Source organism: Micromonospora sp. NPDC051141, assembly GCF_044455765.1.
Classification (GTDB): domain Bacteria; phylum Actinomycetota; class Actinomycetes; order Mycobacteriales; family Micromonosporaceae; genus Micromonospora.
In genome coordinates this window covers 1-53,403 of the sequence record NZ_JBITFD010000025.1, presented here as the reverse complement: position 1 = coordinate 53,403, position 53,403 = coordinate 1, and the positions used below count along the sequence as shown (strand labels likewise).

The window sequence follows — 53,403 nt, the reverse complement described above, 5'->3', positions numbered from 1 at the left end:
GGCGACCGCGACGCCATCTACACCCGGCCGCAGCACCCCTACACCCGGGCGCTGCTGTCGGCCATCCCGGACGTCACCACCCTCGGCCCCGCCGGGCGCATCCGCCTCACCGGCGACGTCCCCACCCCCCTCAACCCACCATCGGGCTGCCGCTTCCGCACCCGCTGCTGGAAAGCCACCGACCGCTGCGCCACCGACACACCCGCACTGACCACCCGCGACGGCGGCACCCAACTCACCGCCTGCCACTACCCGGAGGCGGGTCCGGTGGCGGTCGGCGTCGCCGGCGCCGCAGACGCGCAGGAGGTGACGGAATGAGTCTGTCCCCGGTCGAGGGCGTGGCCCTCGCCGAGATCGAGACGTCCGCCGACGGCGGTGAGCGGCGGGACGAGGAGTTCGTCGGCCGCTCGCCGGGCCAGCTCGCCCTGGCGCGGCTGCGCCGCGACCGCACCGCCCTGGTCAGCGGCGGACTGCTCGTTTTCTTCGTGCTTGTCGCGCTGGCCGTGCCGCTGATCGAGGCGCTGTACGGGGTGGGGCCGAAGGAGCAGTTCCAGAGCCGCCTCGACGGCTACGGCATGCCGCTGGGCTATGCCGGCGGCGTCACCGGTGAGCACTGGTTCGGGCTGGAGCCCGGTCTCGGTCGCGACATCTTCATCCGGATGGTGCACGGACTGCGCACGTCGCTGTTCATCGCGTTCGCCGCGGCCGTGCTGACCGCCGCGATCGGCGTGACCCTGGGCACCCTGGCCGGCTACCTGGGCGGCTGGCTCGACTCGGTGATCAACTGGATCACCGACCTGACGCTGGCCATGCCGTTTTTGATCATCGCGCTGGCGCTGATGCCGACCGTGGCGTTGCGCTTCTACGGCCAGCGGGAGGCCGTGCCGGCGTACTTCCAGATCGGGGTGCTCATCGCGATCTTCGCGCTGTTCGGCTGGACCAGCACGGCCCGGCTGGTCCGGGGCCAGATCATCGCGCTGCGCGAGCGGGAGTTCGTGGAGGCGGCGCGCGCCAGCGGCGCCGGGCTGGGGCACATGCTGTTCCGCCAGTTGCTGCCGAACGTCTGGGCGCCGATCCTGGTCGCCTTCTCGCTGGCGGTCCCGCAGTACATCACCAGCGAGGCGGCGCTGTCGTTCATCGGCGTCGGGCTGACGGACGAGACGCCGAGCTTCGGGCGGATGATCTACCGCAGCCTCGACTACCTCCAGACCGACCCGGCGTACGTCTTCTTCCCCGGCATCACGATCTTCGCGCTCGTGTTCGCCTTCAACCTCTTCGGCGACGCGCTGCGTGACGCGCTCGACCCGAAGTCGTCCCGGTAGGAGGCCGGCCCATGACGCGTTTCCTCATCCGCCGGCTGCTGTCCGCCGCGCTCACGCTCTTCGCGGTCAGCGTGCTCAGCTTCCTGATGTTCTTCGCCCTGCCGCGTGACCCGGTGACCGGCATGTGCCCGAAGAACTGCAACCCCGAGCGGCTGGAGCGGGTCCGCCAGGAGTTGGGCCTGCGCGACCCGCTGATCAGCCAGTACGCCGGTTACATGAAGGGCATCGTCACCGGGCGGGACCTGGGCAGCGCCCAGGGCGGCCGGTGCGACGCGCCCTGTCTCGGCTGGTCGTACGTCTCCAACGAGGCGGTCTCGGACACCATCGCCCGGGTGCTGCCGGTGACGCTGAGCATCGTCATCCCGGCGGCGGTCCTGTGGCTGCTGCTCGGCGTCGGCCTGGGCATGGTCTCGGCGCTGCGCCGGGGAAGCTGGCTGGACCGGGCGGCGATCGGCTTCTCGCTGACCGGCGCCTCGTTGCAGCTCTACTTCGTCGGCGCGGTGCTGCTCATCGTGTTCGTCTACAACCTGCGGCTGCTGCCGGTGCCGAGCTACACCTCGCTGTTCGACGATCCGCTCAGGTGGAGCAGTGGCCTGGTGCTGGCCTGGTTGGCGCTGGCCTTCCTCTTCTCCGCCATCTACGCCCGGCTGTCCCGGGCACAGATGCTGGAGACGTTGTCCGAGGACTTCGTCCGCACGGCGCGGGCCAAGGGCCTGGCCAAACGGACCGTGTACGGGCGGCACGCGCTCCGCGCCGCGATCACGCCGGTGGTGACCATCGCCGGCCTGGACGTGGGCGGGGCGCTGGGCGGCACCGTGATCACCGAGACGACGTTCGGGCTCAACGGGATGGGCCGGACGGCGGTGGACGCGGTCCGCGCCGGTGACCTGCCGACCATCATGGCGACCGTGCTGATCGCGGCGGTCTTCGTGGTGCTGGCCAACGTGGTGGTGGACCTGCTCTACGCGGTGATCGATCCCCGGGTGCGGCTGGGCTGAGCCTCCGGGTCGAGCCTCCGGGCCGACGAAATTTATCGAGAACTGTTACACAACTCGTAGTTTTTTTTCTTTACGATCCTCGGGACGTCGGGCGATGCGCCAGGCGTACGGGTGGAGGAGGTAGGAGATGCGACCACGTGCAGCGGCCGCCGTCGGCGGTGCCATCGCACTGGTGGTGGGGCTGGGTGCCTGCTCGGAGAACACGGGCGAAGGCACCAAGGTGGACGGCAACCGGCAGCAGACCGGCGTCATCGCGACCGACCCGAAGGACTCCCAGGGGCCCGCGGCGGAGGTGGAGGGCGCGGCCAAGGGTGGCACGTTCACCATCATCCGGGAGACCCCCATCTCCCACCTGGACCCGCAGCGGACGTACTCGTTCGCCGGCCTGATGACCAACCCGCTCTTCGCGCGCTACCTGACCACCTGGAAGGACGACGGCAAGGGCGGCCTGGTGCTGGTCGGCGACCTGGCCGAGACCCCGGGCAAGAACGTCAACAACGACTGCAAGGTCTGGGAATTCACCATCAAGGACGGGGTGAAGTTCGAGGACGGCAGCCCGATCACCGCCAAGGAGATCGCGTACGGCATCGCCCGGTCCTTCGACCCGGACCTCACCGGCGGCCCGACCTACCTCCAGGAGTGGCTGGCCGACACCCCGCAGTTCGACACCAAGTGGGACTTCAAGAAGAACAAGACGTCGCTGCCGCCGGGCCTGACCACGCCGGACGACAAGACGCTGCGCTTCGAGTTCGCCAAGCCCCGCTGCGACCTGCCGTTCGCGGTCTCGCTGCCGACCACCGCGCCGCTCAAGCCGGAGCAGGACACCGGCGTCAACCTGGACCAGAAGCCGTTCTCGTCCGGCCCCTACAAGATCGCCAAGAACCAGGTGGGTGTCCAGCTCACGCTGGACCGCAACCCGAACTGGGACGCGAAGACCGACCCGGTCCGCCACCAGTACCCGGACCAGTTCGTGTGGACCTTCGGCCCGACCGCGGACGCCGCGAACAACCGGGTGATCGCCGACAACGGCGCCGACCAGAGCGCGTTGGCCTTCAACACCGTGCCGTCCTCGCTGGTCGCGAAGGTGGCCGGTGACCCGGCGCTGAAGACCCGGACGCTGCTGTCCCCGACGCCGAGCGCCAACCAGCTCGTTATCAACACGCAGCGGGTCAAGGACCTGAAGATCCGCCAGGCGCTCAACTACGCGATCGACCGGGAGGGCCTGGTCAAGGCGCTCGGCGGCCAGACCGTCGCCCAGCCGATCACCACGCTGATGCCGCCGTCGACCATCGGCTACAAGGCGTACGACGCCTACCCGGCGGGCGCCAACGGCAACCTGGAGAAGGCGAAGGAGCTGCTGGGCGGCCAGACGCCCGAGCTGGTCCTCGGCGTCGCGGACAACACCAACGAGCAGGTGCAGGCGGTCCAGCTCAAGGGCAACCTGGAGCGCGCCGGCTTCAAGATCACCGTGCGGAACATCCCGGACGACTCGAAGCTGGACGAGGTCAAGAAGAAGAACAATCCCTGGGACCTCTACATCGGCAACTGGGCCGCGGACTGGCCCAGCGGCGCGTCGATCCTGCCGGTGCTCTACGACGGCCGCACCATCAAGGCCGAGGGGAACAGCAACTCGTCGTACTTCAACGACGACGCGATCAACGCCGAGATGGACCGGATCCTGGCCCTGCCCCCGACCGAGCAGGGCCCGGAGTGGGGCAAGCTCGACGAGCGGATCATGAAGGAGTTCGCGCCGGTGGTGCCGCTCTACGTCGACGTGGCGTACAACGTGCACGGCTCGAAGGCCGGCGGCGTCTTCATCTCCTCCGTCTTCGGCTACCCGAGCTTCGTCAACGCGTACGTCAAGCAGTAGCCCGCCGACCCTGGGACAAGAAGGGGCCCCCTCTCCACACGTGAGTGTGAGAGGGGGCCTTTTCCACCTGAGGCGTCAACCGGGGGCCCCTCCTCACACCAGGTAGCGGCGGAGGAAGTCCAGCTCCAGGCGGAGCAGGCGCTCGGAGACGCCGTCCGCCGCCAGGTGACTCGCGCCGGTCAGCGGCAGCACCGCGTGCGGGCGGCCGGTGGCCAGCAGCGCGGCGGAGAGCCGCAGCGTGTGCGCGGCCAGCACGTTGTCGTCGACCAGGCCGTGCACCAGCAGCATGGGCCGGGCGTCGGCCGGGGCGCCGAGCGGCTCGGCGGCCAGCTCCACGAGCGAGTGGTGCGCGTAGACGTCCATGCCGTCCTCCGGCATGCCCAGGTAGCGCTCGCTGTACGCGGTGTCGTACAGCGCCCAGTCGGTGACCGGCGCGCCCACGATCGCGCACTTGAACAGCTCCGGGTGGCGCAGCACCGCCAGGCCGGCGAGCCAGCCGCCGAACGACCAGCCCCGTACCGCCACCCGGTCCAAATCCAGGTCGGGGTGTTTACCGGCGAGCGCGGTCAGCGCGTCCACCTGGTCGGTCAGGATCACGTCCGCCACCCGGCGGTGGATCGCCTTCTCGAACGACGGCGCGATGCCGGGCGTGCCCCGGTTGTCCACCGTCACCACCGCGAAGCCCTGCTCGGCCCACCACTGCCGCTCCAGCCAGGCGCCGCGCGCCGCGACCACCTCCTGGTGGCCCGGCCCGCCGTAGACGTCCACCAGCACCGGCAGCCGGGTGCCCTTGACGTGCTCGGCCGGGTAGAGCACCGCGCTGGGCAGCCGCCGGTCGGTCACCCGCACCAGCGTCGGACGCGGCGCGTACGAGCAGGTGGCGGCCAGTGAGCGCAGCTCACCCACCTCGCGGTCGCCGTGCCACACCCGCCAGCGGACCCCGGCGTACTCCAGCGAGGCGGTCCCCACCGCCAGCGTGGCCCCGCCGATGGCGGCGGTGTGCCAACCCGGGTCGCTGCCCATCCGGCGGGCGTCCATCCCGCCGCCGATGGTGGTCCGCACCCGGTAGAGGTGCCGTTGGCTCGGTTCGCCCTCACTCGCCTCGACCAGCAGGTCGGCCGCGGTGTCGGGGCCGGCCGGCAGCCGCCCGACCACCCGCCGCACGTACAGCGAGGGCGGGGTCAGCAGCGTGCCGTCGGCGAACAGGCAGCGGGCGTCGTACCCGTCGTGGGCCAGCTCGCCGCCGACCAGCACCCGCCCGTCGGGCAGGTGCGCCGGGGTGCCCGGGACCGGTTCCACCCAGCGCGGGTCGGCCAGCTCGGCGTGCACCTGCGTCTCCCCGGTGCGCGGGTCCACCGCGAGCACCAGCCCGTGCTGCTGGGAGCGGCGCAGCACCGTGATCAGCGGCCCGCCGTCCGCCCACTCCACCGCGCTCAGGTAGGGGTAGGTCTCCCGGTCCCAGTGCACGTCGACCCAGCCGCCGTCGAGGTCGAGCAGGTGCAGGCTGACCTCCGCGTTCGGGCCACCCGCCACCGGGTACGCCAGCGACGTCGGCGGGGTCGCCGGGTCGGCCGGGTCGTGCAGGTACCACCGGGGCAGGCGGGACTCGTCGACCCGGGCGGCCAGCACCGCGCGTCCGTCCGGGGCCCACCAGTAGCCCCGGTACCGGTGGAACTCCTCGGCCGCGATGTGCTCGGCCAGCCCCCAGGTCACGCCGCTGTCCTCGCCGGCGAGCAGGTTGTCAGTGCCGTCCGGCTCGACCACCCGGAGCTGCCCCCGGCGGACGCCTTCGGCGGCGTCGGTGACGTAGGCCAGCCGCTCGCCGGTCGGGTCCGGACGCGGATCGATCACCGGCCCGACGGTGGCCACCTCGACCACGTCGCCGTGCCGCAGGTCGGCCCGGAACAGTCGCCCGGCCAGCGCGAACGCGGCCACCCGGCCGGTCGCGTCCAGCGCGTACCCGCCGATGCCGCCGGCGCTGAGCCGCATCCGCTCGCGCAGCGCCCGCTCGCCGGGGGCCGGTCGGGCCGGCTCCGCGTCCGTGCCGAGCAGCACCGCCGGGTCGGCGACCAGGCGTTCCTCGCCGGTGTCGACGTCGAGCAGCCAGAGCGCGTCGGCCGGGTCCTCCGGGCCCGCGGAACGCAGGAAGAGCACCCGGGAGCCGTCACCGGCCACGGTCACGGCGCGCGGCGCCCCCAGGCTGAACCGACGGGTACGGGCGGCCAGCTCGGGAAAGTCCACGCCTGCAGATCGTAGGCGGGCACCGGGCATGATGTGGCCGACCTGGGCGGACGCATGACCGTCGGACGGGCAGGACCGCCGGTTAGAGTGACGGGCGTGACGACGCTGCCCGACCGACGCCTGCTGCTGGTCCACGCGCATCCCGACGACGAGTCGATCGGCACCGGCGCGACGATGGCGCACTACGCCGCCGCCGGCGCCCACGTCACGCTGGTGACCTGCACGCTCGGTGAGGAGGGCGAGATCCACGTGCCGGCGCTGGCCGGGCTCGCCGCGGCCGAGGCCGACCAGCTCGGCGGCTACCGCATCGGCGAGCTGACCGCGGCCTGTGCCGCGCTCGGCGTCACCGACCACCGGTTCCTCGGCGGCGCGGGTCGCTACCGCGACTCCGGGATGATGGGGATGCCCACCAACGAGCACCCACGGGCGTTCTGGGGGGCCGACCTGGACGCCGCCGCCGGGCACCTGCTGGAGGTGATCCGCGAGGTCCGCCCCCAGGTCGTGGTCACGTACGACCCGAACGGCTTCTACGGCCATCCCGACCACATCCAGGCGCACCGGGTGACGATGCGGGCGGTGGAGCTGGCGGCGGCCGAGGGGACCGCCCCGGCGAAGGTCTACTGGACGGCCATGCCGCGCAGCGTGCTCGACGCCGGCCTGGAGACGTTCACCGAGTCGTCGGACAATCCCTTCGCCGGCATCTCCAGCGCCGACGAGCTGCCGTTCGGCACGCCGGACGCGCAGATCGCCGCGCGGGTGGACGCCACCGAGCAGCACCCCGCCAAGGAGGCGGCGATGCGCGCCCACGCCACGCAGATCCCGGCCGACTCCTGGCTCTACGCGATCGCCGGCAACTTCGGCGCCGAGTTCATGGGGGTGGAGTACTTCACGCTCGCGGTCGGCGAGAAGGGGCCCGGCGGCGGCCGGTACGGCTGGGAGGACGACCTCTTCGCCGGGCTGGCGCTGGACGGGTCGGACCGCGCCCCGGTCGCGGCCGGTCTCCGGTGACGTCGTCCGCCGCGCCCGTGTCGGTCCTTCCGGAGCAGCAGCCGCCCGCACCGCCCAGCGCGGTGGAGCGGGCGCTGGACCGCGCGCTGCGGGTGGCCGGCGGCGTGGTGTCGGTCTGGGCCGGCGCGCTGTTCGCGCTGCTCGATCTGATCTTCGCCACCTGGGCCTGGGCGGCGGTGCAGGGCCGGTCCGGGGGTACGCAGGCGCTCGTCGGCATCGGCCTGGCGGTCGCCGGGATCGCCGCGGTGGCGGCGTCGACGGTGCTGCTGGGCTGGTTCGCGCACCTGTCGACGGGCAGCCGGTGGGGGGTGGCGCTGGCCGCGTTGCCGTGGTTCCTGGTGATCGTCGTGGGCGGGTTCCGGACCACCGAGGGCGATCTGGCGCTCGCCGGCGACAACGTGCTCGGCCTGGCGTTGATCGTCTCCGGTGCGGTCACCTTCGCGGTGCTCGGCTTCCGGCACGTGGTGACGCCGCCGCCGGTGGACCGCTGAGGTGCTGACGCCGCACAGCCGGCGGTGGTAGACATTCCTGCCAGAGGCTCGCCGCCGGGGCGGGCGGTACGTGCGGGAGGCGTGCGATGGGTCAGCGGTGGCGTGCGATCGGGGTGCTGACGGCCGCGTTGTTCGCGGTCAACGTGGTGGCCCGGCTGGTCATCAAGTTCGCCTTCCCGGACGACGACACCGCCGCCAGCCGGGTCTCGCTGGTGATGTTCCTGGCGATCGGTCTCATCCTGGCCGGCGTGTCGTTCCGTTGGGGCGCCGGCCGGCCGGTCGGGCATTGGGCCGGTGACCTGGCCGTCGCGGTGGTGGCGGCGCTGGCGCTGACCGTCTTCGTCGGCCCGCTGCTGGTCGGGGAGAACCCGTTCGGCGGGGGCGCCGGCCTGTTCTTCGCCCAGATCTGGCTCTACCTCGCGGCCACCGCGGCCGGGGTGCTGGTCGGCTACCTGACGCTCACCGCGCTGGGCCGTGACTTCCGCTCCCGCCAGCTCAAGCGGTACGCCGAGTTGAAGGCGTCCCGGCCCCGCCGGATCGTCCGCCGCTGACGTCAGGGCGCCACCCGGGTCAGGTAGGTGTGGTGGGTGGTGAAGCCGAGCCGGTGGTAGAGCGCCACCGCGCCGACGTTGCGCTGCTCGACCTGAAGGAACGCCCGGGTGGCCCCCTCGGCCGTGGCCCAGCCGGCCAGGGCGCGGACGACCGCGGCGGCGTACCCGCGCCGGCGGGCCTCCGGCAGCACTTCGAGCAGGCTCACGCCGAGCCACCGCCCCCCGCCGGTGACGGTGCCGCGCCCCACCGCGAGCAGTCGGCCGTCCACCCGTAGCTCGGCGAAGCGGATCCGGTCCACGGCGGTGAGCACGTGCCGCGCGGCCTCCGGGAGCCCGCCCTTGCGGTCGGCGGCGATCGCCAGCCAGTCGTCGGTGGGCGCGCCGGCCAGCGCCACCGGCGGCAGGTCGGCGACGGCCAGCGCCACCGGCGGCGGTGGGCGGCGGGGCGGTCAGGGTGGTGAGCGGCACGGTCTGCACCAGCACCGGCGGGCGGGACGTCCAGCCGCGTGCGTCGAGTTCCGCGCCGACCGGGGCGGCCAGCGGCAGCGGCGTGTTCACCAGGGCCGGCTGGCCGAGGTCGGCGTACCAGCGCTGCACCGCGTCCAGGGCCGCCGGCAGCGGCCGGTCGGGGTCGCCGATCGGGAGCGCGCTGTTCGCCCGGCCGGTCCAACCGGCCGCGGAACGCAGCCGCCAGTCGCCGAGCCGGCCGCGAACCGGGGCCGGCCACGCCTCATCGCTTGCGCTTTCCAGGTCGACCACGGCGACGGCGGTCGGCCGGCGAGCCGGTGGCACCCGCTTCGCCCGGTGCACCTCACCGACCGGCACGCGGAGCGGGCCACCGGCTGTGACCAGCGTAATGTGCGTCTCGCTCAGCTCGACCAGCTCGCCGAGCGCGTCGGAGAACAGCGGCCGGCCCTCCCGGATCCCCACGATCCGGCGGACTACGATCCGGTGTCCCACATCCTGCTGTCGGAGCACGATCGACCTCCTCCCCGGCGAGATACTAGGCTCTTACCGTTGCGGATGATCGCGACGAGTCTTGCGGAGGAGAAGACCGGTGACCTACATCATCGCCGAGCCGTGCGTGGATGTGCTCGACAAGGCATGCATCGAGGAGTGCCCGGTCGACTGCATCTACGAGGGCAACCGGATGCTCTACATCCACCCCGACGAGTGCGTCGACTGTGGGGCCTGCGAGCCGGTCTGCCCGGTGGAAGCGATCTTCTACGAGGACGACGTGCCGGAGCAGTGGAAGGACTACACCGGCGCGAACTACGAGTTCTTCGAGGACCTGGGCTCGCCCGGGGGCGCCTCCAAGATCGGCAAGGTGGAGAAGGACGCCACCTTCGTCGCCGCGCAGCCGCCGCGCGGCGAGGACCACTGAGCCGGTCCGCGCCGGTTTCGGCACGGCTGCCCGAGTTCACCTGGGACACGCTGGACGCCGCGGCCACCACGGCCGCGGCGCACCCGGACGGTCTCATCAACCTCTCCATGGGTACGCCTGTCGACCCGGTGCCACCGCTGATCCGGCAGGCGCTGGCCGACGCGTCGGACGCGCCCGGCTACCCGCTGACCGCGGGCACGCCCGCCCTGCGGGACGCGATCGCGGCCTGGGTGGCCCGGGCCTGCGGCGCGGGCGTCGACGGTTTGGGTGTGCTGCCGACCATCGGCTCCAAGGAGCTGGTGGCCTGGCTGCCGACGCTGCTCGGGCTCGGCCCCGGTGACGTGGTCGTGGTGCCGACCGTCGCGTACCCGACGTACGAGGACGGGGCCCGGCTGGCGGGCGCCACGACGGTGCGCAGCGATTCGTTGACCGCGCTCGGCCCGGACCCCCGGGTCCGCCTGGTCTGGGTGAACTCGCCGGGCAACCCGACCGGGCGGGTGCTGCCCGCCGCCCACCTGCGCAAGGTGGTCGAGTGGGCCCGGGAACGCGGCGCGGTGGTCGCCAGCGACGAGTGCTACCTGCCGCTGGGCTGGGACGCCGAGCCCGTCTCGGTGCTGTCCCCGCAGGTGTGCGGCGGGGACTACGCGGGCGTGCTGGCGGTGCACTCGCTCTCCAAGCGCTCCAACCTGGCCGGCTACCGGGCCGGGTTCGTGGCCGGTGACCCGGCGCTGGTGGCCGAGCTGCTCAAGGTGCGGAAGCACGCCGGAATGATCGTGCCGGCACCGGTGCAGGCCGCGATGGTGGCCGCGCTCGGCGACCAGGCGCACGCCGACGCCCAGCGGGAGCGCTACCGGCTGCGGCGGGAGAAGCTGCGGGCCGCGTTCACCGGCGCCGGCTTCACGGTCGAGCACTCCGAGGCCGGGCTCTACCTCTGGCTGACCCGCGACGAGGACTGCTGGGACACGGTCGACTGGTTGGCCCGGCGGGGCATCCTGGTGGCCGCCGGCGTCTTCTACGGCCCGGCCGGCGCCCGACACGTCCGGGTGGCCCTGACCGAGTCCGACGCACACGTCGACGCGGTAACCGCCCGCTTGGAAGGCGGGGCCCCCGCTTAACGCTTCCGGTAGAGGCGGGGCCCCCACCCAACGTTTCCGTCAGGCGAGGGCCCCGCTTGACACCGTGCGCCCCGCCGGCGTGCCTGGCGATATCCTCGGCGGGACTTCCCGCGGGGCCACCCGGGCTCCGCCGACGACGCGGACCCGAGGTGCACCGATGGTGGGCGAGGCGGGCGGGCTGGCACGCGCGGCGGTGGTCGGCACCGGGCTGATCGGCGGCTCGATCCTGCTCCGGCTCCGCGACACCGGGCTCGCCGTCGCCGGCTGGGATCCGGATCCGGCCGTCCGGGGGCAGCTACGCGAGCGGGGCGTCGCGGTCGCCGGGACCGTCGAGGAGGCGGTGGCCGGCCGGGACGTGGTGTTCGTCTGCGGCCCGCTGCCCACGCTGCCCACCACGCTGGCCCGGGTGGCCGCCGCCACCGACGACCGGTGCGTGCTCACGGACGTGGGCAGCGTCAAGGCGGAGGTGGCCACCGCCGCGACCGCGCAGGGGCTCGGGCACCGCTTCGTGCCGGGTCACCCGATGGCCGGCGCGGACCGGGCCGGGCTCGGCGCGGCCGGCCCGGAACTGCTCGACGGCGCGGCCTGGGTGCTCTGCCCGGGGCCCACCGGGCTGACCGCGTTCCGGCGGCTGGCCGCGCTGCTCGTCGACGTCTTCCACGCCCGGGTGGTGCCGATGTCCGCGCCGGAGCACGACGCCGCCGCCGCGCTCGCGTCCCACGTGCCGCACGTGCTCGCCGGCGCGCTGGCCGGCACGGTGCAACGCTCGGCGCTGCGGGACGCGGTGCTGGCGCTGGCCGCCGGCAGCTTCTCCGACGGCACCCGGGTCGCCGGGGGGCCGCCCGAGCGGACCGCGAACATGCTGCTCGGCAACCGGGACCGGGTGCTCGCCGAGCTGACCGGCGTCGGTGACTTCCTGACCGAGCTGACCGCCGCGTTGCGGGCCGGGGACGCCGAGGCGCTGGCCGGCCGGCTGGCCGAGGGGCGGGCGGCGCGCGCCGCGCTGCGCGGCCGGGAGTTCGGCACGCACCGCCGGGAGTTCCCGGCCGCCGCGGACCACGCCGGCGAGCTGGCCTACCTGCGGGAGCTGGGCGCGGCGGGCGGTCACCTGACCGGGTGCCGGGTGACGGACGGCGCGGTCGGGTACACCGCGCACCTGCCGGCCACCCCGCCGTTAGGCTGAGCGGCATGGCGGACGCACCGGTCGTGGCGGTACGCGGCGAGGCGTACCGGGAGGTCGCTCCCGAGCTGGCCCGGTTCACGGTGACCGCGGCGGTGCGGGACCGCGATCGGGAGGCCACGCTGACCCGGCTGGCCGAGCGGGCCGCCGCGGTGCGGGCGCTGCTCGACGCCGCCGGGCCGACGGTCACGCGGCGGGAGACCGGTCAGGTCAACGTCTGGCCGGTGACCAGGCGCTCGGGCGACCGGGTGGTGGCCTACCAGGGCAGCGTGAGCACCACGGTCACCGTCACCGACTTCAGCGCGCTCGGCGAGCTGATGCTCCGCCTGGCCGACCACGAGCAGGTCGAGGTGGCCGGTCCGGTGTGGTCGCTGCGGCCGGACAGCCCGGCGTACCGGGAGGTGCGGCACGCCGCGATCGCGGACGCGCTGGCCCGGGCCCGGGAGTACGCGGAGGCCCTCGGCGCCCGGGTCACCGCGCTGCGGGAGCTGGCCGACACCGGCCTGACCGCGGCCCCGCCGATGCTGGCCAAGGCGGCGTACGCCCGGTCCGGCGAGTCCGTGCCGGAGCTGGAGCTGGATCCCGCGCCGCAGCCGGTGCACGCGGCGGTCGAGGCACGGTTCACCATCAGCGACCCGGTGCTCGGCTGATGCCGACGGCCCAGGTGTTGCCACTGGCCGAGCTGGTCGCCCGGGCGCGGACGCTCGCCGGGGACGGCCCGCGACAACTGCTCGGTATCGCCGGTGCGCCCGGCGTGGGCAAGTCCACGCTGGCGGAGCGGATCGTCGCCGAGGTGGGCCCGACCGCCCGGCTGGTGCCGATGGACGGCTTCCACCTGGCCGGGTCGGCGTTGCAGCGGCTGGGCCGGGCGGCACGCAAGGGCGCGCCGGACACGTTCGACGTCAACGGCTTCGTCGCCACGCTGCGCCGGTTGCGGCGGCTGGAGCCGACCTCGGTGTGGGCGCCGGAGTTCCGCCGCGACCTGGAGGAACCGGTCGCCGGGGCGATCGAGGTGCCGCCCGAGGTGCGGCTGGTGGTCACCGAGGGCAACTACCTACTGCTGCGGGACGACCCGTGGGAGGAGGTGCGCTCGCTGCTGCACCAGGCCTGGTTCCTCGACCTGGACGCCGAGCTGCGGCTGCGCCGCCTCACCGCCCGGCACCAGGCGTACGGGAAGTCCGCGGAACAGGCCCGTGCCTGGGCGCTCGGCAGCGACGAGGAGAACGCCCGGCTGGTCGCCGGCACGGCCGGGCACGCCGACCTGGTGGTCCGGCTGGCCGAACCGCCGCCGGCGTGACGCCGGTCGAGTGACGACGGCGGACCGTGCTGTCAGCCGACGCCGGGCCGGGGTGACGGCACGCTCCGGCGCAGCAGGCGGGCCACCACGGCTCGTTCGCGGGTGAACTCGACCGCCTCCGGGTACCCGCTGTGGCTGCGGATCGGCGGGTCGGCCACCTCGCCGCCGGTCGGGTGCAGCGCCTCCGGGTCGGCCACCGCCACGTCCCGCTGCCCGGCGCTGACCTGCCAGCCGAGCGGGTCGGTGTCCCGCCAGAAGTTCGTCCAGGCGACGTGGCCGCCGGGCCAGGTGACCGCCCGGGCCAGCGTGCGCAGCCGCTCCGGCCCGAAGTAGGACGGGAAGACCCGGCCGTAGAGCCGGGTGAGCTGGCAGCCGTAGGAGAAGAACCAGGTCCGCCGCCGCCACCGGCGGGGCAGGTGCAGCAGCACCGCGGCGCAGATGACGGTGCCCTGGCTGTGCCCGGAGAGGATCACGCCGTCCATCCGGTCCGGGTGGTGGGGCGGCAGCGCCAACAGCCCGGCGACCCGGGTCTGGAGTTCCGGTACGGCGCGTTCGGCGTAGCTGGGCGGGGCGAGCGGGTGTGCGGCCCGCGGCCAGAACGTGCACACGTCCCAGACCACGCCGACCGAGCGGCGGACCGAGTCGGTGCGGTAGACCATCAGCCCGAGCGCGCTCGTCACCACCGGCAGCCAGCCGAGCACCGCGTCGCCGAGTTCGGCGGCCCAGTGGATCGCGGTCTGCCACCCGGCCGGGGAGAGCGGGCTGGGCCGGTGACCGGAGAGCGCGGCGGCGCAGCACAGGATGATCAGGAGCGCGGCGCCGGCCGCGAACCAGCCGATCAGTCGAACCGCGTGCTCGCCCACCAGGCGGTGCAGCGCCCGGTAGGTGCTGACGTCGCGGCAGCGGCGCAGGTCGTGCGCGGAGAGGCCGTCGGCGGAGGTCAGTCGCGCGTACTCGGCGCGGCGCAGCCGGTGCAGCAGGTACGCGGCGCGGACCAGCAGCCCGAGCAGGATGAGCAGCCCGATGACGCAGGCCAGCCCGGCCCAGAAGACGGCGAGCGGCGGCACCACGCGCCCGGGGCCGGCGGGGTCGACCGGACCGTCGAGCCGCTCACTGACCCAGTAGAGCAACCCGGCGTAGTACGCGACCGCCATCATCCAGCCGAACCCGGCGATGACCGCCGGCGCGCACCCGTGCCAGGCGAGCCCGGTGTACGCGCCGAGCGGCTGGGTCGGCACGGCGGGCCGCAGGCGCGGCATGAGCAGCCCGGCGATGGCCAGCGCGATGGCCGGGCCGACGAGCATCCAGGTGTGCAGCCCGGCCGGCGCGGCCGGCAGACCGGGCAGTCCGCGTTCGACCCAGACCAAGCCGAGCGGCAGCAGCACGGCGGCGGCGCCCGGCCCGGCCAGGGCCCGCCGCCCGGAGCGGTTCGCCGCGCCGATGGCGACCAGCAGCAGCACCTGGTAGGTGACGAGCCAGGCGAGCGCGGTCTGGTAGCCGGGCAACGGGTGGGCGGCGCGGCAGCCGGCGAGGTCCGGGACCGCCGGGCAGCCGACCGGTGGCCGGTACGTCGCCAGTGGCCGGCCGGCCGGCCCGTCCGGGAGCAGGAGGAGGACGAACGTGCCGACCAGCCCGAGCGCGGTGAGCACCGCCACCGCGATGCTCCACCGGCCGAGTGGGGTGGCGCCCTGGCGACGGGTCAGCCAGGGGCGACCGACCGCGACCACGGCGATCGTCACCACGGCGACGAACAGCACCACGGTCGGCCAGGCGACCGCGGCCCGCAGCCCGCGCGGCGGGTCCATCAGCAGCACCGCGGCGACCGGCACGGCGGCGGCGGTGACCGCCCCGGTGCACAGGTGCAGCACCGCGGCGCGGCGCAGTTGCCCCTCCCCGTTCCAGAACGTCGGGTCCTGCAACGGGTTCTCCAGCGGTTCCGGCGGTTCGGCCCGGTCCGGGCGGGCGCGGGGCTCGGCCGGCATCTCCGCCTCGTACTGGTAGGTGCGCCAGGCGACCAGCCCGATCGCGCCCAGCACGAGCAGCGGCAGCAGCAGCCCGAGGGCCAGCGCCCGGGTGTCCCGGCGCCACCAGGCGTTGCCGAGGAACTCCCACGGGCCGGGAAGCTGGCCCAGGCACTCGCGGCCCACGCACTGCCAGCCGATGAGGTCGACGCCGATCCCGGTCACGGCGATGACCAGGGTGCAGGTCAGGCTGAGGCAGAACAGCCGGATGAGCCAGGCGGTGATGCCGGAGCGGCTGGCCCACCGCTCCCGGTCCGGGTCCGCCGGGATGCCGGCCCGGGCGTGCAGCGCGACGTTCGCCAGCGCGAAGGGCAGCAGCAGCGTCCAGAGCGCGCGTTCGATGTCCCGCCGGGTCCGCGCGCCGGAGGTCAACTTCCCCCAGCTGTACGCCTCGACGCTGATCGGGTCGTCCGGGGCGGACCGGGTGGAACGGTAGAAACCGGTCACCTGTCCGCCGGCGACCAGCTCCGGTTGGGGACCGTCACCACCCGGTCCGGGGTCGAGGCCCAGCAGTTGATCCGGCGGGGTGTTGGACACCCCGTGCACCCGTAGCTCCAGCACGCGCTCCATGGGGGCCTCCCCAGAGTGAGCATCTCACTACCCAGAGTGCACGCTGATTCGGGAATCCGCATCCCCCCGAGGGGTTGTTTCGGCAGCTCAGGGGTCAGGTCACCGGTTTGACCGGCCGGGCCGGGTTACCCACCGCCACCACGTTCGGCGGCAGGTCCCGGGTCACCACCGCGCCGGCGCCGACCACCGTGTTCTCACCGATGGTCACGCCGGCGAGCACGATCACGCCGCCGCCGAGCCAGACGTTGTCGCCGATGGTGATCGGCTTCGCCGCCTCCCACTTGGCCCGGCGCGCCTCCGGCTCCACCGGGTGGGTGGCGGTGAGGAGCTGCACGTTCGGTCCGATCTGGACGTCGGCGCCGATGGTGATCCGGGCGACGTCGAGGAAGACCGCGTTGAAGTTGACGAAGGTGCGCGGCCCGAGGTGGGTCTGGAAGCCGTAGTCGCAGTGGAACGGGGGGCGGACCCAGGCGTCCTCGCCGAGCGTGCCGAGCAGTTCGCGCAGCGCGGCGAGGCGGCCCTGCGGGTCGTCGGCGTCACTGCGGTTGAAGCGTTCGGTGAGTCGGGCGGCGCGGTCCAGGTCGGCGACGATCGCGGGGTCGTCGGCGAGGTACAGCTCGCCGGCCAGCATTCGGTCCCTCATGGCGCTCATCGGTGGATCATCCCCGGTTCGGTCGTCCGAGGGGAACCGGTTCGGTCGGATAGGCGACTTCCGATTGCATACCCGGTATGCAATTCTGATAACCCGCATCGATGTGTCTTCTGTCGATGAGACGCCTCACCGAGGAGGAAAGGTTGCCCCGGAACCGCAGCAGACTGGCCGCGCTCGGCCTGACCCTGGGCCTGGCGTTCGGCCTACCCGTGCCCGCCCACGCCGCCACGTCGGCGGCCCCGACCGGTACCCCCGCCCCGACCGGTTCGTCGACCCGACCGGCCACCGTCACCCTGATCACCGGTGACCAGGTCACCGTCGCCGCCGGCGGTCGCGCCGCGGTCCGCCCCGGCGCCGGTCGCGCCGGGCTCCAGTTCGTGGTCCGCCGCGAGCACAACGGCCTCAGCGTGATCCCCCAGGACGCGTTGGCGCTGATCCGTTCCGGCCGGCTCGACCGGCGACTGTTCGACGTCACCGGCCTGATCGCGGCCGGCTACGACGACGCGCACCGCGACACCGTGCCGCTGCTGGTGTCGTACCGCCCGGGGGTGGCCCGGCGGGCGGCGGCCCCGCTCGCCGGCACCCGGGTGATCCGCGACCTGCCGGCGATCGGCGGCGCGGCGGTCACCGCGACCAAGGCCGACACCGGCCCGCTCTGGCGGGCGGTCGCCGCGGACCGCTCCGGCGCCCGGCTCGACGCGGCGGGGGGTGTCGACCGGATCTGGCTGGACGGGCGGCGGCGGCTGGCGCTGGACCACAGCGTGCCGCAGATCGGCGCGCCGGCCGCGTGGGCCGCCGGATACACCGGCAAGGGCGTGAAGGTCGCGGTGCTCGACACCGGCGTCGACCTCACCCACCCGGACCTGGCCGGCAAGGTCGCCGAGTCGCGCAACTTCAGCGAGGAGGCCGACCCGGACGACATCGTCGGGCACGGCACCCACGTCGCCTCGATCATCGCGGGCAGCGGCGCCGCCTCCGGCGGGAAGTACCGGGGCGTCGCCCCGGACGCCACGCTGCTGTCCGGGAAGGTCTGTGAGGAGTTCGGCTGCACCGAGTCGGCGATCCTGGCCGGCATGCAGTGGGCCGCGGCCGAGCAGCACGCGACGGTGATCAACATGAGCCTCGGGGGCTTCGACACCCCGGAGGTCGACCCGTTGGAGCAGGCGGTCGAGTCGCTCACCGCGCAGACCGGCTCGCTCTTCGTGGTCGCCGCCGGCAACGACGGCGCCGACGGCTCGGTCGGCTCGCCGTCCACCGCCGACGCCGCGCTGTCGGTCGGCGCCGTCGACCGCGACGACGACCTGGCCGACTTCTCCAGCCGCGGGCCGCGGGCCGGCGACGGGGCGATCAAGCCGGACATCACCGCGCCGGGCGTGGACATCGTGGCCGCCCGCGCCGCGCACGGCCAGATCGGCGACCCGGTGGGGGACCGGTACGTCTCCCTCTCCGGCACCTCGATGGCGACCCCGCACGTGGCCGGCGCGGTGGCGCTGATCGCCCAGCAGCACCCGGGCTGGAACGCCGGCCGCTACAAGGCCACGCTGATGGCCTCGGCCCGGCCGCACCCGGAGCAGACCGCGTTCCAGCAGGGCGCCGGTCGGGTCGACGTGGCCCACGCGATCACCGAGCAGGTGACAAGCGAACCGTCCTCGGTCTCGTTCGGCGTCGCGGTCTGGCCGCACGCCGACGACAAGCCGATCAGCCGGACCGTCACCTACCGTAACGACGGCGCCGCCCCGCTCACGCTGGAGCTGAGCGCCGGGTTCACCGGCCCGGGCGGGCGGTCCGCGCCGGCCGGGATGCTCACCCTCAGCGCCTCCCGGCTGACCGTCCCGGCCGGTGGCACCGGCCAGGTCACCGTCGTGGTGGACACCCGGCTCGGCGGCGCGGACGGGTACTGGACCGGCCGGCTGACCGCCCGGTCCGGCGACACCGTCGCGGTCACCCCGCTGGCGGTCAACCGGGAGGTGGAGAGCTACGACCTGACGCTCACCCACCGCGACCGGGCGGGCGCGCTCACCGGTGACTTCTACACCACGCTGATCGGGCTCGACGACGGCGCGACCTGGGACCTGTTCGACGCCGAAGGCGAGACCACGATCCGGGTGCCCAAGGGCCGGTACGGCGTGCAGAGCCTGCTCTTCGTGTCCGACGGGGAGCGCTGGACGGAGATCTCCATGCTCACCCAGCCGGAGTTGGTGGTGAGCGGGAACCAGCGGCTCACCCTGGACGCCCGGCGGGCGAAGCCGGTCCGCACCACCGTGCCGCAGCGCGGCGCGGCCCCCCTGTTGATCGACTTCACCGCCGCCTGGAGCTTCGGCGACTACTACGCCAGCTTCGGGCTCTGGACCGACCGCTTCGACGGCCTCTACTCGGCCCAGCTCGGTCGCACCGTCTCCGACAAGGTCTTCGTCGGCGCGCTGGCCAGCCAGTGGGCCGACCCGAAGGCGCCGGAACGCAGCCCCTACTTCTACGCCCTGAACGACATGTTCCCCGGCCGGTTCCCGACCGGCTTCATCCGGCACTACCAGCCGGGCGACCTGGCCCACGTCACGAACCGGTTCGCGGCCGGCTACACCGGGGACACCGAACGGATCATCTTCCCGGAGCCCGACTACAACATGGGCGGCTCGGCGGTCGGCCTGCCCGTTCCGGTGCCGGGCAAGCGGATCGAGCACTTCAGCACCGTCCGGACCCGCTGGAGTGCCGAGCTGGACCTCGGCAGGCGGACCGAGGACGGTTGGCTCGATGTGCAGGCGGTGCTGGAGTCCGGACCGACCCGCTACCGGGCCGGCCACAGCTACGCCGAGACGTGGAACGCCGCGCCGTTCGGGCCGTCCTTCCCGCCGCCGCGCTGGCCCGAGCAGGGCATCACCCGCACCGGTGACACCGTCCTGGTCTCCCTGCCGATGCACAGCGACGCGGCCGGGCACGGCGGCGGTTCGCTCAACGACACCGAACGCACCGCGCTCTACCGCAACGGCAAGCTGGTCGGCGAGGTCGCCGCGCCCGGGTACGGCGAGTTCGAGGTGCCTCCGGGGCTCGCGAACTACCGGCTGGACACCGTCGCCAAGCGTTCCTTCACCGACCTCGGCACCGAGGTCTCGGCGAGCTGGACGTTCCGCTCGAAGCGGGTGCCGGGCGAGCAACCGGCCCGGTTGCCGGCGATGGCGGTCCGGTTCACCCCGTCGCTCACGGCGGACGGCACCGCGCCGGCCGGCCGGCCGTTCACCGTCCCGGTGGCGGTGCAGCGCCAGCCCGGCGCACCGGCCGGCACCGTCGCGGCGCTCACCGTCGACGTCTCCTACGACGGCGGGAAGACGTGGCGGAAGGCGCCCCTGAAGAAGCAGGGCGGCGGGTGGACGGCGACCGTCGTGCACCCGACCGGTCCCGGCTACGTGTCGCTGCGGGCCTCGGCCCGCGACGACGCCGGCAACACGGTCACCCAGCGGATCATCCAGGCGTACCGCCTGCGGTGAGCCCGGCCGTCCGGGTCCGTGGCGGTCGCGCCACGGACCCGGACGGGGACCACTCAGTCGTTGGCGTGCAGGGCGGCGTTCAGCTCGATGCCCCGGCCGGTGCGCGGCCTCGCCTCCAGCGCGCCGGTCACCGAGTTGCGCCAGAACAGCAGCCCGTCCACGCCGGACAGCTCGCGGGCCTTGACCACCCGGCCGTCCGGGAGAGTGATCTTGGAGGCCGCGGTGATGTAGCAGCCGGCCTCCACCACGCAGTCGTCGCCGAGCGAGATGCCGACGCCCGCGTTCGCGCCGACCAGGCTCCGCTCGCCGATCCGGACCCGGTCCTTGCCGCCTCCGGACAGCGTGCCCATGATCGAGGCGCCGCCGCCGATGTCGGAGCCGTCACCGACCACCACACCCTGCACGATCCGCCCCTCGACCATCGAGGTGCCCAGCGTGCCGGCGTTGAAGTTGACGAAGCCCTCGTGCATGACCGTGGTGCCGGCGGCCAGGTGCGCACCGAGCCGGACCCGGTCCGCGTCGGCGATCCGCACCCCGCCCGGCACCACGTAGTCGGTCATCCGGGGGAACTTGTCCACCCCGTGCACGACTAGGTGGCGGCCGGCGGCCCGCTCGATCACCCGCAGCTCGTCCACCCGCTCCGGCGGGCACGGCCCGGCCGAGGTCCAGGCCACGTTGGCCAGCTTGCCGAAGACGCCGTCGAGGTTCAGCTCGTTGGGCCGCACCAGGCGGTGGGAGAGCAGGTGCAACCGGAGGTACGCGTCGGCCGCGTCCTTGATCGGGTCGTCGAGCGAGCCGATCACCGTGGTCACCTCGACGGTACGCAGGCCGGGCAGCGCCCGCTCGCCGACCGCGCCCGGTGGCAGGTCGAGCACGTCGGCCTGGTCCTCGCCGGGCACCAGGGGCAGCTCGCCGAGGCCCAGCTTGCCGGTCGGGTACCAGGTGTCGAGCACCTGGTCGTCGGCGGTGACGGTGGCCAGGCCGATGCCCCAGGCGGATGGTGCGGACGTCACGGTGTTACCTCTCTCCTCCGGCGGCGGCGTCCGCCGCTGCTCGCGGCCGCGGGCGCGGAACGTGTCCCTCGCACCCACCGTGGATGACGGTACCGTGCGAGACATGCAGAACCCGTTGACCCCCGAGGTCCTGGCCGATCCGGTGGCACTGACCCGTGCCCTGGTCGACATCGAGTCGGTCTCCCTCAACGAGAAGGCGATCACCGACTGCGTCGAGGAGGTGCTGCGCGGCGTACCCCACCTGAGCACCCAACGGCACTCGAACACGCTGATGGCCCGCACCGACCTGGGCCGCCCGCAGCGGGTGGTGCTCGCCGGCCACCTGGACACCGTGCCGCTCAACGGCAACTTCCCGTCGAGCATGCGCGGCGACCTGATGTACGGCTGCGGCACCTCCGACATGAAGTCCGGGGTGGCCTTCGCGCTGCACCTGGCCGTGACGCTGCCCGACCCGCGCTACGACGTCACGTACCTCTTCTACGAGGCCGAGGAGATCGAGTCCCGCTACAACGGCCTCACGCTGGTGTCGCAGAGCCACCCCGAGTGGCTGACGGCCGACTTCGCAGTGCTGCTGGAGCCCACGTACGGGATCGTCGAGGCGGGCTGCCAGGGCACGATGCGGGCCATGGTCACCACGCACGGCGAGCGGGCCCACGCCGCCCGCTCCTGGCACGGGGTGAACGCCATCCACGGCGCCGGTGAGGTGTTGCGCCGGCTCGGCGCGTACGAGGCGCGTCGGGTGACCATCGAGGGCTGCGACTACCGCGAGGGGCTCAACGCCACCGGGATCCACGGCGGGGTGGCCGGCAACGTCATCCCGGACCGCTGCGACATCGAGATCAACTACCGGTACGCTCCGGACCGGAACCCGACGCAGGCCGAGGCCCACCTGCGCGAGGTCTTCGCCGGCTTCGAACTGACGGTCACCGACGCGGCGGCCGGCGCGGCGCCGGGGCTGGACAACCCGGCGGCGCAGGAGTTCCTGGCCGCGGTCGGCGCCGCCCCGATCGGCAAGCTGGGCTGGACCGACGTGGCCCGGTTCGCGGCCATGGGCATTCCGGCGCTCAACTTCGGCCCCGGCGACCCCAACCTGGCGCACCACAAGGACGAGCACGTCGAGCTGACCAAGATCCGGGACGGCGCGGCCACCCTGCACCGCTGGCTCGCCGCCTGACGTACCGACGATCCGCAGGCCCGCGCCCGGCGTCGCGGGCCTGCGGATGGTCAGGCGCGCGTGGTCAGCGGCGCGTCCGCCTCGTCGGTGTCGGCGGCCGGCTCGGAGCGGTGCGCCTCCACCATTCGGGCGCGGCGGCGCTCGGCCACCACGTCGTGGATCCGCCGCTGCATCTGCCGGCGGATCCGGATCATCTCGCTGTTGCTGATCACACGCTGGCTCCTCCCCCGAAGGCGCGTCCCCGGGCATACCGGGTATGTGAATAGTAAGACGTACGGGCGAGCGAATTAGTTGCCTTGATCGCGAAGATTTTCTCCGGCTCGCCGGCCTCCGCGCCGCGTCGCCGCCGCTCCACTACGGTGGCCCCATGAGCGAGAGCACCGGGAGGCCGGCTGAGCAGGGGCCGCGCGTCGAACGCCACCGGGGAGCGGTCACGCTCCGCAACCGGGCGATCCCGAGCAGCACCGCGGACCAGCGGCTGCTCGACTCCCGGGGACGCAGCGACTGGAAGACCAAGGACGCCTGGCGGGCGTTGCGGATCCTGTCCGAGTTCGTCGAGGGGTTCGACACGCTCGCCGACCTGCCGCCCGCGGTCAGCGTCTTCGGGTCGGCCCGCAGCAAGCCGGACAGCCCGGAGTGCCGGCTGGCCGAGGAGCTGGGCGGCGCGCTGGCCCGGGCCGGCTACGCGGTGATCACCGGTGGTGGTCCGGGCGTGATGGAGGCCGCCAACCGGGGGGCCGGCGAGGCGGGCGGTCTCTCCGTCGGGCTCGGCATCGAGCTGCCGTTCGAGCAGGGCCTCAACGACTGGGTCGACCTGGCCATCGACTTCCGCTACTTCTTCGCCCGCAAGACCATGTTCGTCAAGTACGCCCAGGCGTTCGTGGTGCTGCCCGGCGGCTTCGGCACCATGGACGAGCTGTTCGAGGCGCTCACCCTGGTGCAGACCGGCAAGGTGACCCGGTTCCCGGTCGTGCTGATGGGCGCCGACTACTGGGGCGGCCTGCTCGACTGGCTGCGCGCCACCATGGCGGCGGACGGCAAGATCGGCCCGAGCGATCTCGACCTGATCTGCGTCACCGACGACGTCAACGAGGCGGTCCGGCACATCGTGGAGGCCGAGGCGGTGCTCTCCGCCGAGCAGGAGGCGGTACGCGAGGAGGCGGTCGCCCGGGTGGCCGCCGACCAGCAGGCCGCCGCCGAGGCCGCACCCGAGGGCCCGGCCGGGGCGCGCTGACATGGCCGACGTCTGCGTGTTCTGCGCGTCATCGCGTACCCTCGACGACCGCTGGCTGGCGCTGGCCACCGAGACCGGCGCGGAGCTGGCCCGGCGCGGGCACACGCTGGTCAGCGGCGGCGGCTGTGTCGGGATGATGGGCGCGGTGGCGGACGGCGCGCGGGCGGCCGGTGGTCGCACGCTCGGCGTCATTCCGCAGACCCTGGTCGACCTGGAGGTCGCCGACCTGGCCGCCGACGAGCTGCTGGTCACCGACGGGATGGCCAGCCGCAAGACGCTGATGGTCGACCGGTCCGACGCGTTCGTCACGCTGCCCGGCGGGCTGGGCACGCTCGACGAGCTGTTCGAGGTCTGGACCACCGCCACGCTGGCCCTGCACGCCAAGCCGATGGTGCTTGTCGACGCGGACGGCTTCTACCGCCCGCTGCTCGACTGGCTCGGCACGCTGGCCGAGCGCAACTTCCTCAAGCCGGCCGGCCTCGACCTGCTGATGGTCGCCGACAGCGTGCCCGCCGCCCTCGACCTCATCGACGCCCGCCTCACCTGACCCCCCGCGCCCACACACCCGTACCGATGCGTGCGCGCGGTGGGGCCGCGTCGGTTTCCGGGTGTCGTACCGGCGTGGTGGGATGTCGGTGATGCAGGCGTACCGGTTGGTGCGCCGGCCCGGCGACGCGGGGGCGGGGGTCACCCACGGCGCCGGGGCGGGGCAGGGGGTGGGCCGGTCCGACGGGCCGGCCGTGTCGGAGCCGCGATCCGGGGGGTCGGCGGGCGATGGCGCGCACCCGTTGCCCGGTGCGACAGCCGCAGGCGAGCACCGAGCCGCCCCCGCCAGGACCGAGGCCGGGCAGACCTTGGCCGGGCAGACCGCCGGCGGGCGGCGTCGGGCCGACCCGGTGCAGGCCGAGGTGATCGCGCACACCGACGGGCCGATGCTCGTCGTGGGTGGTCCCGGCACCGGGAAGACCGCCACCCTGGTCGAGGCGGTCGCCGCCCGGGTGGCCGAGGGCGTCGACCCGGAACGCGTGCTGGTGCTCACGTTCGGTCGGCGCGGCGCCACCGAGCTGCGTCGGCGCATCGAGGCGCGGATCGCCGGCGACGGCCACCGGGCGGTGCGTGAGCCGCTGGTCCGCACGTTCCCGGCGTACGCGTTCGGGCTGCTCCGCCGCGCCGCGGCCGAGCGTGGCGAGCCGTCGCCCCGGCTGCTCACCGGCCCGGAGCAGGATCTGATCATCCGGGAGCTGCTCGACGTGGTCGGCGACGAGCCGGCGGACGACCCGGTCGGCTGGCCGGAGGACCTGCGTCCGGCGCTGCGGACCCGGGCGTTCGCCCAGCAGCTTCGCGACCTGCTGATGCGGGCCGCGGAGCGGGGCGTCGGCCCGGTCGAGCTGGCCCGGCTGGGCGAGAAGCTGGGCCGCGCCGACTGGCCGGCCGCCGCCCGCTTCCTCCGGGAGTACGTCGCCGTCCTCGCGTTGCGCGACGTGAGCAACCGGGGCTCGGTCGCGTACGACCCGGCGGAGCTGGTCCGGGCCGCCACCGGCATGCTGCTCGACGATCCCGAGCTGCTCGCCGCCGAACGCCGCCGCCTGGCCCACATCTACGTCGACGAGCTGGCCGACACCGACCCGGCCCAGGTGGACCTGCTCGCGGTGGTGGCCGGTGGCGGCCGGTCCCTGGTCGCCTTCGCCGACCCGGACTCCTCCACGTACTCGTTCCGCGGCGCCGACCCGGCCGTGGTCAGCACGTTCGGTCACCGGTTCCGGACCGCGTCCGGCGCACCGGCCGCCCAGGTCACGCTGACCACGTCCTACCGGGCCGGGCCGGAGCTGCTGGCGGCGACCGCCCGGCTGGCCCGGCGGCTGCGCGGCCCGGCGGCGCACCGGCGGCTGCGTCCGCTCCCGGACGCGCCGGCGGGGGCGGTCGAGGTGCGCACGTTCCGCTCGGCGACCAGTGAGTCGGCCTGGCTGGCCCACGCGCTGCGCGAGGCACACCTGCTCGACGGCGTGCCCTGGTCCCGGATGGCGGTGCTGGTCCGGTCCACCGGGCGGCAGCTTCCGTCGCTGCGGCGCGCCCTGCACACCGCCGGGGTGCCCACCGTCGTGCACGGCGAGGACCTGCCGCTGCACCTCCAGCCGGCGGTGGCCCCGCTGCTGCTCCTGCTCCGCTGCGCGCTCGAACCCGACCGGCTGGACGAGGAGGCGGCGGTGGCGCTGCTGCACTCGCCGCTGGGCGGCGCCGACCCGCTGGCCGAGCGACGACTGCGGCAGGGGATGCGGGCGCTCGCGTTGGCCGGCGGCGACCGCCGCCCCTCCGGCGAGCTGCTGGTGGAGGCGCTGCGCGACCCGGCCGAGCTGGCCGCCGTCGAGCGTCGTTGGGCGGCGCCCGCGCAGGCCGTCGCGCGTCTGCTGGCGACCGCCCGGGAGGCCGCCGCCACCCCGGGCGCCACCGCCGAGGATGTGCTCTGGGCGGTGTGGCGGGAGAGCGGGCTGGCCGAGCGCTGGGCCGGGACGATCACCCAGGGGCGGGAGGCCACCGGCGAGCACGAGACCGCCCGGCGGTGGCGGGCCGAGGCCGCCGACCGTGACCTGGACGCCGTCCTGGTGCTCTTCGACGCCGCCGCCCGGTTCACCGACCGGCTGCCGGGGGCGCGCACCGAGGTCTTCCTCGACCACGTGCTCGGGCAGGAGTTGCCGGCGGACACGCTCGCCGCCGCCGCCGACCGCGGCGAGGCGGTCCGCTTGCTCACCGCGCACGCCGCCAAGGGCCTGGAGTGGGACCTCGTCGCCGTCGCCGGGGTCCAGGAGGGCGTCTGGCCCGACCTGCGGCTGCGCGGCAGCCTGCTCGGCTCGGAGCGGCTGGTCGACGTGCTCGCCGGCCGGGCCGACGGGGCGGGGCTACGGGCCAGCCTGGTCGGGCAGACGTCGGCGTTGCTGGACGAGGAGCGGCGGCTGTTCCACGTCGCGGTCAGCCGGGCCCGGCGTCGGCTGCTGGTCTCCGCGGTCGCCTCGGCGGCGGTCGGTGGCGACGACCACGAGGAGCAGCCCAGCCGCTTCCTGCACGAGCTGGCCGCCGGCGAGCCGCCCGCCACCGGCGCCGGAGGCACCACCCCACCCGACGGCGAGCCGCCCGGTGACGGGCCGACGGGCGGGGGCCCGGCGCCGGACGGGCCGGTGCCGCACGGCGACGACCACCCGGCGGACGCGCCGTCCGGCGCGCTCCCGGTGACGCTGCCGCCGCGCGGGCTCACCCTGTCCGCGTTGGTGGCGGAGCTGCGTACCGCGATCACCGACCCGGCGGCGCCGGTGAGCCGGCGGCGCGCGGCGGCGGGCGAGCTGGCCCGGCTGGCCGCCGCCGGGGTGCCCGGCGCGCACCCGGACGACTGGTGGGGGCTGCGCGGTCTCTCCGACGACCGGCCGCTCGTCGACGACGGCGAGCCGGTGCGGGTCACCCCCTCGGCCATGGAGAGCGCGTTGCGGTGCAGCCTGCGCTGGCTGCTGGAACGGCACGGCGGCAGCGGGCCGGCCAGCGCCGCGCAGGGCGTCGGCAACCTGGTGCACGCCGCCGCGATGCTGGCCGAGGACGCGAGCGTCGACCGGGAGACGTTGTTGGAGTACGTTGCCGCCCGGTTCGACGCGATCGAGCTGGCCGCCCGGTGGATGGTCGGCCCGGAGCGGCAGCGCGCCGAGGCGATGGTCGACAAGCTGCTGCGCTGGCTGGCCGGCAATCCGCGCCGGCTGCTCGCCATCGAACACGAGTTCGCGGTCCGCCTCGACGATCCGGCCCGGCCGGTCGAGCTGACCGGCCGCGTCGACCGGCTGGAGGTCGACGCCGAGGGCCGGCTCGTGGTGATCGACCTGAAGACCGGCAAGTCCACCGCGGTCACCGAGCGGGAGGTCGCCGAGCACCCGCAGCTCGGGGCGTACCAGGCGGCCGTGGAGGCGGGTGGGTTCGCGGAGTTCGGCGCGGAGTCCGGCGGGGCCGCGCTGGTCCAGCTCGGCACCGGCGCCCGGGACGCCAAGGAGCAGGCCCAGGCCGCGGCCGGGGAGGGCCCGGAGGCCGGCTGGGCCACCGCGCTGGTCCGCCGGACCGCCGACACGATGGCCGCCGCCACGTTCGCCGCCGTCGCCAACTCCAAGTGCCGGGTCTGCCCGGTACGCACCAGCTGCCCGGTCTCCGGCCAGGGCCGCCAGGTGGTCGAGCCGCCCCCGGAGGATCCGGCGTGACCGCGCGGAGCCGGACGAGGACCGGACCATGACGACCCAGCCGGCGCTGTTCGACGCCACCGGCACGCCGCCGCCCACGCCCCGGTCCGCCGACGCCGGGCCCCGCTACACGCCCGTCGAGCTGGCCCGGCTGCTCCGGCTGCCGGCGCCCACCCGGGAGCAGGCCGCGATCATCGCGGCGCCGGTGGAGCCGCTGCTGGTGGTCGCTGGCGCCGGCTCGGGCAAGACCGAGACGATGGCCGCCCGGGTGGTCTGGCTGGTCGCCAACGCGTACGTGCGCCCCGAGCACATCCTCGGGCTCACCTTCACCCGCAAGGCGGCCGGCGAGCTGGCGCACCGGGTGCGGACCCGCCTCGACCAGCTCGTCCGCCGGCTGGGGCGGCCCCGGCGGGACCCGCGTGAGGACCCGTTCGCGGGCGAGCCGACCGTCTCCACGTACCACTCGTACGCCGGGCGGATCGTCACCGAGCACGGGTTGCGCGCCGGGTACGAGCCGACCACCCGGCTGCTCACCGAGGCGTCCCGCTGGCAGCTCGTCGACCTGCTGGTGCGCAACTACGACGGCGACATGTCCGAGGTGGACCGGATGCCGTCCACCATCACCGACGCGGTGCTGGCGCTCGCCGGCGAGTTGGACGAGCACCTGGTCGACCCGGACGAGCTGGCCGGCTGGACCGGCCGGTTCTTCGCCGAGGTGCAGTCCCGCCCCGGCCGGGTCTACGCCGACGTGCGCAAGGCGCTCCAGCTCCAGCGGACCCGGCTGAAGCTGCTGCCGCTGGTCCGGGCGTACGCCCGGCGCAAGGACGACTTCGAGGCGATGGACTTCGCCGACCAGCTCGCCCGCGCGGCCCGGGTGGCCCGGGACCACCCGGGCGTCGGCGTGATCGAGCGGGACCGGTTCCGGGTGGTGCTGCTCGACGAGTACCAGGACACCAGCCACGCGCAGGTGGTGCTGCTCAACGCGCTGTTCGGCGGCGGCCACCCGGTCACCGCGGTCGGTGACCCGTGCCAGTCGATCTACGGCTGGCGCGGGGCGAGCGCCGGCACGCTGGACCGGTTCCCCGGTGAGTTCGCCCGCGCCGACGGCACCCCCGCCGAGGTGCTCGGTCTCACCACGAGCTGGCGTAACCGGCCGGAGATCCTCGGCGTCGCGAACGCGCTCTCGGTGCCGCTGCGGGCGGCCGGCGCCCGGGTGCCCGAGCTGCACGCCGCGCTCAGCGTCCGCGAGCCGATCCCGCACCGGACGCCGGGCGGTCGGGCCGCCGGCACGGTGCACTGCGCGCTGCTGCCGACGTACGCCGACGAGGCCGACTGGATCGCGGACAGCGTGCTGGCGGCGTGGCGGGGCGCGGCCGGGATGCCGGGCGCGTTGCCCGAGCACATTCCGGCGGACCGTCGGCCGACGACCGCGGTGCTGGTGCGGCTGCGCAGCCAGATCCCGGCGATCGAGGCCGCGCTGCGGGCCCGGGGCCTGCCGGTCGACGTGGTCGGGCTGGGCGGCCTGCTGGACACCCCGGAGGTCCGGGACGTGGTCTGCACGCTGCGCGTGTTGGCCGACCCGACCGACGGGGCGGCGCTGCTGCGGCTGCTCACCGGCGCGCGCTGGCGGATCGGCCCGCGCGATCTGGTCGCCCTGCACCGGCGCGCCCGGGCCATCGCCCGCAGCCGTCGCGAGCTGACCGGCGACGACGGGCCGGAGATCACCGTGGACGTGCTGGACGAGGCGACGCTGGTGGAGGCGCTGGCCGACCTCGGGCCGGCGCAGGCGTACTCGGCGGAGGGGTTCGCGCGGCTGCGGTCGTACGGGATGGAGCTGGCGCTGCTGCGGTACCGGCTGGACCAGTCGCTGCCGGAGCTGATCGCGGACATCGAACGGACCATCGGGCTGGACGTGGAGGTGGCGGTCCGGGCCGGCCGGAACGGCGCCGGCGACGCCGGGCTGGCCCGCGCCCACCTGGACGCGCTCGGCGACGTCGCGGCGCGGTTCAGCGGCGAGACGCCCGGCGCCACACTGGCCGGTTTTCTCGCCTACCTGTCCGCCGCCGAGGACGAGGAGCGCGGGCTGGCCCCGGGCGAGGTCGAGGTGGTGGCCGGCGCCGTGCAGGTGCTCACCGCGCACGCCGCGAAGGGCCTGGAGTGGGACGTGGTGGCGGTGGCCGGGCTGACCCGCGGTGGGTGGCCGGGGCCGGTGCGCAACTCCGACCACTGGCTGGGCGGGCTCGGCGTGCTGCCGTTCCCGCTGCGCGGCGACGCGGACGGGCTGCCCGAGCTGGCCCTGCCGGAGGCGGCGGACCAGCGTGAGGTGGCCCGTGCGTTGGCCGGGTTCACCGACGACTGGCGGGCGCACGACGAGCGGGAGGAGCGCCGGCTGGCGTACGTGGCGGTGACCCGGCCGCGCCGGTTGCTGCTCTGCTCCGGCTACTGGTGGGGGGAGGGGACGAAGCGGTTCCGCGGCCCGTCGACGTTCCTGCGCGAGGTGTACGACGTCGCCCTGGCCGGGACGGACGGGCACGTGGTCGACGCGTGGGCGCCGGAGCCGGCCGGGGACGCGGTGAACCCGACCACCGAGACGGTGCTGCGGGCGGAGTGGCCGGCCGACCCGCTGGGCGGGCGTCGGCCGGCGCTGACCGAGGCGGCGGCGCTGGTCCGTCGTCACCTGGCCGACCCGGCGGCGGCCCGTCGCGAGACCGCGCTGCTGGCCACCGTCGGGTCGACCGCCGTCGAGGCGGGCGCGACCCCGCCGGACGACGCCGACGCGGAGGTGGAGCGCTGGCGGCGGGAGGCCGATCTGCTGCTCGCCGAGCGGGCGGAACTGGCCCGCCGGGCCGAGGCGGTCGAGGTCGAGCTGCCCGGCCAGCTCTCGGTGACCCAGCTCGTGGCGTTGCGCCGGAACCCGGAGGCACTGGCCCGTGCGCTGCGTCGTCCGATGCCGAGCGCACCCAGCCCGTACGCGCGGCGGGGCACCGCCTTCCACGCCTGGCTGGAGCAGCGCTTCGGCGCCGACCGGCTGCTGGACGTCGACGAGTTGCCCGGTGCCGCCGACGACGACGCCGCCCCGGACGGGGCGCTGGCCGAGTTGCAGGAGCGGTTCCTGGCCAGCGAGTGGGCCGACCGGGTGCCGGTGGAGGTCGAGGTGCCGTTCGCCACGGTGATCGCCGGCGTGGTGGTCCGGGGTCGGATGGACGCCGTCTTCGGCCGCCCCGGCGGGCGTTACGACGTGGTGGACTGGAAGACCGGCCGCCAGCTCACCGGCCCGGAGGCCGAGGCGGCGGCGGTGCAGCTCGCGGTCTACCGGCTGGCCTGGGCGGAGTTGGCCGGCGTGCCGGTGGAACGGGTCGGCGCGGCGTTCCACTACGTGCGGGACGCGGTGACCGTCCGCCCGGCGGACCTGCTCGACGTCGAGGGGCTGACCGCGTTGGTGGCCGCCGTGCCGGAAATTTCGACGTGATCTCCCCACCGGGCGGGATCCGTGGTACGTTGGTCTCGTTGCAGTTTTGGTTTCCAGAGACTCTGTGTGCGCCTGGCGGATTGTGGCCCCAGGCGCTCTTTGTTGTGTCCGGAGTTCTCCGGGCGGGGCGACCAGCAGCGACAGGCACGCCACGCAGCCCATGCGTGGTGGGCTCCTCTCCGGCCCGCAACACGTGCGGGCCGACCGTTCCGTCAAGGAGACGAAACACATGGCAATTGGCACCGTCAAGTGGTTCAACGCTGACAAGGGCTTCGGCTTCATCACCCCGGACGACGGCGGCGCCGACGTCTTCGCCCACTTCTCGGCGATCCAGACCTCCGGCTACCGGAGCCTGGACGAGAACCAGCGGGTCGAGTTCGAGGTGACCCAGGGCCAGAAGGGCCCGCAGGCGGAGAACATTCGCCCGCTCTGATCTTCGGATCAACCGGCACCACCACCGCGCCCCGCCGGGCGTGGTGCACGGGCCGGCCCGCCGCGCCGCCCTCCCGTACGCGGGAGCTGGCGCGCCGAGGCGGGCCGGCCCGTCCCTTTCGGTTCGTGCTTGTGATCACCGGCCACGCCGGTGACGCGCCGTCGCCCGGCGCCCTTCCTCGACACGTGCCGCCTCGAGGAAGGCTTTCCACATGACCACGACCATGCCCACTTTCGCCGCCACCGGGCTGGCACCGGCGCTCGTCGCCGAGCTGACCGCGCAGGGCATCACCACGCCGTTCCCGATCCAGTCGGCAACCCTGCCCGACTCGCTCGCCGGCCGGGACGTGCTCGGCCGCGGGCGGACCGGCTCCGGCAAGACGCTCGCGTTCGGGTTGCCGCTGCTGCACCGGACGGCCGGCCGCCGGGCGCGGCCCGGCCGCCCGCTCGCGCTGGTGCTGGTGCCCACCCGGGAACTGGCCGCGCAGGTGACCGCCGCGCTCACCCCGTACGCCGGTGTGCTCGGGCTGCGCTGCGCCACCGTGGTCGGTGGGCTCTCCCTCACCCGCCAGGCGGACGCGTTGCGGGCCGGGGCCGAGGTGCTGGTGGCCACGCCGGGCCGGCTGCACGACCTGATCGACCGCGGGTCCGCCCGGCTGGACCAGGTCGAGATCACCGTGCTCGACGAGGCGGACCAGATGGCCGACATGGGCTTCCTGCCGCAGGTGACGAAGCTGCTGGAGCAGGTCGCCCCGGGCGGGCAGCGGATGCTCTTCTCGGCCACCCTGGACCGCGGCGTGGACCGGCTGGTCCGCCGGTTCCTCTCCGAGCCGGTCACGCACTCCGTGGACCCGGGCACCGCCACGGTCACCGCGATGACGCACCACGTGTTGCACCTGGAGGCGGAGGACAAGCCGGCCGCGCTGGCCCACATCGCCGCGCGGGAGGGCCGCACCATCGTCTTCATCGCCACCAAGCACCGCGCCGACCGGGTGGCCCGCCAACTGCTCGCCAAGGGCGTCCGCGCCGCCGCGCTGCACGGCGGCAAGTCGCAGCCGCAGCGCACCCGGATCCTGGAGCAGTTCCGCACCGGGCAGGTCACCGCGCTGGTGGCCACCGACGTGGCGGCCCGCGGCATCCACGTCGACGGGCTGGACCTGGTGGTCAACGCCGATCCGCCCACGGAGGCGAAGGACTACCTGCACCGGGGCGGCCGGACCGCGCGGGCCGGGGAGTCCGGCACCGTGGTCACGCTCGTCCTGCCGGAGCAGCGCCGGGACGTCGCCCGGCTGATGAGCACCGCCGGGATCAAGGCGCAGACCACCCGGGTACGCGCCGGCGACGCGGAGCTGGGCCGGCTGACCGGGGCGCGCGAGCCCTCCGGTACGCCGGTGACCATCGCCGTCCCGCCGCCGGTCGCCGCGCACCCCGCGCCGGGGACCCGTCCCCGCCGTCGCCCGCGCCGCCGCTGACCGGACGTTCCGTGCGGGCCCGCTGACCGGCCGTTATGCGGTGCCTCGCTGAGTCGGGGATCAGCGAGTGTTCAGTCGGGTGGCCGACTGTCCGCTCTCGTCCGGGCGACGATGCTGGGGTCCGTGGGCCGGTCGGGGGACCGGCCGGACACGGGAGGGGCGACCATGGCGGGTGACGCCGGCCCGGGTGACGGGGCCCGCGAGGTGCTGCTGGTGCTCGCGGTGGCGGGCGCCGGTCTGGCGCTCGCCGTGGTGGCCGCGTTCGGCCCCTGGCATCCGACGGCGGGCGGTCCGCCGGACCGGGGCGCGGCCCGCACCTTCAACCCCGGCTGATCCGTACGGTCACCGGGCCCGACGGGGACCACGCAGGGTCACGTCCGGTGACGGATGTACGGCAGAAACGGATATACCTCAGCGGTATAAATATGCCGCTCGGTCATATTGCTCCAGGGGGATGTCTTCCTGGGGCGGCCCCCACTGATCCGTTCTGTCGGCAGCGGGCCACCCGACCAGGCCGCTCGTGGGCGGCGGTCCGTTCCGACCAGGCCGCTCGTGGGCGGCGGCGGGCACCCGTCGCCCTCGGCACCAGCGCCGTCACCGCCCGGGGCGCGAGCAGCCGGGCGGGGCCCCGGCACCGGGCCCCGCCCGGCCTCGGGCGCCCCGCACCGGCCCTCGGCGCCGGGGCGCGGGCCACCGGCCGGCGGACTCAGGGCGCCGGGGCGCGGTCCGCCAGCAGGTCGGCCAGCGTGGTGCGGTCCACCACAAGCGCGATCGCGCCGTCCACCGCCAGCCAGACGTCCCGCAGCCCGGTGGCCACCCCGTGATAGCCGGCCCGGTCCGCGGGCATGCCCCGAACGCTGGTGAGCGCGCCGCCGACCGCACGCAGCACGTCACCGACACTGATCTCGGCCGGGGGTCTGCTCAGCGCGTACCCGCCCTCGGTGCCGCGGTGGCTGTGCAGCAGTCCGGCCCGCCGCAGGTCGAGCAGGATGCCCTGGAGGAAGCTGAGCGGGATGTCCTGGCGTTCGGCCAGGCTCGCGGCCTTGACCAGCTCGCCGCCGGGGTCCCCGTCGCCGGTGGATCCGGCGTCGGCGACGGCGAGCATGGCCCGGAGCGCGTAGTCGGCGCGCGCGGAGATGTACACGAGGTCAGTTGCCGGCCTGGTCCAGCACGCCCCAGCGGCGGCGGATCGCCTTGTCGGCCGCGCCGAACGCGGTGTCCACCAGCAGGCCGACCACCAGGATCACGATCATGATGGCCATCAGCCGGGGCGCCTCGCTCAGCTCGCGGGCGTAGGTGAGCTGCGCGCCGATCGAGGTGCGGGTGTCGATGACCACCAGCAGCTCACCGGCCATCAGACTGCGCCAGGCGAACGCCCAGCCCTGCTTGAGCCCGGCCACGATGGCGGGCAGCGCGGCCGGCGCGATCACGTACCGGTAGAGGTTGAGCCCGCGGGCGCCGAGGTTGCGGCCGGCGCGGACCAGCAGCGGCGGCACGTAGTCCACGCCGTGGATGACGCCGTTGGCGACCGACGGCGCGGCGCCGAGCACCACCACGAAGAAGATGGCCTGCTCGCTGAGCTGGAACAGCAGGATGGCCAGCGGGAACCAGGCGATCGACGGCATGGTCTGCAACGCGGTGATCATCGAGCCGAGCGCGGCGCGGAGCACCTTGACCCGGGCCACGCCCAGACCGAGCAGCAGACCCACCGCGACCGCGGCGGCGAACCCGACGGCCGCCCGGCGGGCGGTGGTGGCCAGGCCCTCCCAGAGCGCGGAGCTGACCAGGTAGTGGCCGAGGTCGCCGAAGACCACCAGCGGGCCGGACAGCGCCCAGGGCTCCTTCCACCCGCTCCAGACCACGGCCTGCCAGAGGGCGATGGCCATCGCGAGCGCGGCGAACTTGGGCCAGGTGGCGGACCAGAGCCGGCGCAGCCGGGACGGGCCCTTCTCCTGGCCGGCGATCTCCAGCGCGTCGAGGCCGGAGATCTCCGCGTCGGTACGCGCCGACCCGGCGAGGGTGTCACTGGCCATGCCGGCCCACCTCCTTGCGCAGCCGGTCGGTGACCTCGGCGGCGATGGCCGAGACCTCCGGCGAGTCGATCCGCCGGGGTCGCGGCACGTCGACCCGGGTGGAGTAGATGATCCGGCCGGGCCGGCTGGAGAGCAGCACGATCCGGTCGGCGAGCCGGGCGGCCTCGCGCACGTTGTGCGTGACGAACAGGACGGTGAGCTTGCGCTCGCCCCAGATCCGCTCCAACTCGTCGTGCAGGATGTCCCGCGTCATCGCGTCGAGCGCGCCGAACGGCTCGTCCATCAGCAGCACCGGGGTGTCCAGCGCGAGCGTACGGGCCAACGCGACCCGCTGCCGCATGCCGCCGGAGAGCTGGTGCGGGCGCTTGCGGCCGAAGTCGGACAGGTGGACCGTGCGCAGCAGCTCGGCCACCCGCTCGCGACGCTGGTCGCGCGGGAGCCCGCGCAGCTTCAGCGGCACCTCGACGTTGCCCTCGACGGTCGACCACGGGAACAGCGCCGGCTCCTGGAACATCAGGCCCGGGTTGACGCCCTCGCCCAACTCGATCGCGCCGCCGCTGACCCGGTCCAGGCCGGCGACCAGGTTCAGCAGCGTGCTCTTGCCGCAGCCGGACGCGCCGACCAGGCAGACGAACTCGCCCGGGGCGACGTCCAGCGACACCCCGTCCAGCGCCAGGACGGCCTGCTCGCCCTGGCCGTACACCTTGGTCACGCCGCGCAGCGCGACCGAGCCGGTCGCGCTGCGCGGGGTCGTCGTGGTCGACGTCACGGCTGGGTGACCTCGGGCTTGCCCTCGGCCTTCAGCACCTCGTTGAGGTACTTCAGGTCGTAGAGGCCGTTCAGGTCGACCGGCTGGGTCAGCCCGACCGCGACGGCGTGGTCCAGGCCGGCCTTCAGCGAGGACGCGATCGGGTCGTTGGTGAACTCCAACGTCGACCAGGCCTGCTTGATCAGCTTGATGTCCAGCGGCTTACCGGTGATCTTGCCGATGTGTGCGGAGACGGCCTGCTGCGCCTCGTCCGGCTTGGTGTTGACGAACTCGTTCGCCGCGACCTGACCCTCGACCAGCTTCTTCACCACGTCCGGGTGCGCCTTGAGGAACTTGGTGCTGACCAGCAGGTTCGTGATGACGAACTTCTTGTCCGGCCAGAGGTCGCGCTCGTCGACGAGCACCTTGCCGCCGGCGTTGACCAGCCGGGACACGAACGGCTCCGGCACCCAGGCGCCGTCGATGGCGCCGCTGCCGAACGTCTCGACGGTCTGCGCGTTCTCCTGGGGGACGACCTTGACGTCGCCGCCGCCCTCCTTGGTGGTCGTCAGGCCCTTCTCCTTGAGCCAGTAGCGCAGCGCGACGTCCTGGGTGTTGCCGAGCTGCGGCGTGGCGATCTTCTTGCCACGGAGCTGCTCCACCGAGGTGATGCCGGGCTTGACCACCAGCGCGACGCCGCCGGACGCGGCGCCGGAGACCACCCGGACCGCCTCGCCCTTCGACTTGGAGAAGGCGTTCACGGTCGGGTTCGGACCGATGTACGTGGCGTCCAGCGCGCCGGAGAAGACCGCCTCGATGGCCGCCGGACCGGCGTTGAACGTCTTCGTCTCCAGCGTCACGTCGCCGCCGAGCTTCTCCTTGAAGATCCCCTTCTCCACGCCCACCACGGCGGGCGCGTGGGTGAGGTTGGGGAAATAGCCCAGGCGCAGCGTCACCGGGCCGGAGTCGCCGGCGGCGTCGCTGTCGTCGCCGCAGGCGGCGGTGGTGCCGAGCGTGGCCGCGCCGACCACGGCCAGGGTGGCCAGCGTGACCAGGCGGCGCAGGGGGAGCCGTCTCATCGAAAGTCCAATCCGCAGTATTCCTATTTAGTTGGTAGGAAGACTGGGGCAGGGTGCCGGGCGGCGTCAAGACCCGTCCCGCATCTGTCCACCGTTCGGCCACGGCACACCGCCGGTGTGGCCGGTACGGAGGCGCTAGTGTCGATCTCGTGCCGACCAGGAGAGCGAAGATCCCAGCGACGAAATACCCGGTCGAGCGGTTCGCCCTCGACAACGGTCTGCGAGTGGTGCTCACTCCGGACCGCAGCGCCCCGGTGATCGGGGTGGCGGTGGTCTACGACGTCGGCATCCGATCCGAGCCGGAGGGCCGCACCGGCTTCGCCCACCTCTTCGAGCACCTGATGTTCCAGGGCTCGGAGAACCTGGAGAAGCTCGCCCACTTCCGGCACGTGCAGGGTGCCGGCGGCACGTTCAACGGCTCCACCCACTTCGACTACACCGACTACTTCGAGACGCTGCCGAGCAACGCGCTGGAGCGGGCGCTGTTCCTGGAGGCGGACCGCATGCGCGGCCCCCGGCTGACCGAGGAGAACCTGCGCAACCAGGTCGACGTGGTCAAGGAGGAGATCCGGGTCAACGTGCTCAACCGGCCGTACGGCGGGTTCCCCTGGCTGACGCTGCCGCCGGTGATGTTCGACACGTTCCCCAACGCGCACGACGGCTACGGCTCCTTCGACGACCTGGAGTCCGCGACGGTGGCCGACGCCGCCGACTTCTTCCGGCACTACTACGCCAGCGGCAACGCGGTGCTGGCGGTCAGCGGCGACATCGACGTGGCCGAGGCGACCGCGCTGATCGAGCGGCACTTCGGCGACGTGCCGGCCCGCCCCGCGCCGGAGCGGCCCGACTTCGCCGAGCCGGACCTGACCACCGAGCGGCGCAGCACGTACACCGACGCGCTGGCCCCGCTGCCGGCGGTGGCGAGCGCCTGGCGGGTGCCCGACCCGATCACCGACTTCGCCGGCTACCTGCCCTTCGTGGTGCTCGCCGAGGTGCTCACCGACGGCGACGCGTCCCGGCTGGTCGAGCGGCTGGTGCAGCGCGACCGCTCGGTCACCGGCCTCGGCGGCTACCTCAGCTTCATGGGCGACCCGTTCGACGTGCGCGACCCCACCGCGCTGCTGCTCCAGGCCCACCTGCCGCCCGGCGGCGACGTGGACAAGGTGCTGCGCACCATCGACGAGGAGCTGGACCGGCTGGCCACCGACGGGCTGACCGACGGGGAGCTGGCGCGTACCCAGGCCCGGATGGCCACCCACCTGCTGCGCGACACCGACGCGGTGCTCGGCCGCGCGCTGCGGATGGCGGTGCTGGAGCAGCAACGCGGCGAACCGGGGCTGCTCAACGAACTGCCCCGGCTGGTCGGCGCGGTCACCGAGGAGCAGGTCCGCGCCGCCGCCGCCACGCTGCGGCCCGAGCGTCGCGCATCCGTCGAGGTCGTGGCCGGAGGTGCCCGATGACCACCACCGTCCGTCCGTTGCCGGCGCTCGGCCCGAACCGGCGGCTCACCGTGCCGAAGCAGGCCGAGCGCACGCTCGGCAACGGCCTCACCGTGATCGCGGTACGCCGGCCCGCCGTACCCCTGGTCGAGCTGCGGCTCTGGATGCCGTTCGGGCGGGCCCACCTGGCCCGCGGCGCGATGCTGGCGCAGACCGTGCTGGCCGGCACCGAGGCGCACAGCGCCACCGAGATCGCCGCCGAGCTCCAGAAGGTCGGCGGCGGGCTCTCCGCCGGCGTCGACCCGGACCGGCTGATGCTCTCCGGCGCCGGCCTGGTGACCGGGCTGGACCGGATGCTGGAGCTGCTCGCCGAGGTGCTCACCGGCGCCAGCTACCCGGCCGACTGGGTGGCCACCGAGCGGGACCGTCTCGTCGACCGGATCCAGGTCGCCCAGAGCCAGCCGTCCCACCTGGCCCGGACCGCGCTGCTCACGCGCGTCTACGGCCGCCACCCGTACGCGACGCAGACGCCCGAGCCCGACCAGGTGCGGGCGGTCCGCCCGGCCGCGCTGCGTCGGCTGCACGCCGAGCGGGTGCACCCGGCCGGGGCGGTGCTGGTGCTGGTCGGCGACGTGCAGCCGGCGCGGGCGCTGGACGCGGCCGAGGCGGCGCTCGCCGGCTGGCGGGGCGACGGTCACGTCGCCGAGCTGCCGCCCGCGCCGCCGCTGGAGCCCGGTCCGCTGCTGCTCGTCGACCGGCCCGGCTCGGTGCAGTCCTCGCTGCGCCTCGCGCTGCCGGCGGTGCCCCGCACCCACCCCGACCACGCCGCGTTGCAACTGGCCAACCTGCTCTTCGGCGGCTACTTCTCGTCCCGCTGGGTGGAGAACATCCGGGAGGACAAGGGCTACACGTACGGGCCGCACTCCGTGGTCGAGCACTCGGTGGCCGGGTCGGTGCTGGTGGCCGGCGCCGAGGTGGCCACCGAGGTGACCGCGCCCGCGCTGCTGGAGACCAGCTACGAGCTGGGCCGGCTGGCCACCGTGCCGCCGAAGCCGGACGAGCTGGAACAGGCCCGCCAGTACGCGCTCGGCACGCTCCAGCTCGGCATGTCCACCCAGGCCGGCCTGGCATCGCTGACCAGCGCGTACGCCGGCAACGGGCTGCGGCTGGACTACCTCGCCGAGCACGCCGCCCGGCTGGCCGCCGCGACCGTTGACGACGTCGCCGAGGTGGCGGCCCGGTACCTCGCCCCGGCGAAGGCGGTCACCGTGGTGCTCGGCGACGCGGCCCGGGTGGCCGACTCGCTCGCCGCGCTCGTGCCCGTGCGCACGGAGGACGCATCCACGTGAGCGGCGAGCCGGCGCCGCCGCTGGCCCGGTCCACGGTGGACCGGGCCGCGCACCGGCGTACCGACCCGGCCTGGCTGGCCGAGGCGTGGGAGCAGGCCCGGGTGCTGGTGCTGGACTCGACCGACGAGGGCCGCGCCCTGGTCCGCGGCGAGGTGGCCCCGCCGGAGCTGGTCCTGGTCGGCGCCGGTGAGCTGCCCGAGGTGCCCCGCTCGGTGCCGATGTTCCTCGGCGTGGAGCCGGACGGGGTGCCGGTGTTCGCGGTGGACAGCCCGCTGCCCGCGCTGCCGGGCACCCGCCGGGCGCATCTGCGTGAGGTCGGCCACCTGATGACCGACCGGGACGCGGGCCTGTTCACCACCGCGTTGGCGCTGCTCAACTGGCACCTGCGGCACGGCTACTCGGCGTCCACCGGGCAGCCGACGCAGGTCGACGAGGCCGGCTGGTCCCGGGTCGACCCGGGTGGCCACCGGACCTGGCCGCGTACCGACCCGGCCATGATCGTGCTGGTGCACGACGGGGTGGACGGCCCGGAGGGCCGCTGTCTGCTGGGCAACAACGCCGCCTGGCCGAGCACCCCGGGTCGGCGCCGCTACTCCTGCCTGGCCGGTTACGTCGAGCCTGGCGAGTCGGCCGAGGCCGCCGTGCTGCGCGAGGTCCGCGAGGAGGTCGGCGTCGCGGTCGGGGAGATCGCGTACGTGTCCAGCCAGGCCTGGCCGTTCCCCGGCTCGCTGATGCTCGGCTTCCTGGCCCGGGCCGACGCCGACGAGCCGATCCGGGTCGACCCGACCGAGATCGCGCACGCGCGGTGGTTCAGCCGCCGGGAGATCGGCGCCGCGCTGGCCGGCGAGCCGGTCCGGGTGGACGGCGGGGACCTCCTGCTGCTGCCTCCGCCGTCGTCGATCGCGTTGTTCCTGGTGCACCGCTGGCTCGACGGCCACTGCTGACCGGGCGGCCACTGCTGACCGGGGCGGCCGGAGGCTGTCCCGGCCGCGGCGGGCGCGCCGGCCCTGAGCCGGTGCGTTGAGAAGGGGCCCCGCCTATGCCGGAGGCGTTAAGCGGGGGCCCCTCCTTACGCGGTCCCGGCCCGGACCGTCGTTGCCGCGGCGGTCCGGGGCCGGGAACACGGGCCGTCGTGGCCGGGTGAGGCGTGGAGCACGGCGGGGGAGCCGGTCCGGCCACGACGGACGTCAGCAGCGGTCGGTCACCCGCCGTCCCACCGGTAGGGGCGGCCGGGGGAGTGCTCCTCGATGGGCAGCACCTTGACCCGGTGCCGGCCGGCGCGGACCGCCCCGACGGCGGACAGGGCGCGGGCGAGCAGGAGGGCGGCGTCCCGGTTCTCGGCGTGCACGACCTGACGACGTGGTTCCGGCGCACGGGTCTCGTCCCGCAGCCGTCCCCCGCCGGCCCAGGCGGCGGCGATGTCGGCGTCGGCGGCGCTGCGGATCTCGGTGCGGACGATCAGGAACCGCATGGTGTCCCCCGGAAGTGGACGGATACGCGGTGGAACTTCCACGTCACTCAAGCGACATCGTACGCCGGCAGGTCGTCCCAGCAAGTGAAACGAGGCAGCTCGACCGTTCGGAGGATGGCAGGTCAGGACGGTTGTCCGGGGTGGACGTGCGAGGGGCCGCCGGCATGACGCCGACGGCCCCCGGGCCCTCGCCGGATCAGTTCAGGTCGAACTGGCCGTTCTTCGCGCCGGCGATGAAGCCGAGCCAGCCGGCCCGGTTGAACAGCAGCACCGGCCCGCTCGGGTCCTTGCTGTCCCGCAACGCCATGCTCGCCGGCCCGGTGCCGAGCGGCGCGACCTCCACGCAGTTCGAGGTCTGGCTGCGGGTGCTCTTGCGCCAGGCGGCGCCGGCGAGGGAGGTCGTGCTGGTGTGGATCTGGTTCATGGTGTCCTGCTCCTGGTGAGGTGCTCCGATGGGGACGAGCGACGCCGACGTCGGGCGCGGGGATCACCGCTCCGACGTGAGGCGCCCCGAGTCACGGCGGCGCTGGGTCGGCGCCGTTGCCGGCCCGTACGCCGCGGTGGACTCGACTGCCGTGCCGGTCGGCCGTCCGGTCGCCTCGGTCAGCCAGGAGTGGGTGTCCGATGCGGAGAGTGCCGACTTGCATAGCCACTCGAACACCACTTTATAGCGATTTAGGGTGCTCACCTCGGTCGACATGACGTCGGTGAACCCACTTTCGATGGCGAGCGTCTCCGGATCGAGCGGGTCGGCGAACCGGTAGAGCGAGAACGCGGTCGGCGGGACGTACCAGTCGCCGACCCGGGTGTCCCGGAGCAGCAGGCGCAGCTCCACGTTCGGCATGTCGGCCAGCTCGCACAGGTGGACGAGTTGGTCCCGCAGCACGTCCGGCGGGCCGGCGCGCCGGTCCAGCGCGGCCTCCTCCAGCACGGCGGTGTACCGGGGCACGTGGACCAGCAGCGACTGGCGGGCCTGCCGGGCGCCCACCTCGGCCTCCGGATTCTCCGACTCCGGATCGCCCGCCTCCTCGGCCACCCGGGCCGCGGACAGGATCCGGTGCCGGGCGTAGCCGGGGGTCTGCAACAGCCCCGGCACCAGCACCGGGTTGTACTCGGAGATCTCCGCGCAGCCCGCCTCCAGCTCGGCGAAGGCGCGCTGCTGCTGGGTCATCACCGGGAAGTTGCGCAGCCAGCCGCGCATGTCGCCGGCCTCGTGGGCGATCGTGGTCAGCTCCGCGCGCAGCCCGGCGGCGACGCCGTAGAGCGTGAGCAACGCGTCCACGTCGTCCGGGTCGGGCCGGCTGCGGCCGTTCTCCAGGCGGGACAGTTTGGAGGCGGAGGCCCAGCCGATCCCCTCGATGACCTGGTCACCGGTGAGACCGGCCTGTTCGCGGAGCCGGCGCAGCTCGATGCCGAGGCGGCGACGGCGCAGAAACGGGCCTGGTGCGGCAGGAGGCACGGCGTCCTCTTCTCCGTCGACCGTCGCGAGAGGCGACGGTAACTGTATGAAATTCGCCCCCCACGGTCAGTATGGACGGCGCGACCGGTGTCGGCAGGTCCGGCGAGGGCGTGTCACGAGAGACAAAAAGAGGACTGTGGAGAGCGCCTTCGCCGGCGCCCGCCCCGACGCGCCCTCGGGCGCACCTGCCGGAGGGAAACCGATGCGCACCGTCCTGCGCCGCCCCGACTTCCGCCTGCTCTTCGCCGCGATGGTGGCGAGCCTGGCGGCGGAGTCGATCCTGCTGCTCGCGCTCGCCGTCTGGGTGAAGGACCTGACCGGCTCGGACAGCATGGCCGGCGCCACCCTCTTCGCCGTGATCGCGCCGATGGCGCTCGCCCCGCTGGTCGGCTGGGTGGTCGACCGCTACCGCCGCCGACCCTTCTTCATCGCCGCCGACCTGCTCGCCGCCGTGCTCCTCGGCCCACTGCTCACGGTGCGCGACCGCGGGGACGTCTGGGTGATCTACCTGGTCGCGGCGCTCTACGGCCTCTCCTCGATCACGCTGACCGCCGCGCTCAACGGGCTGATCCGGCACCTGGTGCCGGCCGACCTGCTGGCCGACGCGAACGGGGCCCTGCAGACCGTCCGGCAGGGGCTGCGGCTGGTCGGGCCGCTCACCGGGGCCGGCATCTACGCGGCCGTCGGTGGCTGGCTGCTGGTGCTCCTGGCCATGGCCGGGTTCCTGCTCGCCGCCGCCGTGGTCGGGCTGCTCCGGGTGCAGGAGAACACACCGACCGGGGCCGGGAGCCACTGGCCGGCCGGACTGGGCGCCGGGCTGCGCCACCTGGCCCGGGAGGCGGCGCTGCGCCGGGCCCTGGTCGGCTACGGCGTCGCCTCGCTGGTGATGGGCTTCACCGAGTCGCTGATCTTCGCGTACGTCGACCTGGGCCTGCACCGCGACGCGGCGTTCGTCGGTGTGCTGGTCATGGTGCAGGGGGTGGGCGGTCTGGTCGGCGGGCTGCTCTCCGCCGCCGTGGTCCGCCGGCTCGGTGAGCTGGGCGCGCTGGCCACCGGCGTGACGTTCTTCGGCCCGGCCGCGCTGGCGCTGGCGTACCCCCGGCTCTGGCTCGGGGTGGTGGCGCTGCTGCTGGCCGGCGTCTCGCTGCCGCTGACCATGGTGGGGTTGTCCACGCTCGTCCAACGACGGACCCCGCCGGGGCTGCTGGGCCGGGTCACCGCCGCGTCCCGGGCGCTGGTCAGCGGGCCGCAGGCGGTCTCCATCGGCACCGGCGCGCTGCTCGTCGGCGTCTTCGACTACCGGCTGCTGTTCGTGCTGGTCGGCACCGTCACCACGGGCGGCGGACTCTACCTCTGGCGCGGTCGTCGCCTCACCCCGCCGGGAACGGCCGGCCCGGCCCGCGTCCCGACGCCCCGCCGGCCGCTCGACGACGAGCTGCTCGCCGCCAGCCGCCGGCGCCGGACGCCGTGACCGGCGCTGGTCGGCCGCGCCCCCGAATCCGGGCACGGCCGACCGGCGGCTACGGGAAGCAGGTCAGCCGGGCAGGGCGGCGAGGTGCTGCTTGACCTGGTTGATCGAGGGGTTGGTCAGGGCGCTGCCGTCGGCGAAGCGCAGCGTCGGCACGGTCTGGTTGCCGCCGTTGACGCCCCGCACGAACTCCGCCGCCGTGCTGTCCTGCTCGATGTCGACCACCTCGTACGCGATGCCCTCCCGGTCGAGCTGCGACTTCAGCCGGTGGCAGTAGCCGCACCACGTGGTGGAATACATCGTCAACATGGTCTGGTCCTCCAAGAGTGGGCCCGCGCCCGGTCCGATCAGGCCAGGCTAACCGCTGCAACGTCGGACGGGGCTGGGATGATTCCCTGTCGTGGGGGTTCACTCAGCGGCGGAACGGGTGCTGGCCGGGCTCGATCCGGAGCAACGGTCGGCGGTGACCGCCCCGGCCGGCCCGGTCTGCATCCTGGCCGGCGCCGGCACCGGCAAGACCCGGGCGGTGACGTCGCGGATCGCCTACCGGGCGTTGTCCGGCGACATCTCCGCCCGGCACGTGCTGGCGGTCACGTTCACCGCCCGCGCGGCGGCCGAGATGCGCAGCCGGCTCGGCGTGCTCGGGGTGCAGGGGGTGCAGGCGCGCACGTTCCATGCCGCGGCGCTGCGCCAGGTCCGCTACTTCGCGCCCCGGCTGCTGGCCGGGCGGGCCATGCCGGAGCTGCTGGACAGCAAGGTGCGGGTGGTCACGCTGGCCGCCGCCAAGCTGGGCCTGCGCACCGACCGGGCCGCCGCGCGTGACCTTGCCGCCGAGATCGAGTGGGCCAAGTCCTCCCTGGTCGAGCCGGACGAGTACGTGGTCGCGGCGGCCAAGGCGCGGCGCGAGACGCCGTACGAGCCGGCGCGGGTGGCGGAGGTGTTCGTCGCGTACGAGCGGCTCAAGCGCGGCAACGGGGTGATCGACTTCGAGGACATGCTGCGCGCCGCGGTCTGGGGGATCGAGGAGCACCCGGACGTGGCCGAGCAGGTGCGCAGCCAGTACCGCCACTTCGTGGTCGACGAGTACCAGGACGTCAACCCGCTCCAGCAGCGGCTGCTGGACGTCTGGCTCGGCGGGCGCGAGGACCTCACCGTGGTCGGCGACGCCAGCCAGACGATCTACTCGTTCACCGGCGCGACCTCGTCGTACCTGGTCGACTTCCCCCGCCACCACCGTGGCGCGACGGTGGTGCGGCTGGTCCGCGACTACCGCTCCACCCCGCAGGTGGTGGGCCTGGCCAACGCGGTGATCTCGCAGGCCCGGGGCGCCGAGGCGCGGCTGCGGCTGGAGCTGCACGGCCAGCGCCGGCCCGGCCCCGAGCCGGAACTGCGGATCTTCACCGACGAGCCGGCCGAGGCCACCGCCGTCGCGGCCCGCTGCCGGGCGCTGGTGGCCGGCGGCACCCCGGCCCGCGAGATCGCCGTGCTGTTCCGCACCAACGCGCAGTCCGAGGCGTACGAGAAGGCGCTCTCCGAGGCCGAGGTGCCGTACGTGCTCCAAGGCGCGGAGCGGTTCTTCGAGCGGCCCGAGGTGCGTCAGGCGATGATCGCGCTGCGCGCCGCCACCCGGTCCATCCCCGGGGAGACGCCGCTGCCGGCCGCCGTGGTGGAAGGGCTCGCCGCGGTCGGCTGGGCACCCGACGCGCCGCCGGCCGGCGGCGCCGCCCGCGAGCGCTGGGAGGCGCTCGCCGCGCTGCTCCAGCTCGCCGAGGAGTACGCGGCCACGCCCGAGGTGCTGCCGATCGGGGAGGCCGCCACGGTCGAACGTCAGGCGACGCTGGCCGGCTTCACCGAGGAGCTGGCCCGGCGGGCCGCCCAGCAGCACGTGCCCACCGTGGACGGCGTGACGCTGGCCTCGCTGCACTCGGCGAAGGGCCTGGAGTGGGACGCGGTGTTCCTGGTCGGGCTGGCCGAGGGCACGCTGCCCACCACGTACGCGAAGACGCCCGAGCAGGTCGAGGAGGAGCGGCGGCTGCTCTACGTGGGCATCACCCGGGCCCGGGAGTGGCTCTGGCTGTCGTACGCGGCGGCGCGTTCGCCCGGCGGTCGGGCCCGGCGGCCGTCCCGCTTCCTGCCGCAGCTCGACCGCTCGGGCGGCGGCGAGCGGGCCGGCGCCGGCAGCCCGGCGCGGCGGGCCGAGCGGCGACGACCGCAGGTGGTCTCCTGCCGGATCTGCGGCGCCACGCTGCTCGCCGGCGCGGACCGCAAGCTGGGCCGCTGCCCGACCTGCCCGTCGGACCTGGACGAGGAGCTGTACGCGCGGCTGCGCGACTGGCGGCAGCGGGTGGCCGGCGTGCAGCGGGTGCCGGCCTACGTCGTCTTCACCGACGCCACGCTCACCGCGCTGGCGGAGCGGAAGCCGGGACGCACCGAGGAGCTGGTCGCGATCGCCGGCATCGGACCCCGGAAGGTGGGGCTGTACGGCGACCCGGTGCTGGCCCTGGTGGCCGGCGCCACCGTGGACGACGTTCTGCCCGCAGAAAACTTTCGAAATGAGTCCGTAAATCGTTTGCCCTCCCCCGAGTGCGAGGAATAGCCTCAGGACACACCACGCGAGCGGCGCCGTTCTGGCTGCTCACGGGGGATGAGTCCATGGTCGGCACGAGGAGAGTCAGGGAGGTGGCACCAATGGAGATTTACACCTATGAGCGTCCGGCGGCGATGCCAGCTGCCTGCGCTCCGCTGTCGGCTGTCCGGGTGGCCCTTGCCGCTCGACCGTCGGCTCCGCAGGTGCACCAGGTCCAGGTTCAGGCCGAGCTGAACCTGACCGTCGCGCCGCTGCGCGGAGTCGAGGGGACCAGTGGCTTCACGGGCATGGGCATCGATGGCGGCAAGAAGCGCACCGATGTCCGCGGCGTTCCACCTCGAGGTAGACCGGTCTGATCCATCAGACCACCGGCTCACCTCGAGGCCGCGGAACCCGCTACCGGGATCCGCGGCCTCAGTTTTTTGCCCCGCCGAAGTACCGAATGCGATCCACGAGATCGAAGTGAGAGAGAGGTGACCGGAGGATGAGTCTGGCGTTGGCCCCACTCGACGTGAGCGTCGAGGTGGAGGCGAACCTGCCCTGCCGGAAGTTCGACCCCGACCTGTGGTTCTCCGACCAGCCTGCCGAACTCGAACTGGCCAAGTCGCTCTGCGGGGACTGCCCGCTGCGCGTCGAGTGCCTGGCCGGGGCGGTCGAGCGGGCCGAGCCCTGGGGCGTCTGGGGCGGCGAGATCTTCGAGCGTGGCGCGGTCGTCCCGCGCAAGCGGCCCCGTGGCCGTCCGCGTAAGGAGGACCTCGCCCGCGACGCCCAGCTCCGGGTCGAGGCGGAGGCGCGACTGGCGGCCAGCGGGCTGTCCGAGTCGCGTAGCGCCGTCCGGCTGGCAGCCTGACACACCTACGTTCCGAAGCCGACCGACGCCGGTGTCCCTCCACCGGCCGAACGAGAGAGAGAAACCCGTGCTGCACCTGCCGAACGGAACCGAGATGCAACTACTCCACGAAGCGTTGTCGAGGGCTCGAATGCGCCGGCCTCAGGCCGGTCGCACCACCACGAGCACTGAGGCAACCCGTTCCGCCCGTACCGTCGCCATGCGGAGTCGCGGCCAGTCGGCTCGCGACCTGGGCGTTCTCTAGATCGAACCACTGAGGAAGGGGCGGTGACCGGATGGTCGCCGCCCCTTCGGCGTACCCGTGTCGTCAGGCCACCGCCGCGAAGCCGGGCAGCCAGCGTTCCAGGATGGCCCGGTAGGACGCCTTCGCCTCCAACTGGCAGAGCACCCCGATCGACCCCAGCGTCACCCGATGGATCATCAGGTACGACGGCGGCAGGTTGAGCTGCCGGCTGAGCTGGTACGCGGGGGAGCGCGGGCTGGCCAGCCGGCCCGCCTCACCCCGCAGCCAGGCCCGGGTGAAGCGGAACTCGTCGGCGGCGATCGGCTCCAGCATCGGGCGGAGGAAGTCGAGCACCCCCTGCGCGTCGATCGGCTCGGTCCGGCTGACGAAGCCCTCGTCGCGCAGCCCGTCCACCACCCCGTCGGCGTCGCCGCGCAGCGCCAGCGCGGCGATCCGGCCGATCGGCTCGGGCGTGCCCTCCGGCATCCGGGCCACCGCGCCGAAGTCGATCACACCGAGCCGGCCGTCGGGCAGCAGCCGGAAGTTGCCCGGGTGCGGGTCGGCGTGCAGCAGCCCGGCCCGCTCCGGCGCGGAGAGGTGCAGCTCCGCCATCAGCCGCCCGGCCTCGTTCCGCTGCTCCTCGGTGCCCTCCCGGATGATCGTGGACAGCGGGATGCCCTCCACCCACTCGGTGATCAGCACCCGGGGCGCGGCGTCGAGCACCTCCGGGATGAAGATGTCCGGGTCGTCCGCGTACGCGGCGGCGAACGCCCGCTGCGACTCGGCCTCCAGCTCGTAGTCCAGCTCCTCGGTGATCCGCTCGCGCAGCTCGGCCAGGAGCGGCTTGACGTCCAGACCCGGCTGGATCGCCCGGAACATGCCGCCCAGCCGGGAGAGCTGCTTGAGGTCGGCGAGCAGGGCCTCGCCGGCGCCCGGGTACTGGATCTTCACGGCCACGTCCCGGTGCAGCGGGCCGCCGTCCGGCCCGTACCCCGGGTCGCGCCAGACCGCCCGGTGCACCTGGCCGATGCTGGCCGCGGCGGCCGGGGTGTCGTCGAAGGAGACGAACCGGTCCCGCCAGTCCGGCCCGAGCTGCTCGGCCAGCACCTTGTGCACGGTCGCCGCGGGCAGCGGCGGGGCGGCCTCCTGAAGCTTGGTGAGCGCCTGCCGGTAGGGCGCGGCGACCTCCTCGGGCAGCGCCGCCTCGAAGACCGACAGGGCCTGACCGAACTTCATCGCACCGCCCTTGAGCTGCCCGAGGACGCTGAACAACTGCTCGGCGGTGCGCTGCTGGATCTCGGCGGAGATGACGTCGGACGCGAGGCCGGTCACCCGCTTGCCCATGCCGAGGACGGTTCGACCGGCGAATCCGAGCGGCAGGGCGGCGAGTTTGGCGGTGCGGGACACGGCGCGGCGCGGGATGTCGGTCACCCGGCCATTGTTACCGACGCGAGGGGCTCGCTGCTGCCGTGCGGCCGGGAGCGGGTAGGGCCGACCGGATCGGGCGACGCCCGCAGCAGCCGCAGGAGGGGTGCGGGGGCCACCGGCGATGCCGGAGACGACCGGCCCCCCGCACCTCCACCGCCGCACCGAGCGTCTCCGGGGTGCCGCCGTCGAGCTGGGCCAGCACCTCGGCCGCCGCGAACGCCACCGCGGCGAGCCGGGTGGTGGCCGCGCAGCCCGGCTCGCCCCGGTCGGTCGCGAGCTGGGCGGCGAGCGCCGGCCAGTCCGGATCGCGGTCGGCGCGGTGCAGGTCGAGGCAGCGCAGGCAGGGACCGGCGGGCGGGCGGACCAGCGGCCCGACCACGGGTACGCCGCCGCGCAGGTCGAGCAGGAGGTGGGGTTGCCGTCGCTGGGCGTACCCGATGGCGAGCGCCTCGGCCGGCCGACCGACGCCGAGCTGCACCACCAGGTCGGGGCGGCCGGACCGCAGCGGCCCGGTGGCCGTGCCCGGCGCACAGCGTCCCAGCGCCGCGCACACCGCCGCGGCCAGCGGGCGACCCAGCTCCGCGCCGGTCAGGCCGGTCCCGACCAGGTCGCCGGCGCGGACCGGGCCGGACAGCTCGGGTACGACGTGCCCCACCCCGGCCTGGGCCAGCGCCACGGCGACCGCGGCGCCGAGCCGGCCCGCACCGGTCACCAGCACCCGGGCGGCCCGGCGGCGGCGCAGTAGCCGCGCCGGCGTGCCGGGCAGGTCGCGGGCGGCCAGGGCCAGGGCGTCCGCCTCCGCGGTCAACCGGGCCCGGACCGGCCCGGTGAGGTCACGGGGGAGCAGCGTCTGCGCGGGTACGACCAGTCCGGCGTCCCGGAGCGCGTCGAGCAGGGCACGCGCCTCGCCCGCCGGCACCCGGGCGGCGGTGGCGGCGGCCAGGACGGCGCGTTCGCTACGGGTGCCGTCGAGCAGGTCGAGCAGGTGGGCGCTGCCGGGAGTGGCCACCTCGACCAGCACCGCCGGGCCGGGCTCCATGCCCAGCTGGAGCGTGCGCCGGTCGCGCCACAGCCTGGTCAGGCCGGGCAGCAGCATGGGGCGGGGGAGTGGAGTTGGATGCGTCACGCCACGAATGGTGACCGTGTCCGTGCGCTCAGTCGCTCGTTGTCCACAGGCTTGCCGTGCCTCAGCCAGCGTTGTCCACAGGGGCACGCCGTTTTTCCACAACTCGCCGGTAGTGATGTCGGATACGCGACGGGGAGGGGCGGCCGTGGCCACCCCTCCCCGGACGACCCGAACGGGTCAGACCTTCGCCTTGCCCAGGATGCGGTTCACTGTTGTGCCGCACACCGGGCACTTGCCCTTGGCCATGTTCATGCCGGTCTTCGAGACCTCCACGTGCCCCTCGAAGTCCCGCTTCTCCTTGCACTTGACGCAGTAACCGTTGTAGGTCTGGGCCTGGTCGGCCACGGTAGCCTCCTCGTCTCGTCCGCCGGAGGTGTCCCGGCGGGTTATCCCTGCGACGGGCCACACGTGGACCGGCGCCGGGGGTTCTCCGTGATCAGTCTCCTGATCACTGGTTGGCGGACCCTACCCAGGTCTGGGTGGTTCCATGTCAGCTGTACGCCGACTCTGTGAGCAAGTCGACGACGAGAGTGTGCACGTCGAGTAACGTCTGATAAGTGAGTTTCGGGGGGACACGCCGGGTAAATGCGCTCAGATCCCCTTCGCGCGGCCCCGCCGCCACCGGCCCGCCGTAGATCACCTAACGTGAGCGACGGCCGGCGGGTGATGGTTACCTACCGTCGCAAAGAAATTTTTCAGGACTCCTGACAACCAATCGCCATTTTCCGGGCGCGTGTCGTCTTGTTTACTCTTGCGGAGCCCTGGTCAGTACGCATTAGCTTTCCCTCGTGACAGTCAACCGAGGCTGCGCGGCCCGGTAATGGCCGGGACGCGGAAGCCCGTCGTCGAGGTGCGGCGCAGCCAGCGCCGGCGACGCACGGTGTCCGCGTACCGGGACGGGGAGCGCGTCGTCGTGCTCATCCCCGACCAGTTCTCCCGGGCCGAGGAGAGCGAGTGGGTCGACCGGATGCTGGCCCGGCTGGCCGCCCGGGAGGGCCGGTTCGCCCGCTCGGACGCCGAACTGCTCGCCCGGGCCACTCGCCTGATCGGCCTCTACCTGCCGGAACATGGATCGGCCGCGGAACCGGCGAGCGTCCGCTGGGTGACCAACCAGAACGGCCGCTGGGGTTCCTGCACCCCGGCCGACCGCACCATCCGGATCTCCCACCGGATCCAGGACATGCCCGACTGGGTGATCGACTATGTCCTGCTGCACGAACTGACGCACCTGATCGTGCCCAGCCACAACGCCCAGTTCTGGGCCCTGGTCGCCCGCTATCCCCGCGCCGAACGGGCCCGCGGCTATCTGGAGGGCGTCGCCGCCACCGCCGGCCTCCCCTGACCCGCCCCACCACCGGTCGCCGGTCGCCCCGCCGCCGGTCGCCGGTCGCCCCGCCTTCCGTCGCCCCGCGCCCTGATTCACCGAAAGTGGGGCTATCCGGGCCTGAATAGCCCCACTTTCCGTGCAAGTGCGGCCCTGCGGCCCTGCGGCCCTGCGGCCCTGCGGCCCTGCGGCCCTGCGGCCCTGCGGCCCTGCGGCCCTGCGGCCCTGCGGCCCTGCGGCTCGGCGGCTCGGCGGCCCGACGCCGGCCCGGTGCCCCGGCGCGTCACGCGGCGGCGGTGTGGGCTTGAGGGCGTGGTGGGGGGATGTGCCGCGCTGCGGAGAGGCGGTGGGGGGCGGGATCATGGGTGCGGGGTTAGGGTCGGCGAATGGTCCGACGTGTGGTGGTGGCGTTGCTCGGCCCGGTGACCTGGGCACCGCCGGGAGTCGAGCCGGCCCGGTGGCGGACCGCCCTCGCCGAGGACGTGGTAGACCTGCTGGCCACGCTGAACGAGGTGGAGACCGCGGTGGCGGTCACCCCGGCGGACCGCTGGTTGGCCGACGCGGTGGTCTGGCCCGGCACCTCCGTGCACGAGGTGCCCGAGCCCACCCCGAACGCCGTCTTCGCGGCGCTCAACGGCTACGACCAGGCTGCCGTGGTCGCCGCCGACGCGCCGGACGTGCCCGGTCTCACCCTCGGCAAGCTGCTCCGGCCGCTGTCCAGCCGGCCGGTGGCCGTCGCTCCGGCGGAAGGTAACGGGCCGGGCCTGCTCGGAGTGGCCGCGCGCCTGCCCGTACCGAAGTGGGTGCCGGCGCTGGACCTCGACACGGCCGTGCCGGGCGAGGTGCGGGCCGCCGCGCCCCGGCCCGGCGACGTGGCGGTGACCGCCGGCTGGCGACGCCTGCGCGGCCCGGCCGACCTCGGTGCCCTGGATCCGGCGTTCGAGGGGTGGGACGCGACTCGGGCGTTGCTCTCCGGCCACCCGAGCTGACCGCCCGCTCCGGCCCTCCTGCCTTCCGGTCCTCCTGCCTTCCGGCCCGCCTACCTGTCGGCCCGCCTACTTGGCTTGCCCGCTTGCCCGCTTGCCCGTTTACTCGGCTTGCCCGTTCGCTCGGCCCGCCCGCTCGCTCAGGCCGTCTGCTCTGATCCGCCCTGCATTGGGTCTCGCCAGCCGGCCTCGCCTGGTGCCAGACCGAGCCGCGGCCCTGGGTGTCGTCCGCATGGTGCCTGAGCAGCCGGAGCATCCTTCTCCGCGCCTACCAACCTGAGGGCGTGGACGGGTCAAGCGTAGTGGCGAGGGCGCGTCGCGGTTCGGCCAGCTCGCGGATCGACAGCGTCTCCGCGACCGCTGCCACGGTGAGTCGGTTATGCGATCAGGTCCGTAGGCACCCGGGGTACCTTCCTCGACCGGCAGCGGTCGAGGTCGTCGACGGGACGCGCCCCGGACACCCGTCCGCGACGGCCGCGCCGCACTCTCCCAACGGTGCGCGATGGGCTGTGGCGGGCGATGCACGGTGAGGCGCGGTGGGTGGGGCGCGGCGGGCGATGCGCGGGTGGGGTGCGGCGGGCGGTGCGTGGGTGGGGTGCGGCGGGCGGTGCGTGGGTGGGGTGCGGCGGGCGGTGCGTGGGTGGGGTGCGGCGGGCGG

At 74.2% G+C, this 53,403-nt stretch carries 45 protein-coding genes and 2 pseudogenes; 30 read left to right on the top strand and 17 right to left on the bottom strand.

What is annotated here, in order from left to right; all coding sequences use genetic code 11:
- The 4 genes from ACIA6B_RS31165 to ACIA6B_RS31150 all read left to right on the top strand — a co-directional run.
- Positions 1–318, top strand: a 318-nt coding sequence (locus tag ACIA6B_RS31165; protein WP_396778857.1) for an oligopeptide/dipeptide ABC transporter ATP-binding protein, incomplete at its 5' end; no start/stop codon positions are given.
- A complete protein-coding gene (locus ACIA6B_RS31160; RefSeq protein WP_396778856.1) occupies positions 315–1,322 on the top strand; it encodes an ABC transporter permease in 1,008 nt (335 codons plus the stop codon). The genes ACIA6B_RS31165 and ACIA6B_RS31160, both read left to right, overlap by 4 nt.
- 11 nt (positions 1,323–1,333) lie before the next feature.
- A complete protein-coding gene (locus tag ACIA6B_RS31155; protein WP_396778854.1) occupies positions 1,334–2,320 on the top strand; it encodes an ABC transporter permease in 987 nt (328 codons plus the stop codon).
- Positions 2,321–2,447: 127 nt separating this feature from the next.
- Positions 2,448–4,190, top strand: coding sequence for an ABC transporter substrate-binding protein (locus ACIA6B_RS31150; RefSeq protein WP_396778852.1), 1,743 nt, complete (start codon positions 2,448–2,450; stop codon positions 4,188–4,190).
- A gap of 93 nt (positions 4,191–4,283) precedes the next feature.
- Here the strand turns inward: ACIA6B_RS31150 and ACIA6B_RS31145 are convergent, their stop codons facing one another.
- On the bottom strand, positions 4,284–6,431 hold the full coding sequence (locus tag ACIA6B_RS31145; protein ID WP_396778850.1) for a prolyl oligopeptidase family serine peptidase: 2,148 nt from the start codon (positions 6,429–6,431) through the stop codon (positions 4,284–4,286).
- Between the two features lie 87 nt (positions 6,432–6,518).
- Here ACIA6B_RS31145 and mshB point away from each other — a divergent pair, with 87 nt between their 5' ends.
- From mshB to ACIA6B_RS31130, 3 genes are all read left to right on the top strand, one after another.
- Positions 6,519–7,439 carry an N-acetyl-1-D-myo-inositol-2-amino-2-deoxy-alpha-D-glucopyranoside deacetylase gene (mshB, locus tag ACIA6B_RS31140; RefSeq protein ID WP_396778848.1) on the top strand — a complete coding sequence of 307 codons (921 nt, stop codon included), beginning with the start codon at positions 6,519–6,521 and terminating at the stop codon, positions 7,437–7,439.
- A gap of 17 nt (positions 7,440–7,456) precedes the next feature.
- Entirely contained in the window at positions 7,457–7,930 is a 474-nt protein-coding gene (locus tag ACIA6B_RS31135; RefSeq protein ID WP_396778846.1) for a hypothetical protein, read from the top strand.
- An 86-nt stretch (positions 7,931–8,016) separates the two neighbouring features.
- Complete coding sequence (locus ACIA6B_RS31130) at positions 8,017–8,481, top strand: hypothetical protein (RefSeq protein WP_396778844.1); 465 nt, start codon at positions 8,017–8,019, stop codon at positions 8,479–8,481.
- Between the two features lie 2 nt (positions 8,482–8,483).
- Here the strand turns inward: ACIA6B_RS31130 and ACIA6B_RS31125 are convergent.
- Positions 8,484–9,459, bottom strand: a pseudogene (locus ACIA6B_RS31125) (GNAT family N-acetyltransferase).
- 79 nt (positions 9,460–9,538) lie between these two features.
- Here ACIA6B_RS31125 and fdxA point away from each other — a divergent pair.
- The 5 genes from fdxA to ACIA6B_RS31100 all read left to right on the top strand — a co-directional run bounded on the left by fdxA (position 9,539) and on the right by ACIA6B_RS31100 (position 13,457).
- Entirely contained in the window at positions 9,539–9,865 is a 327-nt protein-coding gene (gene fdxA / locus ACIA6B_RS31120) for a ferredoxin (protein ID WP_107077162.1), read from the top strand.
- A complete protein-coding gene (gene dapC / locus ACIA6B_RS31115; RefSeq protein ID WP_396778863.1) occupies positions 9,862–10,980 on the top strand; it encodes a succinyldiaminopimelate transaminase in 1,119 nt (372 codons plus the stop codon). The genes fdxA and dapC overlap by 4 nt, the downstream gene beginning before the upstream one ends.
- Positions 10,981–11,137: 157 nt before the next feature.
- Positions 11,138–12,163 carry a prephenate dehydrogenase gene (locus ACIA6B_RS31110; protein WP_396778842.1) on the top strand — a complete coding sequence of 342 codons (1,026 nt, stop codon included), beginning with the start codon at positions 11,138–11,140 and terminating at the stop codon, positions 12,161–12,163.
- A gap of 5 nt (positions 12,164–12,168) precedes the next feature.
- On the top strand, positions 12,169–12,810 hold the full coding sequence (locus ACIA6B_RS31105) for an SIMPL domain-containing protein (protein WP_396778840.1): 642 nt from the start codon (positions 12,169–12,171) through the stop codon (positions 12,808–12,810).
- Complete coding sequence (locus ACIA6B_RS31100) at positions 12,810–13,457, top strand: nucleoside/nucleotide kinase family protein (RefSeq protein WP_396778838.1); 648 nt, start codon at positions 12,810–12,812, stop codon at positions 13,455–13,457. Before ACIA6B_RS31105 ends, ACIA6B_RS31100 begins: the two co-directional genes overlap by 1 nt.
- 32 nt (positions 13,458–13,489) lie before the next feature.
- On the opposite strand, the gene ACIA6B_RS31095 is transcribed toward ACIA6B_RS31100, so the two are convergent.
- Together ACIA6B_RS31095 and ACIA6B_RS31090 are read right to left on the bottom strand one after the other, a co-directional pair.
- On the bottom strand, positions 13,490–16,048 hold the full coding sequence (locus ACIA6B_RS31095; protein ID WP_396778836.1) for a hypothetical protein: 2,559 nt from the start codon (positions 16,046–16,048) through the stop codon (positions 13,490–13,492).
- Positions 16,049–16,142: 94 nt separating this feature from the next.
- Complete coding sequence (locus tag ACIA6B_RS31090) at positions 16,143–16,700, bottom strand: sugar O-acetyltransferase (protein ID WP_396778834.1); 558 nt, start codon at positions 16,698–16,700, stop codon at positions 16,143–16,145.
- A 116-nt stretch (positions 16,701–16,816) separates the two neighbouring features.
- On the opposite strand from ACIA6B_RS31090, the gene ACIA6B_RS31085 reads away from it, so the two are divergent.
- Complete coding sequence (locus ACIA6B_RS31085) at positions 16,817–20,179, top strand: S8 family serine peptidase (protein WP_396778832.1); 3,363 nt, start codon at positions 16,817–16,819, stop codon at positions 20,177–20,179.
- Between the two features lie 53 nt (positions 20,180–20,232).
- Here the strand turns inward: ACIA6B_RS31085 and dapD are convergent, their stop codons facing one another.
- On the bottom strand, positions 20,233–21,192 hold the full coding sequence (gene dapD / locus ACIA6B_RS31080) for a 2,3,4,5-tetrahydropyridine-2,6-dicarboxylate N-succinyltransferase (protein WP_396778830.1): 960 nt from the start codon (positions 21,190–21,192) through the stop codon (positions 20,233–20,235).
- A 103-nt stretch (positions 21,193–21,295) separates the two neighbouring features.
- On the opposite strand from dapD, the gene dapE reads away from it, so the two are divergent.
- Entirely contained in the window at positions 21,296–22,366 is a 1,071-nt protein-coding gene (dapE, locus tag ACIA6B_RS31075; protein ID WP_396778828.1) for a succinyl-diaminopimelate desuccinylase, read from the top strand.
- A 50-nt stretch (positions 22,367–22,416) separates the two neighbouring features.
- On the opposite strand, the gene ACIA6B_RS31070 is transcribed toward dapE, so the two are convergent.
- Positions 22,417–22,578, bottom strand: coding sequence for a hypothetical protein (locus ACIA6B_RS31070; protein ID WP_396778826.1), 162 nt, complete (start codon positions 22,576–22,578; stop codon positions 22,417–22,419).
- Positions 22,579–22,733: 155 nt separating this feature from the next.
- On the opposite strand from ACIA6B_RS31070, the gene ACIA6B_RS31065 reads away from it, so the two are divergent.
- The 7 genes from ACIA6B_RS31065 (at position 22,734) to ACIA6B_RS31035 (ending at position 33,508) form a co-directional block, all read left to right on the top strand.
- A complete protein-coding gene (locus ACIA6B_RS31065) occupies positions 22,734–23,600 on the top strand; it encodes a TIGR00730 family Rossman fold protein (RefSeq protein WP_396778824.1) in 867 nt (288 codons plus the stop codon).
- Position 23,601: 1 nt separating this feature from the next.
- Positions 23,602–24,147 carry a TIGR00730 family Rossman fold protein gene (locus ACIA6B_RS31060; RefSeq protein WP_281937845.1) on the top strand — a complete coding sequence of 182 codons (546 nt, stop codon included), beginning with the start codon at positions 23,602–23,604 and terminating at the stop codon, positions 24,145–24,147.
- A gap of 91 nt (positions 24,148–24,238) precedes the next feature.
- Positions 24,239–27,823, top strand: a complete 3,585-nt coding sequence (locus ACIA6B_RS31055; protein ID WP_396778861.1) for an ATP-dependent helicase — start codon at positions 24,239–24,241, stop codon at positions 27,821–27,823.
- Positions 27,824–27,851: 28 nt separating this feature from the next.
- The gene (locus ACIA6B_RS31050; protein WP_396778822.1) at positions 27,852–31,271 is read left to right on the top strand and encodes an ATP-dependent helicase; all 3,420 of its coding nucleotides are present in this window, start codon (positions 27,852–27,854) and stop codon (positions 31,269–31,271) included.
- Between the two features lie 229 nt (positions 31,272–31,500).
- Complete coding sequence (locus ACIA6B_RS31045) at positions 31,501–31,704, top strand: cold-shock protein (RefSeq protein WP_013288421.1); 204 nt, start codon at positions 31,501–31,503, stop codon at positions 31,702–31,704.
- Positions 31,705–31,915: 211 nt separating this feature from the next.
- The gene (locus ACIA6B_RS31040) at positions 31,916–33,175 is read left to right on the top strand and encodes a DEAD/DEAH box helicase (protein WP_396778820.1); all 1,260 of its coding nucleotides are present in this window, start codon (positions 31,916–31,918) and stop codon (positions 33,173–33,175) included.
- 165 nt (positions 33,176–33,340) lie between these two features.
- Positions 33,341–33,508 (top strand): hypothetical protein, encoded by a 168-nt coding sequence (locus tag ACIA6B_RS31035; RefSeq protein ID WP_396778818.1) that lies wholly within the window; start codon positions 33,341–33,343, stop codon positions 33,506–33,508.
- Between the two features lie 373 nt (positions 33,509–33,881).
- Here the strand turns inward: ACIA6B_RS31035 and ACIA6B_RS31030 are convergent, their stop codons facing one another.
- From ACIA6B_RS31030 to ACIA6B_RS31015, 4 genes are read right to left on the bottom strand one after another with little or no spacing between them, the layout of a single operon-like run.
- Positions 33,882–34,319: an Rrf2 family transcriptional regulator gene (locus ACIA6B_RS31030; protein WP_281937838.1), complete on the bottom strand. Its 438-nt coding sequence runs from the start codon at positions 34,317–34,319 to the stop codon at positions 33,882–33,884.
- A 4-nt stretch (positions 34,320–34,323) separates the two neighbouring features.
- Positions 34,324–35,208, bottom strand: a complete 885-nt coding sequence (locus ACIA6B_RS31025; protein WP_396778816.1) for an ABC transporter permease — start codon at positions 35,206–35,208, stop codon at positions 34,324–34,326.
- Positions 35,198–35,977: an ABC transporter ATP-binding protein gene (locus ACIA6B_RS31020; protein WP_107162056.1), complete on the bottom strand. Its 780-nt coding sequence runs from the start codon at positions 35,975–35,977 to the stop codon at positions 35,198–35,200. The genes ACIA6B_RS31025 and ACIA6B_RS31020 overlap by 11 nt, the downstream gene beginning before the upstream one ends.
- On the bottom strand, positions 35,974–37,035 hold the full coding sequence (locus tag ACIA6B_RS31015; protein ID WP_396778813.1) for an ABC transporter substrate-binding protein: 1,062 nt from the start codon (positions 37,033–37,035) through the stop codon (positions 35,974–35,976). The genes ACIA6B_RS31020 and ACIA6B_RS31015 overlap by 4 nt, the downstream gene beginning before the upstream one ends.
- A 149-nt stretch (positions 37,036–37,184) precedes the next feature.
- Here ACIA6B_RS31015 and ACIA6B_RS31010 point away from each other — a divergent pair, with 149 nt between their 5' ends.
- The 3 genes from ACIA6B_RS31010 to nudC are packed head-to-tail and all read left to right on the top strand — an operon-like array spanning position 37,185 to position 40,767.
- Entirely contained in the window at positions 37,185–38,495 is a 1,311-nt protein-coding gene (locus ACIA6B_RS31010; RefSeq protein WP_396778811.1) for a M16 family metallopeptidase, read from the top strand.
- Complete coding sequence (locus tag ACIA6B_RS31005; protein WP_396778809.1) at positions 38,492–39,823, top strand: M16 family metallopeptidase; 1,332 nt, start codon at positions 38,492–38,494, stop codon at positions 39,821–39,823. The genes ACIA6B_RS31010 and ACIA6B_RS31005 overlap by 4 nt, the downstream gene beginning before the upstream one ends.
- Positions 39,820–40,767 (top strand): NAD(+) diphosphatase, encoded by a 948-nt coding sequence (nudC, locus tag ACIA6B_RS31000; protein ID WP_396778808.1) that lies wholly within the window; start codon positions 39,820–39,822, stop codon positions 40,765–40,767. The genes ACIA6B_RS31005 and nudC overlap by 4 nt, the downstream gene beginning before the upstream one ends.
- Positions 40,768–41,024: 257 nt before the next feature.
- On the opposite strand, the gene ACIA6B_RS30995 is transcribed toward nudC, so the two are convergent.
- The 3 genes from ACIA6B_RS30995 to ACIA6B_RS30985 all read right to left on the bottom strand — a co-directional run bounded on the left by ACIA6B_RS30995 (position 41,025) and on the right by ACIA6B_RS30985 (position 42,753).
- Positions 41,025–41,294 (bottom strand): hypothetical protein, encoded by a 270-nt coding sequence (locus ACIA6B_RS30995; protein WP_396778806.1) that lies wholly within the window; start codon positions 41,292–41,294, stop codon positions 41,025–41,027.
- A 196-nt stretch (positions 41,295–41,490) separates the two neighbouring features.
- Positions 41,491–41,718 carry a DUF397 domain-containing protein gene (locus tag ACIA6B_RS30990; protein ID WP_396778804.1) on the bottom strand — a complete coding sequence of 76 codons (228 nt, stop codon included), beginning with the start codon at positions 41,716–41,718 and terminating at the stop codon, positions 41,491–41,493.
- Positions 41,719–41,781: 63 nt separating this feature from the next.
- Positions 41,782–42,753 (bottom strand): helix-turn-helix domain-containing protein, encoded by a 972-nt coding sequence (locus ACIA6B_RS30985; RefSeq protein ID WP_396778803.1) that lies wholly within the window; start codon positions 42,751–42,753, stop codon positions 41,782–41,784.
- A 202-nt stretch (positions 42,754–42,955) separates the two neighbouring features.
- Between ACIA6B_RS30985 and ACIA6B_RS30980 the strand changes: the two genes are divergently transcribed.
- On the top strand, positions 42,956–44,224 hold the full coding sequence (locus tag ACIA6B_RS30980) for an MFS transporter (protein WP_396778801.1): 1,269 nt from the start codon (positions 42,956–42,958) through the stop codon (positions 44,222–44,224).
- A 63-nt stretch (positions 44,225–44,287) separates the two neighbouring features.
- Here the strand turns inward: ACIA6B_RS30980 and ACIA6B_RS30975 are convergent, their stop codons facing one another.
- Positions 44,288–44,530 carry a mycoredoxin gene (locus tag ACIA6B_RS30975; RefSeq protein ID WP_396778799.1) on the bottom strand — a complete coding sequence of 81 codons (243 nt, stop codon included), beginning with the start codon at positions 44,528–44,530 and terminating at the stop codon, positions 44,288–44,290.
- 91 nt (positions 44,531–44,621) lie between these two features.
- Between ACIA6B_RS30975 and ACIA6B_RS30970 the strand changes: the two are divergent.
- From ACIA6B_RS30970 to ACIA6B_RS30960, 3 genes and pseudogenes are all read left to right on the top strand, one after another.
- Positions 44,622–46,785 (top strand): annotated as a pseudogene (locus ACIA6B_RS30970) (ATP-dependent DNA helicase UvrD2).
- A gap of 124 nt (positions 46,786–46,909) precedes the next feature.
- Positions 46,910–47,164, top strand: a complete 255-nt coding sequence (locus ACIA6B_RS30965) for a hypothetical protein (protein ID WP_396778797.1) — start codon at positions 46,910–46,912, stop codon at positions 47,162–47,164.
- Between the two features lie 128 nt (positions 47,165–47,292).
- On the top strand, positions 47,293–47,658 hold the full coding sequence (locus ACIA6B_RS30960; RefSeq protein ID WP_107162030.1) for a WhiB family transcriptional regulator: 366 nt from the start codon (positions 47,293–47,295) through the stop codon (positions 47,656–47,658).
- A gap of 307 nt (positions 47,659–47,965) precedes the next feature.
- On the opposite strand, the gene ACIA6B_RS30955 is transcribed toward ACIA6B_RS30960, so the two are convergent.
- From ACIA6B_RS30955 to ACIA6B_RS30945, 3 genes are all read right to left on the bottom strand, one after another.
- Entirely contained in the window at positions 47,966–49,312 is a 1,347-nt protein-coding gene (locus tag ACIA6B_RS30955; protein ID WP_396778795.1) for an ABC1 kinase family protein, read from the bottom strand.
- 10 nt (positions 49,313–49,322) lie between these two features.
- Positions 49,323–50,405 carry a TOMM precursor leader peptide-binding protein gene (locus ACIA6B_RS30950; protein ID WP_396778859.1) on the bottom strand — a complete coding sequence of 361 codons (1,083 nt, stop codon included), beginning with the start codon at positions 50,403–50,405 and terminating at the stop codon, positions 49,323–49,325.
- 207 nt (positions 50,406–50,612) lie between these two features.
- Positions 50,613–50,780: a DUF5679 domain-containing protein gene (locus ACIA6B_RS30945; RefSeq protein ID WP_007464795.1), complete on the bottom strand. Its 168-nt coding sequence runs from the start codon at positions 50,778–50,780 to the stop codon at positions 50,613–50,615.
- A 475-nt stretch (positions 50,781–51,255) separates the two neighbouring features.
- Here ACIA6B_RS30945 and ACIA6B_RS30940 point away from each other — a divergent pair, with 475 nt between their 5' ends.
- Positions 51,256–51,777 (top strand): M48 family metallopeptidase, encoded by a 522-nt coding sequence (locus ACIA6B_RS30940; RefSeq protein ID WP_107162024.1) that lies wholly within the window; start codon positions 51,256–51,258, stop codon positions 51,775–51,777.
- Positions 51,778–52,145: 368 nt separating this feature from the next.
- Positions 52,146–52,748, top strand: a complete 603-nt coding sequence (locus ACIA6B_RS30935; protein ID WP_396778793.1) for a hypothetical protein — start codon at positions 52,146–52,148, stop codon at positions 52,746–52,748.
- Positions 52,749–53,403 lie beyond the last annotated feature (655 nt).

Coding starts and splice junctions, on each gene's coding strand:
- ACIA6B_RS30990 (WP_396778804.1), bottom strand. CDS start 41,718: ATGAACCAGATCCACACCAGCACGACCTCCCTCGCCGGCGCCGCCTGG.
- ACIA6B_RS31045 (WP_013288421.1), top strand. CDS start 31,501: ATGGCAATTGGCACCGTCAAGTGGTTCAACGCTGACAAGGGCTTCGGC.
- ACIA6B_RS30935 (WP_396778793.1), top strand. CDS start 52,146: ATGGTCCGACGTGTGGTGGTGGCGTTGCTCGGCCCGGTGACCTGGGCA.
- ACIA6B_RS31060 (WP_281937845.1), top strand. CDS start 23,602: ATGGCCGACGTCTGCGTGTTCTGCGCGTCATCGCGTACCCTCGACGAC.
- ACIA6B_RS31065 (WP_396778824.1), top strand. CDS start 22,734: ATGAGCGAGAGCACCGGGAGGCCGGCTGAGCAGGGGCCGCGCGTCGAA.
- ACIA6B_RS30950 (WP_396778859.1), bottom strand. CDS start 50,405: ATGCTGCTGCCCGGCCTGACCAGGCTGTGGCGCGACCGGCGCACGCTC.
- ACIA6B_RS31105 (WP_396778840.1), top strand. CDS start 12,169: ATGGCGGACGCACCGGTCGTGGCGGTACGCGGCGAGGCGTACCGGGAG.
- ACIA6B_RS31085 (WP_396778832.1), top strand. CDS start 16,817: ATGAGACGCCTCACCGAGGAGGAAAGGTTGCCCCGGAACCGCAGCAGA.
- ACIA6B_RS30975 (WP_396778799.1), bottom strand. CDS start 44,530: ATGTTGACGATGTATTCCACCACGTGGTGCGGCTACTGCCACCGGCTG.
- ACIA6B_RS31090 (WP_396778834.1), bottom strand. CDS start 16,700: ATGAGCGCCATGAGGGACCGAATGCTGGCCGGCGAGCTGTACCTCGCC.
- ACIA6B_RS31150 (WP_396778852.1), top strand. CDS start 2,448: ATGCGACCACGTGCAGCGGCCGCCGTCGGCGGTGCCATCGCACTGGTG.
- ACIA6B_RS31050 (WP_396778822.1), top strand. CDS start 27,852: ATGACGACCCAGCCGGCGCTGTTCGACGCCACCGGCACGCCGCCGCCC.
- ACIA6B_RS31160 (WP_396778856.1), top strand. CDS start 315: ATGAGTCTGTCCCCGGTCGAGGGCGTGGCCCTCGCCGAGATCGAGACG.
- ACIA6B_RS31005 (WP_396778809.1), top strand. CDS start 38,492: ATGACCACCACCGTCCGTCCGTTGCCGGCGCTCGGCCCGAACCGGCGG.
- dapE (WP_396778828.1), top strand. CDS start 21,296: ATGCAGAACCCGTTGACCCCCGAGGTCCTGGCCGATCCGGTGGCACTG.
- ACIA6B_RS31040 (WP_396778820.1), top strand. CDS start 31,916: ATGACCACGACCATGCCCACTTTCGCCGCCACCGGGCTGGCACCGGCG.
- ACIA6B_RS30940 (WP_107162024.1), top strand. CDS start 51,256: ATGGCCGGGACGCGGAAGCCCGTCGTCGAGGTGCGGCGCAGCCAGCGC.
- ACIA6B_RS31100 (WP_396778838.1), top strand. CDS start 12,810: ATGCCGACGGCCCAGGTGTTGCCACTGGCCGAGCTGGTCGCCCGGGCG.
- ACIA6B_RS30980 (WP_396778801.1), top strand. CDS start 42,956: ATGCGCACCGTCCTGCGCCGCCCCGACTTCCGCCTGCTCTTCGCCGCG.
- ACIA6B_RS30965 (WP_396778797.1), top strand. CDS start 46,910: ATGGAGATTTACACCTATGAGCGTCCGGCGGCGATGCCAGCTGCCTGC.
- ACIA6B_RS31055 (WP_396778861.1), top strand. CDS start 24,239: ATGCAGGCGTACCGGTTGGTGCGCCGGCCCGGCGACGCGGGGGCGGGG.
- ACIA6B_RS31035 (WP_396778818.1), top strand. CDS start 33,341: ATGGCGGGTGACGCCGGCCCGGGTGACGGGGCCCGCGAGGTGCTGCTG.
- ACIA6B_RS31015 (WP_396778813.1), bottom strand. CDS start 37,035: ATGAGACGGCTCCCCCTGCGCCGCCTGGTCACGCTGGCCACCCTGGCC.
- ACIA6B_RS31155 (WP_396778854.1), top strand. CDS start 1,334: ATGACGCGTTTCCTCATCCGCCGGCTGCTGTCCGCCGCGCTCACGCTC.
- ACIA6B_RS30960 (WP_107162030.1), top strand. CDS start 47,293: ATGAGTCTGGCGTTGGCCCCACTCGACGTGAGCGTCGAGGTGGAGGCG.
- ACIA6B_RS31025 (WP_396778816.1), bottom strand. CDS start 35,208: ATGGCCAGTGACACCCTCGCCGGGTCGGCGCGTACCGACGCGGAGATC.
- ACIA6B_RS31095 (WP_396778836.1), bottom strand. CDS start 16,048: ATGGAGCGCGTGCTGGAGCTACGGGTGCACGGGGTGTCCAACACCCCG.
- ACIA6B_RS31130 (WP_396778844.1), top strand. CDS start 8,017: ATGGGTCAGCGGTGGCGTGCGATCGGGGTGCTGACGGCCGCGTTGTTC.
- ACIA6B_RS31110 (WP_396778842.1), top strand. CDS start 11,138: ATGGTGGGCGAGGCGGGCGGGCTGGCACGCGCGGCGGTGGTCGGCACC.
- ACIA6B_RS30995 (WP_396778806.1), bottom strand. CDS start 41,294: ATGCGGTTCCTGATCGTCCGCACCGAGATCCGCAGCGCCGCCGACGCC.